52 protein-coding genes, 1 tRNA gene and 1 pseudogene (1 of these 54 only partly in view) are annotated in these 54,191 nt (G+C 67.3%); 34 read left to right on the top strand and 20 right to left on the bottom strand.

All coding sequences use genetic code 11. The features are described from left to right. From ACTHNQ_RS15735 to ACTHNQ_RS15700, 8 genes and pseudogenes are all read left to right on the top strand, one after another. A pseudogene (locus ACTHNQ_RS15735) lies at nt 1–199 on the top strand (ferredoxin-NADPH reductase); the annotation flags it as partial. Nucleotides 200–270: 71 nt separating this feature from the next. Continuing rightward, nucleotides 271–1,455: a glycoside hydrolase family 88 protein gene (locus tag ACTHNQ_RS15730; protein ID WP_440334888.1), complete on the top strand. Its 1,185-nt coding sequence runs from the start codon at nt 271–273 to the stop codon at nt 1,453–1,455. Further along, nucleotides 1,452–2,330: a fumarylacetoacetate hydrolase family protein gene (locus tag ACTHNQ_RS15725; protein ID WP_440334886.1), complete on the top strand. Its 879-nt coding sequence runs from the start codon at nt 1,452–1,454 to the stop codon at nt 2,328–2,330. Before ACTHNQ_RS15730 ends, ACTHNQ_RS15725 begins: the two co-directional genes overlap by 4 nt. Next, nucleotides 2,327–3,091 carry a 2-dehydro-3-deoxy-D-gluconate 5-dehydrogenase KduD gene (gene kduD, locus ACTHNQ_RS15720; RefSeq protein ID WP_440334884.1) on the top strand — a complete coding sequence of 255 codons (765 nt, stop codon included), beginning with the start codon at nt 2,327–2,329 and terminating at the stop codon, nt 3,089–3,091. The genes ACTHNQ_RS15725 and kduD overlap by 4 nt, the downstream gene beginning before the upstream one ends. 56 nt (nt 3,092–3,147) lie before the next feature. Continuing rightward, nucleotides 3,148–4,005, top strand: coding sequence for a 5-dehydro-4-deoxy-D-glucuronate isomerase (kduI, locus tag ACTHNQ_RS15715; RefSeq protein ID WP_440334882.1), 858 nt, complete (start codon nt 3,148–3,150; stop codon nt 4,003–4,005). A 26-nt stretch (nt 4,006–4,031) separates the two neighbouring features. After that, the gene (locus ACTHNQ_RS15710; protein WP_440334880.1) at nt 4,032–4,949 is read left to right on the top strand and encodes a sugar kinase; all 918 of its coding nucleotides are present in this window, start codon (nt 4,032–4,034) and stop codon (nt 4,947–4,949) included. Then, a complete protein-coding gene (locus tag ACTHNQ_RS15705; RefSeq protein WP_440334879.1) occupies nt 4,942–5,571 on the top strand; it encodes a bifunctional 4-hydroxy-2-oxoglutarate aldolase/2-dehydro-3-deoxy-phosphogluconate aldolase in 630 nt (209 codons plus the stop codon). Before ACTHNQ_RS15710 ends, ACTHNQ_RS15705 begins: the two co-directional genes overlap by 8 nt. Beyond that, nucleotides 5,568–7,322: a glycoside hydrolase family 35 protein gene (locus ACTHNQ_RS15700; protein ID WP_440334877.1), complete on the top strand. Its 1,755-nt coding sequence runs from the start codon at nt 5,568–5,570 to the stop codon at nt 7,320–7,322. Before ACTHNQ_RS15705 ends, ACTHNQ_RS15700 begins: the two co-directional genes overlap by 4 nt. Before the next feature lie 12 nt (nt 7,323–7,334). Here the strand turns inward: ACTHNQ_RS15700 and ACTHNQ_RS15695 are convergent, their stop codons facing one another. Continuing rightward, a complete protein-coding gene (locus ACTHNQ_RS15695; protein WP_440334875.1) occupies nt 7,335–7,997 on the bottom strand; it encodes a hypothetical protein in 663 nt (220 codons plus the stop codon). Between the two features lie 106 nt (nt 7,998–8,103). Between ACTHNQ_RS15695 and ACTHNQ_RS15690 the strand changes: the two genes are divergently transcribed. Beyond that, a complete protein-coding gene (locus ACTHNQ_RS15690; protein WP_440334873.1) occupies nt 8,104–8,991 on the top strand; it encodes a carbohydrate kinase family protein in 888 nt (295 codons plus the stop codon). A 4-nt stretch (nt 8,992–8,995) separates the two neighbouring features. Here ACTHNQ_RS15690 and ACTHNQ_RS15685 read toward each other — a convergent pair whose 3' ends face one another. After that, entirely contained in the window at nt 8,996–9,535 is a 540-nt protein-coding gene (locus ACTHNQ_RS15685) for a GrpB family protein (RefSeq protein ID WP_440334872.1), read from the bottom strand. Between the two features lie 29 nt (nt 9,536–9,564). Beyond that, entirely contained in the window at nt 9,565–9,927 is a 363-nt protein-coding gene (locus ACTHNQ_RS15680) for a DUF4406 domain-containing protein (RefSeq protein ID WP_440334870.1), read from the bottom strand. Between the two features lie 57 nt (nt 9,928–9,984). Between ACTHNQ_RS15680 and ACTHNQ_RS15675 the strand changes: the two genes are divergently transcribed. Beyond that, a complete protein-coding gene (locus tag ACTHNQ_RS15675) occupies nt 9,985–10,749 on the top strand; it encodes a DeoR/GlpR family DNA-binding transcription regulator (protein WP_440334868.1) in 765 nt (254 codons plus the stop codon). Between the two features lie 79 nt (nt 10,750–10,828). Here the strand turns inward: ACTHNQ_RS15675 and ACTHNQ_RS15670 are convergent, their stop codons facing one another. Beyond that, complete coding sequence (locus ACTHNQ_RS15670) at nt 10,829–12,877, bottom strand: acyltransferase (protein ID WP_440334867.1); 2,049 nt, start codon at nt 12,875–12,877, stop codon at nt 10,829–10,831. Nucleotides 12,878–12,989: 112 nt separating this feature from the next. On the opposite strand from ACTHNQ_RS15670, the gene ACTHNQ_RS15665 reads away from it, so the two are divergent. After that, complete coding sequence (locus ACTHNQ_RS15665; RefSeq protein WP_440334865.1) at nt 12,990–13,409, top strand: hypothetical protein; 420 nt, start codon at nt 12,990–12,992, stop codon at nt 13,407–13,409. A 23-nt stretch (nt 13,410–13,432) separates the two neighbouring features. Here the strand turns inward: ACTHNQ_RS15665 and ACTHNQ_RS15660 are convergent. The 3 genes from ACTHNQ_RS15660 to ACTHNQ_RS15650 all read right to left on the bottom strand — a co-directional run bounded on the left by ACTHNQ_RS15660 (nt 13,433) and on the right by ACTHNQ_RS15650 (nt 14,682). Then, nucleotides 13,433–13,506: transfer RNA gene (locus ACTHNQ_RS15660), tRNA-Gly, on the bottom strand. 325 nt (nt 13,507–13,831) lie between these two features. Continuing rightward, a complete protein-coding gene (locus ACTHNQ_RS15655) occupies nt 13,832–14,059 on the bottom strand; it encodes a hypothetical protein (RefSeq protein ID WP_440334863.1) in 228 nt (75 codons plus the stop codon). Beyond that, a complete protein-coding gene (locus ACTHNQ_RS15650) occupies nt 14,056–14,682 on the bottom strand; it encodes a hypothetical protein (protein ID WP_440334861.1) in 627 nt (208 codons plus the stop codon). The genes ACTHNQ_RS15655 and ACTHNQ_RS15650 overlap by 4 nt, the downstream gene beginning before the upstream one ends. Nucleotides 14,683–14,803: 121 nt before the next feature. Here ACTHNQ_RS15650 and ACTHNQ_RS15645 point away from each other — a divergent pair, with 121 nt between their 5' ends. The 7 genes from ACTHNQ_RS15645 (at nt 14,804) to ACTHNQ_RS15615 (ending at nt 20,072) form a co-directional block, all read left to right on the top strand. Further along, the gene (locus tag ACTHNQ_RS15645) at nt 14,804–15,463 is read left to right on the top strand and encodes an AAA family ATPase (RefSeq protein ID WP_440334859.1); all 660 of its coding nucleotides are present in this window, start codon (nt 14,804–14,806) and stop codon (nt 15,461–15,463) included. A 2-nt stretch (nt 15,464–15,465) separates the two neighbouring features. Continuing rightward, nucleotides 15,466–16,023, top strand: coding sequence for a hypothetical protein (locus ACTHNQ_RS15640; protein ID WP_440334858.1), 558 nt, complete (start codon nt 15,466–15,468; stop codon nt 16,021–16,023). Then, a complete protein-coding gene (locus tag ACTHNQ_RS15635; protein WP_440334856.1) occupies nt 16,020–16,316 on the top strand; it encodes a hypothetical protein in 297 nt (98 codons plus the stop codon). The genes ACTHNQ_RS15640 and ACTHNQ_RS15635 overlap by 4 nt, the downstream gene beginning before the upstream one ends. Nucleotides 16,317–16,376: 60 nt before the next feature. Continuing rightward, nucleotides 16,377–16,793 (top strand): hypothetical protein, encoded by a 417-nt coding sequence (locus tag ACTHNQ_RS15630; protein WP_440334855.1) that lies wholly within the window; start codon nt 16,377–16,379, stop codon nt 16,791–16,793. 261 nt (nt 16,794–17,054) lie between these two features. Further along, complete coding sequence (locus ACTHNQ_RS15625) at nt 17,055–17,477, top strand: C-glycoside deglycosidase beta subunit domain-containing protein (protein WP_440334853.1); 423 nt, start codon at nt 17,055–17,057, stop codon at nt 17,475–17,477. Beyond that, a complete protein-coding gene (locus tag ACTHNQ_RS15620) occupies nt 17,474–18,544 on the top strand; it encodes a sugar phosphate isomerase/epimerase family protein (protein WP_440334851.1) in 1,071 nt (356 codons plus the stop codon). The genes ACTHNQ_RS15625 and ACTHNQ_RS15620 overlap by 4 nt, the downstream gene beginning before the upstream one ends. Before the next feature lie 43 nt (nt 18,545–18,587). Beyond that, nucleotides 18,588–20,072, top strand: a complete 1,485-nt coding sequence (locus tag ACTHNQ_RS15615) for a GMC oxidoreductase (RefSeq protein ID WP_440334849.1) — start codon at nt 18,588–18,590, stop codon at nt 20,070–20,072. Between the two features lie 2 nt (nt 20,073–20,074). Here the strand turns inward: ACTHNQ_RS15615 and ACTHNQ_RS15610 are convergent, their stop codons facing one another. The 10 genes from ACTHNQ_RS15610 to ACTHNQ_RS15565 form a co-directional block, all read right to left on the bottom strand. Continuing rightward, nucleotides 20,075–20,782, bottom strand: a complete 708-nt coding sequence (locus tag ACTHNQ_RS15610; RefSeq protein ID WP_440334847.1) for a GntR family transcriptional regulator — start codon at nt 20,780–20,782, stop codon at nt 20,075–20,077. A gap of 21 nt (nt 20,783–20,803) precedes the next feature. Continuing rightward, nucleotides 20,804–21,538, bottom strand: a complete 735-nt coding sequence (locus ACTHNQ_RS15605) for an IclR family transcriptional regulator (protein ID WP_440334845.1) — start codon at nt 21,536–21,538, stop codon at nt 20,804–20,806. Between the two features lie 178 nt (nt 21,539–21,716). Next, nucleotides 21,717–22,763 carry a Gfo/Idh/MocA family protein gene (locus ACTHNQ_RS15600; protein ID WP_440334843.1) on the bottom strand — a complete coding sequence of 349 codons (1,047 nt, stop codon included), beginning with the start codon at nt 22,761–22,763 and terminating at the stop codon, nt 21,717–21,719. A gap of 106 nt (nt 22,764–22,869) precedes the next feature. Continuing rightward, the gene (locus ACTHNQ_RS15595; RefSeq protein ID WP_440334841.1) at nt 22,870–23,679 is read right to left on the bottom strand and encodes a GntR family transcriptional regulator; all 810 of its coding nucleotides are present in this window, start codon (nt 23,677–23,679) and stop codon (nt 22,870–22,872) included. Next, nucleotides 23,676–24,710, bottom strand: a complete 1,035-nt coding sequence (locus tag ACTHNQ_RS15590; RefSeq protein WP_440334840.1) for a Gfo/Idh/MocA family protein — start codon at nt 24,708–24,710, stop codon at nt 23,676–23,678. Before ACTHNQ_RS15590 ends, ACTHNQ_RS15595 begins: the two co-directional genes overlap by 4 nt. After that, complete coding sequence (locus ACTHNQ_RS15585) at nt 24,703–26,004, bottom strand: sugar phosphate isomerase/epimerase family protein (protein ID WP_440334838.1); 1,302 nt, start codon at nt 26,002–26,004, stop codon at nt 24,703–24,705. Before ACTHNQ_RS15585 ends, ACTHNQ_RS15590 begins: the two co-directional genes overlap by 8 nt. A 71-nt stretch (nt 26,005–26,075) precedes the next feature. Further along, the gene (locus tag ACTHNQ_RS15580; RefSeq protein ID WP_440334836.1) at nt 26,076–26,918 is read right to left on the bottom strand and encodes a carbohydrate ABC transporter permease; all 843 of its coding nucleotides are present in this window, start codon (nt 26,916–26,918) and stop codon (nt 26,076–26,078) included. Beyond that, nucleotides 26,918–27,865, bottom strand: a complete 948-nt coding sequence (locus tag ACTHNQ_RS15575; protein WP_440334834.1) for a carbohydrate ABC transporter permease — start codon at nt 27,863–27,865, stop codon at nt 26,918–26,920. Before ACTHNQ_RS15575 ends, ACTHNQ_RS15580 begins: the two co-directional genes overlap by 1 nt. Nucleotides 27,866–28,099: 234 nt before the next feature. Next, nucleotides 28,100–30,103: a GMC family oxidoreductase gene (locus tag ACTHNQ_RS15570; RefSeq protein WP_440334832.1), complete on the bottom strand. Its 2,004-nt coding sequence runs from the start codon at nt 30,101–30,103 to the stop codon at nt 28,100–28,102. Nucleotides 30,104–30,201: 98 nt separating this feature from the next. Next, entirely contained in the window at nt 30,202–31,506 is a 1,305-nt protein-coding gene (locus tag ACTHNQ_RS15565) for an ABC transporter substrate-binding protein (protein WP_440334830.1), read from the bottom strand. Between the two features lie 313 nt (nt 31,507–31,819). Between ACTHNQ_RS15565 and ACTHNQ_RS15560 the strand changes: the two genes are divergently transcribed. From ACTHNQ_RS15560 to ACTHNQ_RS15525, 8 genes are all read left to right on the top strand, one after another. Beyond that, entirely contained in the window at nt 31,820–33,028 is a 1,209-nt protein-coding gene (locus tag ACTHNQ_RS15560) for an FAD-dependent monooxygenase (RefSeq protein ID WP_440334828.1), read from the top strand. A gap of 11 nt (nt 33,029–33,039) precedes the next feature. Beyond that, nucleotides 33,040–34,677, top strand: coding sequence for a thiamine pyrophosphate-binding protein (locus ACTHNQ_RS15555; RefSeq protein WP_440334826.1), 1,638 nt, complete (start codon nt 33,040–33,042; stop codon nt 34,675–34,677). 30 nt (nt 34,678–34,707) lie between these two features. Next, nucleotides 34,708–35,772, top strand: a complete 1,065-nt coding sequence (locus ACTHNQ_RS15550) for a maleylacetate reductase (RefSeq protein WP_440334825.1) — start codon at nt 34,708–34,710, stop codon at nt 35,770–35,772. Between the two features lie 12 nt (nt 35,773–35,784). Continuing rightward, nucleotides 35,785–36,669 carry an intradiol ring-cleavage dioxygenase gene (locus tag ACTHNQ_RS15545; protein ID WP_440334824.1) on the top strand — a complete coding sequence of 295 codons (885 nt, stop codon included), beginning with the start codon at nt 35,785–35,787 and terminating at the stop codon, nt 36,667–36,669. A 75-nt stretch (nt 36,670–36,744) separates the two neighbouring features. After that, a complete protein-coding gene (locus ACTHNQ_RS15540) occupies nt 36,745–38,175 on the top strand; it encodes an MFS transporter (protein ID WP_440334822.1) in 1,431 nt (476 codons plus the stop codon). Between the two features lie 155 nt (nt 38,176–38,330). After that, nucleotides 38,331–39,512, top strand: coding sequence for a Gfo/Idh/MocA family protein (locus tag ACTHNQ_RS15535; protein WP_440334820.1), 1,182 nt, complete (start codon nt 38,331–38,333; stop codon nt 39,510–39,512). A 15-nt stretch (nt 39,513–39,527) separates the two neighbouring features. Then, the gene (locus ACTHNQ_RS15530) at nt 39,528–40,544 is read left to right on the top strand and encodes a sugar phosphate isomerase/epimerase family protein (protein WP_440334818.1); all 1,017 of its coding nucleotides are present in this window, start codon (nt 39,528–39,530) and stop codon (nt 40,542–40,544) included. Between the two features lie 75 nt (nt 40,545–40,619). Continuing rightward, on the top strand, nt 40,620–41,015 hold the full coding sequence (locus ACTHNQ_RS15525) for a PLDc N-terminal domain-containing protein (protein WP_440334816.1): 396 nt from the start codon (nt 40,620–40,622) through the stop codon (nt 41,013–41,015). A 90-nt stretch (nt 41,016–41,105) separates the two neighbouring features. Here the strand turns inward: ACTHNQ_RS15525 and ACTHNQ_RS15520 are convergent, their stop codons facing one another. After that, nucleotides 41,106–41,813, bottom strand: coding sequence for an IclR family transcriptional regulator (locus ACTHNQ_RS15520; protein ID WP_440334814.1), 708 nt, complete (start codon nt 41,811–41,813; stop codon nt 41,106–41,108). Between the two features lie 154 nt (nt 41,814–41,967). Here ACTHNQ_RS15520 and ACTHNQ_RS15515 point away from each other — a divergent pair, with 154 nt between their 5' ends. Both ACTHNQ_RS15515 and ACTHNQ_RS15510 read left to right on the top strand, forming a co-directional pair. Further along, nucleotides 41,968–43,860, top strand: coding sequence for an FAD-dependent monooxygenase (locus ACTHNQ_RS15515; RefSeq protein WP_440334812.1), 1,893 nt, complete (start codon nt 41,968–41,970; stop codon nt 43,858–43,860). Between the two features lie 344 nt (nt 43,861–44,204). Beyond that, on the top strand, nt 44,205–45,530 hold the full coding sequence (locus ACTHNQ_RS15510; RefSeq protein WP_440334810.1) for an ROK family protein: 1,326 nt from the start codon (nt 44,205–44,207) through the stop codon (nt 45,528–45,530). A gap of 79 nt (nt 45,531–45,609) precedes the next feature. Here the strand turns inward: ACTHNQ_RS15510 and ACTHNQ_RS15505 are convergent, their stop codons facing one another. Then, entirely contained in the window at nt 45,610–46,746 is a 1,137-nt protein-coding gene (locus ACTHNQ_RS15505) for an alpha/beta hydrolase family protein (protein WP_440334808.1), read from the bottom strand. After that, nucleotides 46,743–48,284 (bottom strand): bifunctional 3-(3-hydroxy-phenyl)propionate/3-hydroxycinnamic acid hydroxylase, encoded by a 1,542-nt coding sequence (locus tag ACTHNQ_RS15500; RefSeq protein ID WP_440334806.1) that lies wholly within the window; start codon nt 48,282–48,284, stop codon nt 46,743–46,745. Before ACTHNQ_RS15500 ends, ACTHNQ_RS15505 begins: the two co-directional genes overlap by 4 nt. A 279-nt stretch (nt 48,285–48,563) precedes the next feature. Here ACTHNQ_RS15500 and ACTHNQ_RS15495 point away from each other — a divergent pair, with 279 nt between their 5' ends. The 6 genes from ACTHNQ_RS15495 to ACTHNQ_RS15470 form a co-directional block, all read left to right on the top strand. Beyond that, nucleotides 48,564–49,868: an ABC transporter substrate-binding protein gene (locus ACTHNQ_RS15495; RefSeq protein ID WP_440334804.1), complete on the top strand. Its 1,305-nt coding sequence runs from the start codon at nt 48,564–48,566 to the stop codon at nt 49,866–49,868. Between the two features lie 27 nt (nt 49,869–49,895). Continuing rightward, nucleotides 49,896–50,867, top strand: coding sequence for a carbohydrate ABC transporter permease (locus ACTHNQ_RS15490; protein WP_440334802.1), 972 nt, complete (start codon nt 49,896–49,898; stop codon nt 50,865–50,867). 1 nt (nt 50,868) lies between these two features. Next, nucleotides 50,869–51,705 (top strand): carbohydrate ABC transporter permease, encoded by an 837-nt coding sequence (locus ACTHNQ_RS15485; protein ID WP_440334800.1) that lies wholly within the window; start codon nt 50,869–50,871, stop codon nt 51,703–51,705. Nucleotides 51,706–51,836: 131 nt separating this feature from the next. Continuing rightward, on the top strand, nt 51,837–53,384 hold the full coding sequence (locus ACTHNQ_RS15480) for a GMC oxidoreductase (RefSeq protein ID WP_440334798.1): 1,548 nt from the start codon (nt 51,837–51,839) through the stop codon (nt 53,382–53,384). Further along, nucleotides 53,374–53,775: a C-glycoside deglycosidase beta subunit domain-containing protein gene (locus ACTHNQ_RS15475; protein ID WP_440334796.1), complete on the top strand. Its 402-nt coding sequence runs from the start codon at nt 53,374–53,376 to the stop codon at nt 53,773–53,775. The genes ACTHNQ_RS15480 and ACTHNQ_RS15475 overlap by 11 nt, the downstream gene beginning before the upstream one ends. Beyond that, on the top strand, nt 53,772–54,191 hold the start of the coding sequence (locus ACTHNQ_RS15470; RefSeq protein ID WP_440334794.1) for a sugar phosphate isomerase/epimerase family protein. The gene runs 693 nt beyond the window's last position; 420 of the gene's 1,113 nt are visible here — the first part of the coding sequence; its start codon is at nt 53,772–53,774; its stop codon lies beyond the right edge, outside the window. The genes ACTHNQ_RS15475 and ACTHNQ_RS15470 overlap by 4 nt, the downstream gene beginning before the upstream one ends.

Raw genomic sequence — 54,191 nt, 5'->3', positions numbered from 1 at the left:
CTGGTACCTGACCGCCGTGTCGCTCGTCGCCTTCGGCGTGCAGGCGGCGGTGTTCGCCGCGGCGCCGGCGCTCGGCCTCGGGCTGACGGCATCCGCGGCGCTCTACCTCGCGTGGACCAACTCGCGCTTCACCCTCCGACCTGTGCTCGATCTCGACTCCGACTCTCACACCCACGACGCGGTGCCCGCGCGGGCTTGAGGCCCGGCACTTGTGCTGAGCGAGGCACGAGACGAAGCATCCGCATCCGCATACCTCCGAAGGAATACCTCATGACGTCCACCTCGCCTGCCCCGGGCACCACTGCCCCCCAGGTCGACGACGCCATCGCCGACGCCCTGTCGACGATCCGCCGCAACATCGCGAAGTTCGGCGCCGCCTACCCCGACGACACCACCGTCGACGACCGGTACGAGCTGCGCCCCGCCGAGCGCGGCATCCCGCTCGGTGGCAACCGCGGCTGGACCACGAGCTTCCGCACGGGCATGCTGTGGCTCGCGTGGGAGCTCACCGGCGCCGAGGACTATCGCGAGGCAGCCCTCGTCGACGTGGCCGACTTCGAGCGCCGCGTGCGTGCCGAAGAGGACCTCGACACGCACGACCTCGGCTTCCTCTACACGCTGTCGACGGTCGCGTCGTGGCGGCTCGGCGCCGACGAGGCCGCGCGCGACGCGTCGCTGCTGGCCGCCGACCACCTGATGCGCCGCTTCCTGGAGCCGGCCGGCATCATCCAGGCGTGGGGCGACCTGTCGGATCCCGCGCAGCGCGGCCGCACCATCATCGACAGCCTCATGAACATGCCGCTGCTGACGTGGGCGGGCGAGCAGACCGGTGAGCCGCGCTTCGACGACGCCGTGCGCCGGCACACCGCACAGCTGCGCGAGCACATCCTTCGAGAGGACGACTCGACGTTCCACACGTTCTACTGGGATGCCGAGACCGGCGAGCCGCTGCGCGGCGGCACGGAGCAGGGCGCGGCCGACGAGTCCTGCTGGGCGCGCGGCCAGGCGTGGGGCATCTACGGCTTCGCGATGAACTACGCGGTCACCGGCGACGAGCAGCTGCTGGAGGCATCCCGCCGCTGCGCCGAGTACTTCCTGCGCCACCTGCCCGCTGACGACGTGCCGTTCTGGGACCTCGTCTACACCGACGGCAGCGACGCCCCGCGCGACAGCTCTGCCGCCGCGATCGCGGTGTGCGGTCTGATCGAGCTCGCCTCGGTCGATACGGATGCCGCACGCGCCGCCGAATGGACGGCCCGGGCGCACCAGATCCTGGCGTCGCTGATCGAGAACTACACGCCCGCCGCGGCCGAGGACTCGGACGCCCTCATCCTGCACTCGGTCTACGACCTGCCGAAGGGCAACGGGGTCGACGAGGGCACCCTCTGGGGCGACTACTTCTACCTCGAGGCGCTCATGCGCGTCGCGCGTCCCGACTGGAAGAAGTACTGGTGAGACTCGTCACGTACGATGCCGCGTCGGGGCCCCGGCCCGGCGCCGTCGTCGGCGACCGCGTGCTCGATCTCTGCGGATACGCCGGGTCGGTCGCCGAACTGCTGGCGGATGCCGGTGCCCTGAGCGCCGCGGCGGCGGCGGTGGCGGCATCCGATCCCTCCGCACTGCCGGCGCTCGAGCCGTCGGGGCTGCACGCACCGGTCACGCCCGGCAAGATCCTGTGCCTCGGCTACAACTACCGGGGGCACGTGCCGGACGGCGTCGACCCGACGGCGAACGACCCCGAGTACCCCGACGTGTTCGTCAAGACCTCCAACACCCTCGCCGGACCGGCCGAGCCGGTGGTCATCCCGCCGGGCGCGACCGACGTCGACTACGAGGGCGAGGTCGCGGTCGTGATCGGCCGTCGCGCACAGCGGGTGTCGCTGGCGGACGCGCTCGACCACGTCGGCGGCTACACGATCCTCAATGACGTGTCGGACCGCGCCTGGCAGCGGGGGCAGAGCCAGTGGGCGCTCGGCAAGTGCTCCGACGGGTTCGCGCCGCTCGGACCCTGGATCGTGACGCCCGACGAGCTCGGCGACCCGCAGGACCTGCTCGTCGAGGTCGTGCGCGACGGCGTCGTCACCGTGTCGCAGTCGACCTCGACGACCATCTTCAGCGTCGCGTACGTCATCCACCACCTGAGCCAGGTGCTCACCCTCGAGCCGGGCGACATCGTCTCGACCGGCACGCCGCAGAAGCTCCCCGCCGCGCAGGACGCGCATCGGCCGCTCGCCCCCGGCGACGCCGTGACCGTCCGCATCTCGCGCATCGGCGAGCTCACCACCACCTTCGTCGCCGCACCCGACGCCAGCCAGGAGGCCACCGCATGATCCTCGACTCGTTCCGCCTCGACGGCAAGGTGGCCCTCGTCACCGGCTCCAGCCGCGGGCTCGGCCAGGGCGCGGCCCTCGCCCTCGCCGAGGCCGGCGCCGACGTCGCCCTCCTCGACCGCGGTGACGCCTCGGCGACCGCCGCCCTGATCGAGCAGACCGGCCGCCGCGTGCACCGCGTGCAGCGCGACCTGGTGTCGGCGACGCCCGACGAGCTGACCTCGACCGTCGACGAGGTCATCGCCGAGCTCGGCGGACTCGACATCCTCGTCAACAACGCCGGCACCATCCGCCGCTCCCCCGCCGTCGACTACCCGACGAACGACTGGGACGACGTGCTGTCGATCAACCTCGACGCCGTGTTCCACCTGTCGCAGGCGGCGGGACGCCACATGATCGCCCAGGGCGGCGGTCGCATCATCAACGTGGCCTCGATGCTGTCGTTCCAGGGCGGCATCCTCGTTCCGGCATACACCGCCTCGAAGCACGCCGTCGCGGGCCTCACCAAGGCGCTCGCGAACGAGTGGGCAGCCGCCGGCGTCACCGTCAACGCCGTCGCCCCCGGCTACATGGCCACCGACAACACCGCGCCGCTGCGCGCGGACGAGGACCGCGCGGCATCCATCCTGTCGCGCATCCCGGCCGGCCGCTGGGGCGACGCGTCCGACCTGCAGGGGGTCTTCGTCTTCCTCGCATCGGACGCCGCCGCCTACGTCACCGGCGCCGTCATCCCCGTCGACGGCGGCTGGCTGGTCCGCTAGGCCGCCGGCATCCGCTCGCCGAACAGAACAGAACACGCAGAACCAGGAGAGAACTCGTGACCGAGCAGCACATCCCGCAGCGCTACGCGACCAACCCCGCCCAGATCCCGGGCATGACGACGCAGGACCTGCGCGACACCTACCTGATCCCCGACGTGTTCGTGCCGGGCGAGATCCGCCTCACCTACACCCACCACGACCGGATCGTGCTGGGCGGCGCGGTGCCCGCCGGCGGCGTGCTCGAGCTCGGCGGCTACCCCGAGATCCGCAGCGACTACTTCCTCGAGCACCGCGAGGTCGGCATCATCAACGTCGGCGGCACCGGCACGGTCACCGCCGACGGCGAGGTCTACACGCTCGTCAAGGGAGCCTGCCTGTACCTGGGGCGCGGCATCCAGGCCGTGTCGTTCGCCGACGCCGAAGGCTCCGACAGCGGCGAGGCCGGCGCGCAGTTCTACCTGTTCTCGGCGCCCGCGCACACCGCGTACCCGGCCGCGCTCGTCTCGCCCGGCGAGGGCACCGTGCGCGAACTCGGCGACCAGCTCACCTCGAACCGCCGCACGCTCAACCAGTACATCCACGAGAACGGCGTCAAGAGCTGCCAGATCGTGATGGGCGTCACCGAGCTGCACCCCGGCTCGATGTGGAACACCATGCCGGCGCACACGCACGACCGCCGCACCGAGTGCTACCTGTACTTCGACCTTCCCGAGGACGCCCGCGTGATCCACCTCATGGGCGAGCGCGAAGAGACCCGCCACCTCGTGATCGCCGACCGCCAGGCCGTCATCTCGCCGTCGTGGTCGCTGCACTCGGGCGTCGGCACGTCGGCCTACACGTTCATCTGGGCGATGGCCGGCGAGAACCAGGCCTTCGACGACATGGACGCGGCCCCCGTCACCGACCTCCGGTGACCGGGCCGGCTGGATACGCTGGGTCGATGCCCCGCACCCTGCTCGCCATCGGCGAGACCATGGCCATGGTTGCGCCCGTGGTCGCCACGCCCGTCGCCGACGCCGCGGACTTCCTGCTGGATGCCGGCGGCGCCGAGTCGAACGTCGCCGCCCATGTCGCCGCGCTCGGCCATCGGGCGGTGTGGTTCAGCCGCCTCGGCGCCGACGCGCTCGGTCGGCGCATCGCACGGCAGCTGACCGCGCGCGGCGTGGACGTGTCGCGCGTGGTCTACGACGACACCCGCCGCACGGGCCTCTACGTGAAGGACCCCGGGAACGGCGTGCTCTACTACCGCGACGGCTCGGCTGCCTCGGCGCTGTGCGAGCTCGACGCCGATGCGGTGTCGTTCGACGGTGTGGACCTGCTCCACGTCTCGGGCATCACAGCGGCCATCTCCCCCACGGCGGCCGCGTTCCTCGTCCGCGTGATCGAACGGGCGCACGCGCACGGCGTGCGGGTGTCGTTCGACGTCAATCACCGGGCCCCGCTGTGGGATGCCGCCACCGCCGCCGCCCCGCTGCTGGAGCTCGCCCGCAGCGCCGACGTCGTGCTCGTCGGCCGCGACGAGGCCGAGACGCTGTGGGGCACGGTGTCGGCCGACGACGTGCGGGAGCTGCTGCCGGACGTCGCGGAGCTCGTCGTCAAGGACGGCTCGGTGGGCGCCACCGTCTACACCGACGGCGAGGACGTCTTCGAGGCGGCGCTCGTCGTCGAGGTCGTCGAGGCCGTGGGCGCCGGCGACGCGTTCGCCGGCGGGTACCTCGCCGGACGCCTCTCGGGCGATTCGCTCGCCGACAGCCTGCGCGCCGGGCACGCCCGGGCCGCGCGCACCCTGCAGACCACGACGGACTCGATCGACGAGACGTCGGCACTCGCCACGACCGGAGGAAACCCCGATGACTGAGAACACCGCGGACTGGTTCGACACCGCCTTCGCGGGCGCGCCGCTCATGGCGATCCTGCGGGGCATGGGCGTCGAGCGCTCGGTGCGGCTGTCGCAGACGGCGTGGGACCTGGGCATCGACTCCGTCGAGGTTCCGCTGCAGACCGACGAGGACGAGCGGGCGCTGCGCGCCGTGGTCGCCGCCGCCGCTGAGCGCGGCAAGATCGTCGGCGCCGGCACCATCATCGCGCCGGAGCAGGTCGCAGCGGCCGCGGACGCCGGCGCGGCATACCTCGTGTCGCCGGGTCTGGACCCCGTGGTGGTCCGGGCGGCGCAGGATACCGGCATCCCGATCCTCCCCGGCGTCGCGACGCCCAGCGAGGTGCAGCTGGCCGTCTCGCTCGGGCTCACCTGGCTCAAGGCGTTCCCCGCGACCTGGCTGGGCAGCGGCTGGTTCTCGCACATCCGCGGCCCGTTCCCGCAGGTGCGGTTCGTCGCCACCGGCGGGCTGAACGCCTCCAACGTCGAGGAGTACCTGGCGGCCGGCGTGCGCGTCGCTGCGGTGGGCTCGGCGCTCGAGGATGCCGCGCAGCTGGAGCGTCTCGCCGCGGTGCTGCACGCCCGCTCCGGCTCCGCGCAGTGACCGCCGCCTCTGCGCCGCGCACGTTCTCGATCGGCGACACCGACTTCCTGCTCGACGACGAGCCGTTCCGGGTGCTGTCCGGGGCGCTGCACTACTTCCGCGTTCACCCCGGCCAGTGGGCGGATCGTATCCGCAAGGCGCGGCTCATGGGGCTCAACACCATCGAGACATATGTCGCCTGGAACGCCCACGAGCCGGTCCGCGGCGAGTGGGACGCGACCGGCTGGAACGACCTCGGAGCGTTCCTCGACCTCGTCGCCGCCGAGGGGATGCACGCGATCGTGCGGCCCGGTCCCTACATATGCGCGGAATGGCATAATGGCGGCCTGCCGGTGTGGCTGACCGGGATGCCCGGCGTCGGGCTGCGCCGCTCCGAGCCGTCGTATCTCGCCGAGGTCACCGCCTACCTGCAGCGCGTGTACGACATCGTCGCGCCCCGGCAGATCGACCGGGGCGGTCCGGTGGTGCTCGTGCAGATCGAGAACGAGTACGGCGCGTACGGCTCCGACACCGCGTACCTCAAGCACCTGGTCGGGGTGACGAGGGATGCCGGCATCACGGTGCCGCTCACCACCATCGACCAGCCGAACGACCAGATGCTCCGCGACGGCAGCGTCGACGGCGTGCACCTCACCGGCTCGTTCGGCTCGCGGGCGACCGAGCGTCTGGCGACGCTGCGCCGCCACCAGCCCACGGGGCCCCTCATGTGCGCCGAGTTCTGGGACGGCTGGTTCGACTGGTGGGGTGCCGCGCACCATACCACGTCGGCGGCCGACTCCGCCGCGGAGCTCGATGCGCTGCTGTCGGCCGGCGCCTCGGTGAACTTCTACATGTTCCACGGCGGCACAAACTTCGGCCTGACCAACGGGGCGAACCACAAGGGCCGCTACCTGCCCATCGTCACGTCGTACGACTACGACGCCCCGCTCGACGAGGCCGGCCGGCCGACCGACAAGTACTTCGCCTTCCGCGACGTCATCTCGAAGTACGCGCCGGTGCCCGACGAAGCGCCGGGCGCGGGTGCCGCGGCTCCGGCCTTCGAGGTGGCTGTTCAGCCGGTCGCGACGGCCGGGGTCGTTCCGGCGCGGGGTGAAACCCGTCATGAGGTGCCGCCGACGTTCGAGCAGCTCGGGCACCTGAGCTCGCTCGTCGCCTATGAGACCGCGCTGCCGGACGGGGGAGTGCTGCGCTTCGGCGAGGTGCGCGACCACGCGTGGGTGTCGGTCGATGGCGTGGCCGTCGGAACCCTGTCGCGCACACGCGGCGAGGATGCGCTGGTCGTGCCCGCCGGGGAACGGCTGCGCGTGCTGGTCGAGGAGCAGGGGCGCGTCAACTACGACGTGCGCCTGGGTGAGCCGAAAGGCCTGGTCGGCGGTGTATTCCTCGACGAAGCGCCGCTCGCCGGGTGGACCGCGACACCGATCGACGTGGCCGCGGTCGGTGCGGCGGCCGCCGCGGCTCCGCCCGGCGTCGCGGGTGCCGTCGGCCCGTTCGTGGTCCGCGGCCGGTTCGCGCTCGACGAGCCGGCGGACCTGTTCCTCGACACCGCCGGGTGGGGCAAGGGTTACGCGGTCGTCAACGACTTCGTGCTGGGCCGGTACTGGTCCAACGGCCCGCAGCGCACGCTCTACGTGCCGGCTGCGGCGCTGCGTGCGGGCGAGAACACCGTGGTGATCATCGAGCTCGATCGCGTCGCCGACCCCGTGGTGCGCTTCGTGGCCGAGCCGGATCTGGGGCCGCGCGAGGAGTAGGCGGGCGCGTGCTCAGAGGTCGGAGTAGTCGTTCGCAGGGGCGGCGATGGCGGTGACGACGCCGTCCACCGCCGTGACGTCGATGTAGGCCTGCCCCATCTCGCCGGGTCTGCTCAGCGACTGCGTGCCCTCCACCGGCTGCGGTTCGACACCGAAGTAGTGCGACGCTCCGTCGCTCCACGTCTCGAAGCCACCCGCGCTGACCACGTCGTCGCTCGTCGAGCCCACCCGGATCCCCTGCGACGTCGAGACAGGGATCCCACCCAGCGTCGCCGCGGTGATCCGGACACCGGCCGCACCGTCGGTCATCGCGGAGACCGTGATGCCATCCCAGGTGTACCTCTTGCCCCAGACCTCACCGTTGCCCCAGGGGTCGGGGATGTCTTCGCCTTCTGGCGACAGGCCCGTGACCTCTGCAACGAAATCGAGCAGCAATTCGGGCTCCGTGTAGAGGTAGGTGACGGACTCTCCGTCATGATTCCCCACAAGCGCGTCGACGCCCACGGTGATCGAGTCCTCCGGGGTGGTGGGCGTAGGTGTGGGTGTGGAGGTGGATTCGACGGTGGGGGCGGTCGACGGGGTCGATCCGCCGGCAACGCCCGCAGAGGAGGTCGACGCACAACCGGTCAGGACGAGCGCGGCCAGCATTATGAACGCGACGGCATGCTTCTTCACAGGGGCCAATCTAATGCGTCCAGAGCGGGGCAACGTCACGATCCTGCATCGGCTCCGTTGCCTGCAAGCGCTTACACTCCGCGCTGGGAACTGGTTTACTGAGCGGATGCCTCCCCTCTCCGTCATCGCTCCCATCACCGCCGCGCGGGTCGCCGTGTGCGGCCCGGCCTCGTGGAACCACCTGATCGTGCTCGATCGGCTGCCCGAACCCGTGCCGCACATGCAGTTCGCGCTCGGCGACCATCACACGCTGGGCGGCACGTCCGCGGGCAAGGTGCTGCACCTCGCCGATCAGGGGGTCGATGTGACACTGCACGCTCTGCTGGGTGACGACGCCGATGGCCGACTGGTCGCGTCAGCGCTAACGACGGCGAATGTGCCTGTCGCGGCATATAACTCGGAGCGCACCGAGCGGCACGCGAACCTGATGACACAGGCGGGGGAGCGAGTGAGTCTGTACCTGTCCACTCCGTCGTCGCCGGTGCCGTCGGACCTCGACCGGATCGATGAGGCGGTCGCTCAGGCTGAGATCGCCGTGATCGACCTCAGCGAGCTCGGTGCGGCTCTCGTCGAGCGTCGGCGTGCGGGCGCTGTCGGAGCACCGATCTGGACCGACCTCCACGACTACGACGGTTCTTCGGCGTTCCACGAGCCCTTCTTGCGTGCCGCGGACGTGGTGTTCATGAACGACGACGGCACCGCCGACCCGTGGGCGCTCATGCAGAGCTGCCTCGACCGCGGCCCGCGACTGGCGGTCTGCACGCTGGGGGCGCGGGGTGCCATCGCCCTGACGGCGGCGGGGGAGCGGGCCGAGACACCGGCGGTGCCGGTCGAGGTGGTCGACACGAACGGTGCGGGCGACGCGTTCTTCGCGGGGTTCCTCGCGGCATCGCTCGCCGGCGAGGACCTGGAGGGATGCCTCGCCGCCGGCGCCCGTCAGGCCACCGTCGCTCTCGCGTCCGTGCACCTGCACCCGGCCGTCGCGTCGCGCTGATCGCCTACGTGCCGGTGTTCAACCGGAAGATAGCGTCCTTCTCGGCGGCGGTCAGGTCGGACTCGGCGAGCACCTCCTGCAGCACCGGTGATTTGCCTGCCAGGTAGGCGTCGATGTCGAGGTCGGGGTCCTGCGCGAGCGCGACCTTGACCGCTCCGTACCGATCCCTGAGGTCGGCGCGGCGTCGAAGGATGTCGCGCACCGCGAGATGGTTGCGCACGTGCAGCGTTCCCGCGACGCACACGTAGACGTTCCGCCGCGGCTCGTCGGGCGCGGCCATCGACTCGCGGTCGGTCACGCCCAGATCGCCACGGTGGGTATAGCCGGCCGCCACGAGCGCGGCGATCGCGGCATCCACGTCCTCGCGTTCGACGATGACGTCGATGTCGATCACGGGCTTCGCGGCGAGCCCGGGCACCGATGTCGAGCCGACGTGCTCGATCGCGACGACCGGCACCCCGGTGAGTGCGCGGGCCAGGTCGGCCGCGACCTCGGCGAACCGGGTCGGCCATTCGTCGGAGTAGGGAACGACGGTGATGGGCATGCCGACCAGCATTCCAGCCGGCGAAGGGATCAGGCCGCCGCTGCGCCTGGGATCTCGTCGATCGAGTAGTACACGGGGATGCCGCGGCGCTGAGCGATCGCGACGTCCTGGTCGGCCCCGCGCGAGTCGCCCGGCAGTCGTAGGACGGCGTCGCAGTGCTGCAGTAGCCGCTCGGCGGTCGGGTACATGACCTCCGCCGCCAGCGGGTCGGCGGGGCCGCTCGCGCCGGCGCTGGAGAGCACGGGCAGCGCCACCCACTCGCCGATCATGGGCACGTGCCCGGCGCGGAAGATCGGCCAGGCCGCCTCTTCGAGCCGCGTGAGGTTGCGCGACATCAGCTCGGGGTCGCCTCCCGTCCCCGAGGCGTAGGGTCCGGCGATGAGAATCAGCATAGGATGGCTCATAACAGGCAAGATACAGCACGAACGTGCACAAACAGGAAGGCCCGGATGCTGTCCGCCGCACGCAAGGACCTGATCCTCGACCGCCTCCGCCGCGACGGACGCGTCGTCGCCAAGGAGCTGGCGACGGAACTCGGCCTCTCCGAAGACAGCATCCGCCGCGACCTGCGCGAACTCGACTTCCAAGGTCTCGCCGTCCGCGTGTACGGCGGCGCGCTTCCTGCCTCGCCGGCCGTCGTGGACTACGCCAGCCGCACCGCGGTCGCCCCCGACAGCAAGCGCCGCGTCGCCGCCGCGGCAGTGGAGTTGATCGATCCGGGCGCAACCGTGATCCTCGACGGCGGAACGACGACACTCGCGATGGTCGCCGCGCTGCCGAGGAGTCTGGCATGCACGATCATCACGCACAGCCCCACGGTCGCCGCGGCCCTGCTCGACCACGCCGCCGAGGTCTACCTGATCGGCGGACAGCTCTTCAAGCACTCCGCCGTCGCCTGCGGCGCCGCGGCGGTCGAGGCGGCGAACAGTGTGAGCGCGGACGCCTTCTTCCTCGGCGTCACCGGGGTGCATCCGACCGCGGGGCTCACGACCGGACACCCCGACGAGGCGGCGATGAAGCGGGCGCTGGCATCCCGGGCCGCCGACACGTACGTGCTCGCCAGCACCGACAAGATCGGCACGGCCTCGCGGTTCGGCGTGCTGCCCTTCGACGCGACCACGGGGATCATCACCGACACCCCGGCGGACGACCCGATGTCGCGCGAACTCGTGGCCGCCGGGGCCGTGCTCCTCCACGCCGGGGGAGGGGTCTGACCGGTGCGGCGCTGGCGGCGGCATCCCTTCTTCGCCGGCGGAGCCGCCGACTCCGCGCGGCGCTGGAGAGTCGCCTCGGCTAGGCCAGCGTGAGTGCGGGCTCCGGTCGGTGCACGCCCCGCGGGCGGTAGCCGAGTGCGTCCGAGACGCCGGCGAGGTCGGCGAGGTACCAGAGGATCGCGAGCCACATCTCGGTGCCCTGCAGCCCCGGCTCGGTCTCGGCGAGTCCGCGCGTGGCGGGGGAGGGCTCGCGGAACGAGAACCCGGCGCGGGTCGTCCAGGTCTGCAGCGCGTCCGACAGCAGCCGGGCGGCGAGGTCGCGCACCTCGTCGACGCGGTAGCCGCTGCCGCGTGTCAGCCACAGCGGGTGGGCGATGTCGAGCACGTTGCAGGCGTTGCGGGCTCCGGGCGCGAACCACCTCGGTGAGCGGGTATGGCGCAGGACCGTGTCGATCACGCGTTCGGGTCGGGGGAGCGGCACTCCGAACTGCGCGAAGGTGCCGCGCGACGCGCGGTAGAAGCCGTTGACCACGGGGAGCAGATCGCCGTCGGTCGCCGGGGAACCCCACATGCCCGTGTGGGGGTCGGTGCGCAGCAGCAGCCAGCCGAACAGCGCCTCCTCCACACCGGGCGGGATCGCATGCCCCGCGCGCTTCGTCCACAGGATCGCCGTGCCGAAGCCGTCGATGTGGTGCCCCGCGCCCCACGCGTCGGTGGCCCACGGCAGACTCTCGCAGAACGCGACCACCCGCTCGGGCGTCGCAGCCGTCACCCACGTGAGAGGAGACGAGAACGACGAATCCAGCAGATCCAGCGCGTAACCGACGCTCAGCACGTGGTACGCCACATCGGGGTGCGAGAACCCGAGACCCTCCTGCGGGCGGCCCGAGACATCGAGCGGTGCAACGGCGCCGGTCGCAGCATCCTGCCAATCCTGAAGCCGGCGGATCTGCGCGGCCGCCGACGCCTGCGCGGGAGGCGTGCCCAGCAGCAGATCGGCGATCTCGATCGCGTCGCACTGCGCGCGCACCGTGGGTGTCGCCCCCGGCTTGTCGGCGAAGAGGGCGAGGTCATCCCGCCAGGCGCGGTCAAGGACAGCGGATGCCTCGCCCCGCGCCCGTTCGGCGAACTCAGCCACTCGCTCGGCCAGGCCGTCATGCGCGTCCGTGAGGGCGGCGCCGGCGCGAAGCCGGGAGACGTCGGAACGTGGCCCGGACGGGGAAGACGCCGGCCCGGATTCCGTTCCGGCGCCGGTGTGTGCGCCCTCGCCGGCCCCCGTGTCGGCTTCGGCGGGCGAGAAGCCGCCATGACCCTGCGGGCCGGACGAGTCGGGTGCACGAGACGTGCCGAGGTCGTCGTCGGCACCGGGATCGATCGCCGCCTGCCCCGCCTCGTCGTCCTCGGCCACGGCAGGCGCGAACGTGCGGGCGGGATGCCCGCCGGCCAGGGCCGGCAGCAGGCCGAGGGCCGGGGCATCCGCCGCTTCCTCCGGTTCTGGGGTGGAGTCCTCCGGGGCGCGCGCGGCCGCCTCGGCGGCCGCAGTGGGCGCGATGCCGGTGTCGTCGGGCTCGACGCGCCAGCGGATGAAACGGGCCGGGTTGCCGCCGACGACAGCGCCCTCCGGCACATCCTTCGTGACGACCGCGCTCGCCGCGAGGACGGAGTGCGAGCCGACGCGCACGCCGTCGAGGATCACGACGTGCGAGCCGATCCAGACGTCGTCGCCGATCTGGATGCCCTTGGATGTCAGGGGCTGCCGGAAGACCGGGGTGCCCGACTCCATCGAGTGGTTGAACCCGAGGATGGACGTGTGCGCGCCGATGCGCACCCCGTCGCCCATCGCCACGCGACCGCGGATGACCGTGTACGGGTTGACACTGCAGTCCGCGCCGGTGACGAGATCACCGGTCAGGTACGCGCCGGCTGCGACGTACGTGCGGTCACCGAGCTGGAGCGAGTCGTTGTCGATCGACGCGAGGCCCGAGATGAAGCACTCGTCGCCGAGGGCGTGGCGAGGATGCCCGTCGACGAGGGCCTGCTGCAGTGCGAGCTGCGCCTCGCGGTCGTCGACGGAGGCTTCTCGCCAGAAGTCCCAGGGCGAGTATTCGTGGGCGGCGATGGCGGGCATATGCACCAGTATGGTTCGACCCGGCCGTGCCGGTGCGGGTGAATCCCCGGGGTCGCCGGGATCGGTGTCGCGCCTCTCACGACCGGATCGCGGGGCTCGATAGGTTCGGTCTGTGACTTCGAACCCGCGCATCGCGTCCCTGCTCGGCGAGTGGAAAGGCGAGGAGGAGCTTTTCGCGACGGCCTGGACGGCGGCCGGGACCGCGCAGGGCTCGATCGTCGTGCGGCCGGGGCCGGACGGCATCCATTTCGACTACGCCGAGGTCCATGACGGCGGTCGACTCGACGCGCATGCGGTCGTCGCGGGGGACGGGTTCTGGTGGTTCGACTCGTACGGCTTCACCTCGGCGGCGCCAGGGACCGCGGCATGGGAGGGCGACACGCTCGTGCTCGACCGTCGCTCGGACCGGGGGCGCACCGTGATGCGGCTGCGCGTCGAGACTGAGCGCCTCACCGTGGAGCTCGACACCGCTGTGCCCGCAGACGCCGCACTGGCGCCGCTCGTCCGGGGGACCTACACACGCGTGCACTGACCGCCGTGTCGCCGGCCGCGGCATGGAGGGGCTGACGGGAATCGAACCCGCGCTGTCTGCTTGGGAAGCAGAAGTTCTGCCATTGAACTACAGCCCCGATGCCTTGAAATTACTGGGATAAACGATCCCTGTCAAGGCGAGGTATACACATCGGTATACACATGACCATGGCGCGCATTTTCCCGGCGCCACCCGATCAGCTTACCTGCCAGCGCCGTCGACGCCACGCGGTTCGGCGTCTCCCGCCTGCGGGTCGCGCGAGCGCATGCCTTCGGCCACGGTCTCAGGTGTGCTCCGAACGGACTGCCGCCTCGTGCCATCGTCAGCGCCCCGGCACGCGCACGACGGGCCCTCAACTGTCCGCCAGTTGCCGCGGTCAACCGCCGCGTCAGATCGAGTGACGTGCGGGGAGGGTCCAGCGACTACGCGCTCAGAAGGTGCTCAGGGTGCGTGGGCAGACGCTCGATGAACTCTTTGAGGTCTGAGACCAGGTACAGCGGTTTCGTTCCGGAGAAGTGCGGAACCACATCCCCGAGTCGGACATGCTGTCGAAGACGAGACGGGCTCATTCCTACCGCGGCAGCCGCGGATGCGTGGTCCAGCGCCACCACGGCCTGAGTCGCATCTGCGTCGAGGCTCGCGGTGCTCATGATGGATCTTCCGGTGATGTTGACGGATCGCCTCGCTCGGCCATGGGCCGCCCGAGATTCGATGTCAGGCCTGCGAGCCAGCCGGCGTTGCGAGCTTCCTGGACCCAGTACGTAGCGGTGCGCTCGGAAACGTCGAGCTCGTGTGCAATCAGCTTCAGGGCGGGAAGGCCGGCGAGGGCAGCAGTCCCATAGAGGATCTCGATGACCTCCCAGCGCTCATCCTTAACGCCTCGCTTGACGACCGCCCGCGCCATCCAAACCGGAATGATCCTGCCCTCGGCCGCTGTCAGATCGGCGACCGTTGTCGCCGTCGCCCCGGCGCTGTCGTCAAGGAGTAGTGCAATGCACTGGGGGATGGCTGCCTGCAGGATCGCCTGGGTCGCGACGTGGTTCAGCCGGTCCTCCAGGTAGTCGGTGCCGACCGCCTGGGTGGTGATCTTTGTGAGCATGTAGCGACCGCGATCGGCGCTGTAGCGCGCCTCGATTGTCGTCTCGATGCCGGTCGTCTGATCCATCGCGATCGCGACGAAGCCCGGTGCAATCCGGAGTGTCGCGCCGACCAGTTCGGTGGCGTCCTTCGACGTCATGTCGTTGCCGTCCAGCGTCTTCACTTCGACCCTCACCCCCACAGCTTGCCGTATCCGGAAAGTGTTCAGCAGTTGCCTCTTGCAAACTATACGACTAAGCGGTGTACTACTGTCAATACGCGATTTACTTCGGCAGTTCCGGGGTTCGGAGGTCATCATGCGGATCGTCGCCATAACGAATCAGAAGGGTGGCGTAGGAAAGACCACCGTCGCGATGCAGGTCGGGGCCGAGTTGTCGCGCCGACATCGAGTGTTGCTAGTGGACGTCGACCGTCAGCAGTCCACGGTGTGGTGGGCGGAGAACGTCCGCGACCGTTTACCGTTCGATTTCGCAGGCAGCCAGCATCCGAACATGCTGAGCCGGCTCGGGGACCTGCGGGCGGAGTACGAGTTCGTGCTGGTCGACACACCTGGCAGCCTCGAAGACACGGCCGTGCTGGAGACGGTGCTCGATGCCGCCGACTATGCCCTGGTGCCGGTCACCCCCGAGCCGCTCGCGGTCGACCCCACGCTGCGCACGCTCAGCCGGCTGATCGAGCCGCGGCATCTGCGTCATGGGGTGTTGCTGAACCGGATCGATCCGCGCGTGCCGCACCAGCTGGAGACGTGGCAGCGGCTGCTGGACTCGGAGCTGGGCGTCCCCCGGCTCGACTCGCACCTGCGGCAGTACAAGGTGCACGCGGAGGCGCCGGTGCTCGGCGAGCTGGTGACGAGCCTGCGGCGCAACCGGCGCACTGAGGGAACGATCGCGGACATCGCCTGCATCGCCCGCGAACTGGAACAGCTGCTTTCGTCAACGTTCGCGGGAGCGTGGTGAGGATGGTGAGGGTCGATCTCGCCGGGAAGCTCAGCGACGCCCGCACCCGCGTCGCCGCCGAAACGCCACCGGGCCAGCCGTCGGCGCCGATGTTCGCCCGACTGGCGCGGAAGGACGCGCGCATCCGCGACGATCAGGTCACCGCGCTGGCGGCGTTGGCGGATGCGGTGATGCGACGTCGACGGTTCAAGGCGGAGCGGATCACGGAGAACACGTTGATCCGGGTGGCGATCGATCTGCTACTCGCCCACGCCGACCGGCTCCGGGGCTCGACCGAGGACGAACTGCGGAACTCGGTAACTTCCGCAGTACCGAAGTCCGTGGCTCCGGGAGTTCCGGACTTCGCGACTCCGGGACTTTCGAGCTTCCCGCCTCCGGCAGCCATGGACTCCGCGCCTCTCGCGGGAGCGGCCCGCGGACCGGCGATGATCTCGGCCGGCGCCGCCTCGGAAACGCTCGCGAGAGACGTCCGGGCGCTGGCGAAACCCGGAACTTCGCATGTGCGGGACTCCGGAAGTCCCCAATCTCGCTCCCTGACCGGATCGGGAGGTTCCGCATGAACGCGCGATCGGATGGTGGGGAGGAGCGTTCCCCTGCGGAACGGGAGAAGGAGGCGCGGCGCGCGTATCGGGAGCGCAACGCGGAGCGGGTCCGGGCGGGTGATGCGCTTGCACTCGGCCCGACCACCATCCATCCGCGTCTGGTTGAACTCGAGGCCGCCGGCCTCGTCATCGCTGATCCACCCATGACTGACGGGCAGCCGCGCGGGGGCGTGTGGGTGAGATACCGAGTAGACAATGAAGCTGTCACCGACCTGTACCTCCGACTTGGGGCGGCCATCGGCGAGTTCTGAGGTTCGATTGTGAGGTCGCGGGTTGGAGCCCCACTCCTGCTGTCGCGGAATCTGCGCGGCGTGCAGATCGCCGACGGCAAAGGCCAGGTCACGTTCGAGACCATCGTGCCGGGCTGCTATCCCGGCCGCTGGACGCACATCCACTTCGAGGTCTACGAGAACGAGGCCGCGGCGACCACCGGCAGCAACGCCGTCGCGATCTCGCAGCTCGCGTTCCCGCAAGACATGCTCGACACGGTCTACGCGCTCGGCACCTATCCGGGCTCGGCTCGCAATCTGTCGCAGATCGGCGGTATCGAGAACGACAACGTCTTCGGCGACGGCTACGAGCTGCAGATGGGCATGTTCGCCGGCGACGCGGCATCCGGGTATGTCGGTTCCTTCGCGGTCGGCGTCGACATGACGACCGAGGCGACCCTCTCGCAGGCGCCCGGCGGCGGTGGTGGCGGCGGTGGTGCTGGGGGCCCGCGCCCCTGACCCCTGCTGAACCTCGATTCACACAGGACTCGACCAGGACCTCGCGTGCAGGCGTCTCCATCCGATGCGATCACCGTCGCTCCGGCCTACCTTAAATCAGACAGACACAGCGTGCCGAACTGGGCTCAACTGCAGGAGACGGTGTTCGTTACCGCCGGCCACGTCGGCATCTCGATCAAAATGTGTCTACACTCCCGCCCCTTACGGCTGGAAATCTCTCCAAAACCGTCGGATATGAGGTAAAGTGTCGACTGATCGCATTTGATCCGGAAAGCGAGGAAGCTTTTGTTCCCTGAACGTCTCATCGAGGCCGACACCCTCCGCCCGTCCTCGGACGGTTTCATCACTGATCTCCGACTGCCGTGGTACCGAGCGCTGCCGCTGTCATGCATCGAGCGCATGGAGGTGCGTGTCGATGGTCAGCCGGTCCCTGAGGAAGACGTGACGCTTACCCTCGCCGGCAAGGGCCCGTACACGCTTCCCGAGCTGGCGGCGCACACGGAGGACTACTGGTACGTGCTCGACTCGGCGCAGCTCTCCGTCAAGTCCAACGCCGCGACGCAGCCCGGCGAGCATGCGATCGATCTCGCGTTCGGTCTGTATATCCCCTACCTGCCCGTCAACGGGGCACCGCTCAAGAACCTCGACAGCAACAGCGCGATCCTCAAGGTGGCAGATCGATGACTACGACTCCCGAACTCCCTCAGCTGGGCACGACGCTCTACAGCATTACCCGCGACTTCCACGGCCGGAAGATCGCTTTCGAAGAGGCTGTGCGTCGCGTCGCCGAACGCGGACTGGGTCCGGGCCTAGAGGTCGTCGGCTTCCAGAGCTTCCGGAACTGGCCGCACGTCAGCGATGAGCAGATCGCCGAGTTCCGCACCCTGATCGACGAGACCGGGCTGACCCCTTCCGCCATCGGCGCCAACGCGGATGCCGGCGTTCGCCGTGACCGCCTCCTCACGCCCGACGAGCTGGTGGCCTACATGGAGCCGCAGATCAAGGCCGCCCGCAAGCTCGGCTTCCCGGTGGTGCGCGTGCAGTACTCGCTGACCCCGGACGACATGGAGCGCCTGCTCCCGCTGGCCGAGCGCGAGAACGTCAAGCTTGGTCTGGAGATCCACGCTCACCACTCCCCGCGGCACCCGCTGATGGAGGCGCTGCGGGAGCGCTACGAAAAGCTCGGGTCCCCCCACCTCGGCTTCATCCCCGACTGGGGCAGCTCGATGCGCCGCATCCCGCCGAGCCGCATCGCGGCCGCCCGCGAACTCGGCCTGTCAGAGCGCTACCTCGAGCGGATCAGCGAGGCCTGGGCGGAACAGCACACGCACGGCGCGATTCTCGACGACTCGCAGCTGCCCGAGATGTACCGCAAGGTGTACGAGATCGTCGAGGAAGAAGGCGCCGGCGCCGCCGGTCAGCCGTTCGCGCGCAACTCGATCGGCCTGTTCGGACACGCCGAAGCGGTCGACTGGGAGCTCGTCGCACCATGGACCGTCCACATGCACGGCAAGTTCTACGATATCGACGAGGACGGCGACGAGCCGGCGGTTCCGGTGCGTGACATCCTGCGTGTCTTCGTCGATGCCGGATACACCGGGTTCATCTCGAGCGAGTGGGAGGGATGGCACTGGAACCTCCACGCGAGCGCGTGGGACATGATCGCCAAGCACCACGAACTCGAGAAGCGGATCCTGGCGGAGCTCGCAGAGGAGAAGCAGGGCGTCACGCAGGACGCGCATGCCCGCTGAGGGCGCGGTGACGGCGACGAGCACACTACCCGAAAGGGTGGACGTGCTCGTCGTCGGCACCGGCCCCGTCGGCACCTCCTACGCTCGGGAGATCCTCGAGCAGGCACCAGGGGCCTCCGTCCTGCTCATCGACGCCGGGCCGCAGCTGACCCGAGAGCTCGGCAAGAACATCCGGAATCTGGAACCCGACGCCCGACGGGAGGTCCAGCTCGCCGCAACGCGGTGGACCGGCCAGACCCCCTCCGACACCGGTCGCATCGACGGGCGCATCGCCGCCCGTCCGGGCACATTCCTCCTCAACGAGGCGGCGGAGTCCGAAGACGAGCAGGAGGGCATGCCTGCCGCCGCGATGGCCGCGAACATCGGCGGGATGGGCGCGCACTGGACGTGCGCGTGCCCGCCTCCCGGCGACTCCGAGCGCATCGCGTTCCTCGAGGATCGGTTCGACGAGGCATTCGGCCGCGCCTGGGAGCTGCTGAGTGTCACGCAGGAAGCCTTCCCGGCGAACGACGCACAGCGCGAGCTGCAGCAGAAGCTGTCCGCCATCTTCGACGAGGGACGCCGCGAGGAGAGACGTGTGCAGCCCATGCCGTTGGCGTGCACACCGACCGGCGAGCCCCTGCCGCGCTGGTCGGGGATCGACACGATCCTCTCCGGCCTGGACGAGAGCGCCCGTGCGCGACTGACGATCCTGCCGAACGTGGTGTGCACCAAACTGCTGCACGATTCCGGTACAGTCACCGCCGTGGAGCTCGTGGAGCGGGAGATTGGCACCACGCGCCGCGTCGAGGTGTCGGCGGTTGCTATAGCGGCTGACGCCCTTCGCACCCCGCAGCTGCTGTGGGCGTCGGGCATTCGTCCGCGTGCGCTCGGTCGCTATCTCAACGACCAACCGCAGATCGTGAGCGCACTGGCCCTTCGCGAAGACGCGTCCCACGACGCGCAGGAGGGCGACGACACAGACTTCCGGCAGCGGCTCACGGGCGTTCTCTGGATCCCGTTCCACGATCCGGACTTCCCATTCCACACTCAGGTTATGCAGATCGGCACGAGTCCAATCGAGCTGCCGGATTCGGAGGTCGAGCACCGCCGCATCATCACCTGGGGCCGCTTCACCACCAAGGACATCCGGGAAGAGGATCGCATAGAGTTCTCCGACACCGAGTCGGACGACTTCGGTCTTCCGAAGATGACGATCCACTACTCGCTGTCGGAGAAAGACTGGCAGACGATCGAGCGTGCCAAGCGCGACATGGTTGACCAGGCGGCAACGATCGGCGACTTCTTCCCGGGAAGCCACCCGCGGCTGCTGCCAGCGGGAAGCTCGATGCACTACCAAGGGTCGGTCCGCATGGGCGAGCACGACGACGGTCTCTCAGTGTGCGACCCGAACAGCCGGGTCTGGGGGACATCGAATGTGTACGTCGGCGGCAACGGAGTGATCCCCACTGCGACTGCGTGCAACCCGACGCCGACATCCGTCGCCCTTGCAGTGCTGGGTGCACGCGACCTGGTGACCCGCCTCTAATCTCAGCCGGCTTTGTCGGTCCGATCGATCCCTTGTACTGCGGCTTCGATTGACCGGCGCACCAAGAGCGCCGCCATCTCGCCGTCCCGTCGCATCAACGCCTGCAGGATCTGCTCGGCGTAGCTGAGGCTCTCTTGGAGGCGATCGGGGGCGGCCAGCGCCTGCCTGATGGACAGCGTGCGCAGGAAGAGGGAATTGAGGATCGGGCGCGCGGTCTTGTTGCCCGCGATCTCAACGATGGCGTCGAAGAACTGGAAATGCGCCCACCGATAGCGGGCATCGTCGCTTTCGCGGGCGTGTCCCGCGAGAACGTCGACCAGGCTGACAAGTTCGGTGAGGTCCTCCTGGGTGATCCGTTCGGCGGCGGCTTCTGCAAGAGCGGCCATGATGGTCGCGCGCAGGAAGAATACTTCCTTGATCCGCTCGGAGTCGTAGAGGACGACCCGTGGTCGTTTCCGTGCGCGCATCTCGAGGAGGCCGTCGGACTCCAGTATCGCCAGCGCCTCTCTGACAGGGGTGCGGCTGGTGCCGAACTGGCTGGCGATGTCAACGCTGTTGAGCGTCTGCCCGGGCTGAATGCGGCCATCGATGATTCCCCGCGCGATCCACACCGCTATGTCGGCAACGACAGGTTCCCGGCGGTCCGACAGCTGGAGCAGTCGCACTAGCTCCTGCGGCGCCGTCTCCTCGTCGATCGCGCTCTGGGACACGAGACGCATGCTAGCAAAGCGTTACGGCCCCTTGATCGAGACACTCGGCTGCCAGCCCAGGGCCCGCGAGATGGCGAGACCCGAGGTGATCACCGATGGCGTGGCAGCTTCCAGCTTCACGGATTCCGAACGCACCACCACTGACAGCGCAGCCACGACCTGACCGCCGGCGTCGACGATTCGGGTGGCGACAGAGTCGGCCTCACGGGTGAGCTCTGCGCGCACGGTGGCCGTTCCGGTCTGCCGGCACGCCGCGAGCTGGCGGCGTAGGACGGCCGGGTCAGTCACCGTGAGTGGGGTGTAGGGCGAGAGGCGGCCACTGAGCACCCGGTCTATCAGTTCCCGGTCCGCGTGGCTGAGGAGCACCTTGCCGACGCCCGAGCAGTGCAGCGGTAGACGGCCGCCGACTTCTGAGGCGAGCGACACGGCCTGCGGTGCGGACATCCGCTCGATGATGACAGCGTGATCCTCGGCCAGCACGGCCAGCTGCACGTGCTGGCGGAGCGCACCGTAGAGATCGTCCATAAAGGGGCGGGCGAGCACGCGAAGCGACTCTGTCCGGGGCGTGAGCGTCGCGAGCTGCCACAGTCGAAGGCCGGGAGCGAACTTGCCGTCTTCGAGCCTGTCGACCGCGCCCGCCTCCTCGAGCTCGAGCATGAGACGTCTCGCAGTGGCGTGCGGCATGCCGGTTTCGCGCTCGAGTTCCGCAAGGCTCAAGACCTGATGCCCCTTGCGGAACGCGAACAGAAGCTCCAACAGACGGGAGCTGACGCTTCGCCCTGGTTCGCTAGTGCGCGGCACCCTCACTCCCTTGTAGCCGCTGGCTCGTCTCAGTGTAAAGGGGCAGGAAATCGGACCAGAAAAATGATGCGGGTAAGTCGCGTGCCTGGGTCTGGAGGTTGGGGGCGGCTCCGGCGCCGGGTGAACGTGGTGCTCATCGGTGCGCCGACCCGTGGCTGAAATCGAGACGCGGCGCTTCCGCCCAGTCGTCGAGCTCGATCGTCGTGCCGGTGCGGGCGGACTCGTAGACCGCGAGGACGAGTTCCAGAGCGTTCAGGCCCTCCTGGCCGGTGACCCGCGGTGCACGGCCCTCGGCGAGAGCGTGCACGAAGTCTTCGTGCTGGCGACGGAACAGGTCAAGCCGTGCCCCGTGGGGGACCGCCGGCGGTGGACCGGAGACGCCGGACCACGAGGTCGACAGCACGCCCTTGCTGATGACGGCGGACCCGGCATCACCGGAGAGCTGCAGGGTGTCGACCGTCGTCTGCTCGGCGGGTGTGGCACCGGCCGAGTAGAACGCGGTGGTGGCCTCGATCGTGCCGACGGATCCATTTTCGAACTCCACGAGCGCGATCGCGGTGTCCTCCACCTCGATCGCGTGCGCGAGGGTGCGGGTCCAGCCGGTGACACGTCGGGCACGGCCCATGAGCCGACAGAGCTGATCCACTTTGTGGATGCCCTGGTTGATCATGGCGCCGCCACCGTCCATGGCGTGGGTGCCGTGCCATCCCCGGTAGTACTGCCGATCCCGCCAGCACTTGCGAGACGCCGAGGCGAGCGTGGGCACGCCGAGACGCCCGGACTCGACCGCTGAGAGCAGTTCCTCGAAGGGCGGCTCGAACTGTCCTTGGGAGACCACGCCGAGCACGACGCCGTTGTCTTGTGCCGCGGCGACGAGGGACCGCGCGGCCGCCAGGGAGATGTCCATCGCCTTCTCGACGAGGATGTTCATACCGAGGCCTGCAGCTCTTGTCCCAATCTCCGCGTGCGTCCCCGTCGGGGTGCAGATCACGGCGACGTCGGCGCCGGCGTGCGCTGCCGCTTCGAGCGTCGGCCATTGTTGCGTGGAGAATTCGGTCGCGCGCATCTGAGCGCCGGCGCTGCCTACGAAGCCGAGGAGTTCTGCCTCGGGGACCAGTCGAATGGCCTGGGCATGGAGCTGGCTCACTGAGCCGCCCCCGACGATTGCTACTCGTGTCATCAGAGTGCTCCCTGCCGGATGGTGCGCAATTCAGTGACCCTATTCCCCAACGTGCGGCCAGAAATCTGCGGTCCGGACCCACCCAAATAGCGATGCTCGATTGCTATCACCCGCTTCTTCTATGGAGGATTTCGTCAGGGTCATGTTCCGAAGTTTCCTTCAACCCGGACAAGGAGCCGGATCGTTCAATGAACAGGACGCTCGGGTCCGCTTCGGGTGCGATGACGTCGACGGCCGCCTGGACCGATCGCCGCACCAGCAGGGCTGCCATCTCGGCATCACGGCGGTGGGCCGCAGCCAGAATCAGCTCGGCGTAGTAGAGGCTCTCATCGAGACGGTGGGGGAGCGACAGGGCGCGGCGGACGGGCAGGGTCCTGAGGAACAGGGAGTTCAATATCGCCCGGGCCGTGACGTTGCCCGACATCGCCACCAGGTCATCGAAGAACGCGAAGTGCGCCCATCGATAGCGGTCGTCGTCTCTGGCCGCGGCGAGTTCGCGGAGGATCTCGACGTGCCGGTCCAGGACCGCGACGTCCTCATCGGTCGCGTTCTCGATCGCCGCGCGGGTGAGCCCCGAGATGAGCTGCGCGCGGACGAAGAAAACCTCGCGGCTCTGCTCGGGCCCGAATGACGCGACCCGAGGACGTTTGCGTGCGCGCATCTCGATCAGGCCATTCGATTCGAGAAGGGCCAGCGCCTCGCGCACCGGCGTTCGGCTGGAACCGAAACGGGTCGCCAGCTCGACGCTGTTCAGGTCCTGCCCAGGGAGCAGCTGGCCGTTGATGATGGCCAGCGCGACCCACACCACGATGTCGATGACGACCGGCTCGCGTCGATCGGAGAGCTCGAGGAGCTTGATCAGCTCGAAGGGCGCCTCCGCCGTCTCGGCGGTCGTCGTCGTGGCCTCCAACGTCATCGAGCAGCCCCGATCGGCTCCCGCCGGCCCGAGCGCGCAGATTCGCGTGCCGCATCGATCACCTGCATCGTCGCGACGCCATCCTCGACGCTCACCGGTCCGCCAGAACCGGACAGCCAGTCGCGAGTGGCCTGGTAGAAGCCAGGCCACCATCCCCGCTCGGGCACGACGTCTCCCCACTCGCCATCGGCCCCGCGCCGCCGCCAGTCGGAGGCATCCGTGATGCCCCAGGAGGGGTCGAGCGGGGACAGCCCGGCGTGGAGCTGATCGTGCTGTGGGTCCGCGGTGCCGAGCGAGACCAGCGCATCGAGCGCCGACACCTCGAACCGGGGAAGGTCCGTGTTGCCGAGCGCGCCCGAGATGAGATGCGACACACTCCCGTCGGCATGGGTGAGCGCCAGGAACACGTCATCCTCCGTGCGGGAGCCGGGACGTCGCACCAGCACTTCTGCGTACACGCCGGTCACCGGGCCTAACAGCTGTATGGCCTGATCGATCTGGTGGGGGCCCACCTCCCGCAGGAACCCTCCGCCCTCAGGGTCGTTGCGCCAACTGTCGCGCACCGTGGGCTGCCACCGCTGGATCCGCGAGGTGAGGCGCACGGGGCCAGTCCATGCGCGGGCCTTGTTGAGGCGCTTGAGCGTAAGGAAGTCGCTGTCCCATCGGCGGTTGTGGAACACAGTCACCTGGTCCCCGACCCGTGCCGCCAGCTGTTGGGCGCCAGCGAGGTCGCCCGCGAAGGGCTTCTCGACCACGACCCGGGTGCCAGCGTCCACGAGATGCGCCACGGTGTCGCCCCGGTGGTGCACGGGAAGCGTGACCACCGCGACTGCCGCAGCCTTCGCGGCATCGAGCGAGTCCGTGACCTCGGCGTGGGGGTAGCGCTGCGCGGCGGCCGCGCGGCGCTCCTCTCCGCGGGCCACCACGACGGCCACGTCGAGTCCCTCGGTGGCGTCGATCAGCGGAGCGTGGATGCCGGATCCGGAGCCTCCGAATCCGACGAGGGCGACGGGAATCGATCGCTCAGGCATCGACCAACGCCCCTGCCAGGTCGCGGTAGCGGCGCAGCTGCTCGAAGGTGTCGGGATTCTGCTGCCACAGGTGACCTTCGAACTCAGCCAGCAGATGGCCGTCGAACTCCGCAGCCCTGAACTCGTGGAAGATCGCCTCCAGCGGGACCGCGGCCTCGTGTCCGTCCACGATCTCGAAGAACTTGCCGTGAACGACCTTCGTATGAGGCAGCACATCCAGGAGCCAGTCGGGGCTGGAACGGCGGAACAGGCGGCGCATCCGGCCCACGAGCGGACGGGCCGCCGCCGCCAGGTCATCGCCGCCCAGCGCCATGAGAGCGTCGAGCGTCTCTCCCTCCGGCTGATCGGCCGCCCATCCGTCGAGGATCGCATCGATCGCCTCGGCAGGCAGAGCCGGCCGCAGCAACTCATCGACGAATCCGTCGGGGATGGCCTGCATCACACACGACAGGTCCAGGGTGAGCCCGAGGCTCGGGGAGTCGATTTGCGTGAAGGCTGCGAGCAACTCCTGGACGTACGGGTCGGCGGTGGTGACAGCGTGAAGCTCGGTCAGCAGGACGAGGTTCCGCTGCGCCGCGAGTTCTGCGGCGCGGGAGAGGAGATCGGCCTTCGGCGGCAGGTTGATGCGCGCGAAGGACGATCCCAGCAGTGCCGCGGTGTCCAGGCCGTTCTGCGCCCAGCTGAGCAGGTCGTCATCCGTCGACGGCGCCAGCTGCCGGCCCGGGTCCGTGTACGCGCCGTACACGAGCGGGACGAGTCCGGCGTCCCGGACCGTGGTGCCGAGCTGCCGGATTTCGACGGAACTGGGGTTCGGGTACCCGTGCGCCACCTGTGCGCCCAGCAGCTCGACACCCGCATATCCGCCGATCGCCGCGACCTCGTCGAGACAGGCCCGAAGGGCCCGTCCGCGGCGTAGCTCGCCGGCGAAACTGAAGGTGCAGACGCCCAGGCTCCACGGCGACGTCCCACCGTGACCCATCGTTGCCACCGCCGACGCGCGCCGGCGCGTCCAGTCACCTTTCGGGTCGTGGCCCTCCGGCATCCGGAGTGTGATTGCGGCTTCGATCGAGGCGCCCGGTTCAGGCACCGCGGCGCCGACTGGCAGGCCGATCTGCAGGGTGGTCTGAACACCCCAGTAGTCGCTGCGGCCCGCCAGCGAGGCGAGTGTGACGACGTCCCCGTCAAGGCGGACAAGCAGAGCATCTGCCCCGACCGCGTATCCGTCCACCTGTAGTTCCACTCGCTCGAGGCAGGAGAACGGGATCGCCCGGAACCAGGGGAGGGACACGTTCACCCACCACGCCAGCTCCTGGGGTCCGCCCTGCGGGCGGGGGACTGCAGTCATTCGGAGCGCATACGGATCGGTCACGATTTGATTCCTCCGGCAAAGCCCTTGACCAGCTGACGCTGCGTGAAGATGAAGAAGATCAGGACGGGCGCCACCGAGATCACGATTCCGGCGAACACGTAGTTCCACTGGGTCGCGAACTCGCCGACGAACCCGTAGATGGCGACAGGAAGTGTCTGGTTGCTGGTGCCTGTGAGGAACACGAGTTGGGCGAAGAAGTCGTTCCACACGAACAGTGCCGTGATCACCGAGACAGTGGCTGTCACGGGGCCCAGCAGCGGGAAGACGATCAGCCAGAAAGTGCGGAATGGACTGGCGCCGTCCACCAGCGCGGCTTCCTCGTACTCCTTCGGCAGGGCGCGGATAAAGCCTGCGTACAGGAAGACCGCGGTGGGGAGCTCGACACCCGTGTACAGGATGATCATGCCGAGGTGCGTGCCGACCAGCCCGAGCTCGCGCAACAGGATGAATGCGGGGATCAGGCCGAGCAGATACGGCAGCACGATGCCGATGATGAACAGGAAGTACAGGGTCGTGTTCAGTCGCGATGCGTGACGGGAGATCGCGTACGCAGCCAGCGACGAGAGCACCACGATCACGATGACGCTGCCGGCGGTGATGATGAAGCTCGACAGCAGACCGCTTCCGAGTCCGGTTGATGAGCCACCACCCCAGGCCTCGGCGAAGTTGCCCCACTGCGGATTAGAGAACGGGAACGCGAGCGAGCGCTCGTTGATGGCCTCACGATCCTGCAGGGAGATCGCGATGATGATGTAGAACGGGATCCACCAGATGGCTGCAACCAGCAGCAGGATCACTTCGCGGACGAACGTCCGCGGACGGTAGCGATCGCGAGACATTAGTTCTCGTCCTTTCCGCGCAGCAGCAGCACCTGTGCGACGGCGATGATTCCGATGAGCACGGTGAGCAGCAACGCGATAGCGGCGCCGTAGCCGTAGTTTCCGAAGGCGAAGGCCTGGCGATAGAACTGCGTGACGAGCGTCTCGGTCACCTGGGCCGGACCGCCGTTGGTCAGACCGATGACCTGATCGAACACGCGCAGCGACATGATGGTCGGCAGCGCGACGGCGACGACGATCGCCGGGCGCAGCATCGGCAGCGTCACGTAGCGGAAGCGCTTGAAGACACCGGCACCGTCCAGCTCGCTGGCCTCGTTGATTTCCTCGGGGATGCCCTGCAGGCCCGACAGGTAGATGATCATGCACAGGCCGGTGGTCTGCCACACCATCACCACGAGAATGGTCCACAGTGCGGTCTCCGGATCAGCGGTCCACAGCCTGCGCCATTCGCCGAGGCCGATGGCGCTCAGGAACTGGTTCAGCAGGCCGTTGTACTCGAAGATGAACGACCAGACGTATGCGACGGCGAGGGATGTGATCGCGAAGGGCGCAAAGAACAGCGCGCGGAGGAAGTGCCGCGTCTTCAGGTCCCTATTGAGCGCATTCGCAAGGATCATTCCGAGCGTGTTGGAGATCAGAACCGCGCAGGCGGCCAGGATCAGCGTGTTGAAGATCGAGCGCAGCGCTACCTCATCCGAGAAGATGCGCACGAAGTTGTCCATGCCGACGAAGTCCGCAGACACGCTCAGGCCGTTCCAGTTGGTGAACGCGTAGTACGCCCCGAAACCGACGGCGATGTACCGCAGTAGCGCCACGGGGATGAGAGCAGGCAGTGCCCACAGGCGCGAGATCCGCGTCTTGGGGATGTAATGCCGGCGACGCGTCGACTTCTTCGGAGGAATCGGCGTCTGGGTGCTCGAGGGCGGGGAACTCTGGCGAGTTGTCATCGTCATCACGCTGCGTCCCGCTCCGTCTCAGCGACTGTGAGTCGAAGTGTGTAGGTCATCTTTGGCCGCGGCCTCCTTGCCGAATCGCGTGTGCATTGTGCCCGTTCAAGCGATATCGCCGATCGCGGGTACGTCCTCAATGCTAGCCGCAAAATGAGCAGCTGTCCACACTGTCGGGCCTAACGGTAACGTTAGTCGGCTAAAACGTCGATTCGGGCCTATAAGTGTCGACTCTTAGGAGGATGGGGTAGGCGGCGCAGGGGAGGAACCCGCGGCGTGGTGTGCAACTCGGAGCGCGAGCGCGATCGTCGTGAGCATCGGGTTGACGCCGCCGTTCGTCACGTGCAGCGAGGTGTCCGCTACCAGCACGTTAGGGTGCCCCCATACCCGTCCATTAGGGTCCGTCGCAGACGTCGCAGGGTCCGCGCCCATGCGCGCTGTGCCGGCTTGGTGCTGGCCGACGCTGGGTCCCCACCCTGGCGGCCGTGTCGTCCAGCCGACCGTGGTGTGCGCGCCGCTGGCGGTGAGCCATTCGGATGCGCGCTCGGTGAGGAACGCCTGCATGCGGCGGTCCTCGAGATGGTTCGCGCCCGACAAGCGGACGACGGGCATCCCGGCGTGGTCACGCTGCGTCCAGTCAAGTTCGACGCGTGAGGCGGGGTTGGGGACCTCTTGCACGGGTCCGATCACACGGTGCACCCTTTTCGTCAGGGTGCGCATGGCCCGCTTGGCGGCGAGGCCCCAGGGTGGCAACAGGCCGGCAGCGCGGAGCATCGCGTACGTGCTCACCGGTGTCGGCACGAACTCGTTGGCGATCATTCCGCCGCCGATCAGCCCTGCGTTGTCGTGCCGGAACCTGGTCGTGGCGATCTGGGGACCGGGGCCACGGAAGTCGTTCAGGTCGTCGTCGAAGACCCCAAGGGCGCCGGCGTAGAGGTGGCCCTGCAGATGACGACCCACCTGACCAGTTCGATTGCCCAAGCCAGCCGGATCGGCATCGGTCGCGCTGGCGAGGAGAAGCCGTGCAGTCTCGACGGCCCCGGCCGACACGATCACGAGGCCGGCGCGGACCTCACGACGTGCCCCCGTTGGCTGATCGACGAGCGTGACTCCCGTCGCGATGCCGGCAGCGTTCACGTGGATGCGGACGGCTCGCGTCAGGCGGGCGAAATCGCACCGACGTGTCGCCTGCGCTCGCATGAGGAACGTGTTCTGACTTCCGGCCTTCGCGTCCACCGGGCAGGCGAAGCCGACGCATTGCGCGCAACGGACGCAGGCGTCTCGGCCGCCGTAGGGGACAGAGTTGATGGCGAGTGGCACCGGTAGTGTGTCCCAGCCCAGCTGCCGGGCGCCGACGGCGAGGCGGTGTCCGGGGCGCGTGCGGAGCGCGGGCCGCATCGGGTAGGGCTCGCGAAGTGGACCGTGGCGTTTGTCGACCTGCCCGGCGACGCCGAAGGACCGCTCCGCGAGGGAGTACCACGGCGCGAGCTCCTCGTAGCTGATCGGCCAGTCCGCGAGCGAGCTTTCGTCGGGCACGCCGTAGTGCGTAGCCATGCGGAAGTCGATCGGGTCGAATCGCCATGCCTGCGCGCCGTAGATGCGCGTGCCGCCACCGAACGTCATCGCGTTCGCACCCCAGCGGAGCTCCGACGGCACGGTGCCCCTTCCCTCGACGATGCGAGGTTCTTCGATGTCCAGAGGCAGGGTGCGGTCCTGGAACCCGAAGTTCACTCTCGCGTTGCGCAGGTGATCTTCGCTCAGATACCGAGCGCCGGGAGCGTCCCCGCGCTCGACGACGAGCACGGCCAACCCTGCTTCCGAGAGCACGGCAGCCACGGGTCCGCCTCCGGCTCCCGACCCGATAACCACCGCGTCGTACGAGTCACCCAGGTCCCCAAGGCGACGCGTTGATGGCAGCAGCGCCTCCCGTTCGGCCGGCGGCCAGCCTGGGGGGCCCGGCTTCCATCCGACCATCTGCCAGCTGGCCGCTTCGCGGTTGCCGCCCTGCGACGGGTCGGCGTAGTAGCCGATCTGCACGAGATTGCTGAGCCACTCGAGGTCCGTAGGCTCACCGGCCAGCGCGCCTTCGACATGCACTAGCCAATCGGGTCGCTCCGCCAGCGCGTTCTCGAGGAAGTCGAGCGCGCCTGCCTCGACGGCCGACGGGAAGTCGTCGGCCGGGATGAAGCCGTTGAGTAGCGAGGCGAGTCGCTCGCCATCGAGATTCTGCAACACCATGCGCACCCTTCGGCTGCTGCCGTTCGCCTACTTCGCCTCGCAGCAAAAGGGAAGGGGCTGCCCGCATGCATCCATGCGAGCAGCCCCTCCGTAATGACCTACTGGTTCGCCGCCTGGTCCCAGGCCGCATCCGTGTCCTGAAGCACCTGATCGATGCTCTTCTGACCGGTGAGCAGTCCCTGGGCGCTTGTGGCGAGCTGCTGGGCGACACCCGCACCGGGCCACAGCAGATAGCCAGGCGCCGGCGCGTGGTCAGAGGCGAGGATGTCACGCAGCGGCTCGAGAACCTCGGGGATCACGTCCTCGCCGTTCTCGCCGGCGGCCCAGGCGATGCCGCCGCTCTCTTCCGAGTACGCGATGCGCTGCTCGGGCTCGCCGAGGAACTCGACGAACTTCTTGGCGGCCGCGACATCCTTCGCGTCGGCGTTCACGACGACGCCGATGCCCGAGGCCGTGGGGATCCAGGTGTTCTTCTCGGAGTCACCGGGGAACGGGAAGGTGGAGACCTTGAGGTCGGGCGTCGAGTTCGCCGCCACGATCGACAGCGCCTGCGCCGGCATGACGTACATGGCGGCCTGGCCCGCACCGAACTGCTGCGAGTGGACCGGTGCTGCGACGGCGGCAGCGTCGGGGGCGTAGCAGCCGGCGTCGATCATCTTCTGGAAGTCCTTGAGCACCTTTTGCCACTCTTTGCTGTCCTCGAAGGTGGTCTCGTCGGCGTACCGCTCGTCGGTCCAGTCCGGGCTCGGACCGTCGACGTTGTTCGAGGCGAGCGTCTGCAGCGTGATGTTCACGTTGCTGTATGAAGCTCCGGCGAGGGCGATGGGGATGAGGTTCGCATCCTTGACAGTTCCGCAGGCGTCGAGAAGGTCGTCGAACGTCGTCGGGACATCAAGCCCGAGCTCGTCGAAGATGTCCGGGTTGTATGCGACGAAGTAGGGCGCGATCGCGGTCGGCAGGACGTAGGTCTTGTCGTCGAGAGTGATCAGCGGCTTGAGGCCTTCAGGAACCTCTTCGATCCAGGGCTGGCCATCGAGGTCCGCGAGGCGCCCGTCCTCCGCGAGGGAGAGGCCGGCGAGCCCGCCGCCGGTCCCTGGCGTCACCTGAATGACGTCCGCAGCCTGACCCGCCTGATACTGCGTCTGAATCAGCTGCGCAAACTGATCGTTGGGGGTGAAGGTGGCGTTCACCGTGTAGGAGGGGTACTGCTCCTCGAACGAGGCGATGAGCTGCTCCCAGACCGCCTGCTCCTGCGTCTGCGCGGCGAACGTGACAGTTCCGCCGGTGGAGGTGGGCTCACTGGTCGGCTCCGCGTCGCTGCCGCCGCCACCCGAGCATCCTGCCAGCAGGGCGACCGTCGTCACCACGCCGGCGAAAGCGATGAGTTGCTGTCTCTTGGTCATGTCGCTTCGGCCTCCTCGCCGATCTCTTGCCGGGCAGGGTCTCCCGGACTTGCGGCAACCATAGATCGAGATGCTCATTGTGTCTACACATTTACGGATTCGTGATGATCTGAGGGGGTAAAGAAGCCCTACCTCCGCAAAAGTGTCGACTCTCCGAGTCTTTGCTCGATGCTGTGGCCTACCGGAAAACCACAATGCCCTCGGTAGATCATCCCCCGCGCCGCGATGTTCGTTCAACGAACTTCGATGTGGTGAGTCGGTCGGATCCGACGACCATTGAGGCCGCAGAGCACGACACGCATCGGAGGACCAGATGACCCGCTCGAACCCCGAGATAGCAATCATTGGCGGTGGGATCGGAGGCATGGCTGCGGCCGCCTTCCTTGAGCGCGCAGGCCTCACCAGCACCGTGTATGAGCAGGCATCCGCCATCAGCGAGATCGGCGCGGGGCTCGTTGTGGCACCCAACGCTGCGCGGCTGCTACGTCGCCTCGGCGTCCTGGACCAGCTCCTCACCCGTGCGGTGCGCCTGGAGTCGGGTTGGGAGTTCCGCCGGTGGGCCGACGGGACGGTCCTTTCGTCGGAGAATCTCGATCCCGCGTGCAAGGAGCTGTACGGCGAGCATACGTACACCGTCCACCGCGCCGACCTTCTCGATGCCGTCGCCGCGGCAGTTCCGAAAGGCATCACCCGGCTCGGCATGCGCGCTGTGGAGGTCGCGCTCGAGGACGGCCGGCCGATAGTCCGCTTCCAGAACGGCGAGGTGATCCGTCCCGACATACTGATCGGCGCAGACGGCATCCACTCCGCCGTCCGTCCCTTCATCGCCACTCCCGGCCCCGCGACCTACTCGGGCATGGCGGCCTTCCGGACGCTCGTCCCTGCCGAAAGCGCCCCCGAGTTCGCGCTGCGCCCCGCCCAGACTCTGTGGATCGGCCCCGGCCGGCACCTGGTGCACTACCCGGTGTCGGGCGGTGATCTCGTCAACGTGGTCGCGTTCGCCCCTTCGACCGAGGCCATCGAGTCGTGGACGGCGACGGCCACGGTCGACGAGTTCCTGGCGGAGTTCGAAGGCTGGGATCCTCGCCTCACCGAACTGATCCGCGCGGCGAACAAGCCCGGCCGGTGGGCGTTGCTGGACCGCGCTCCCCTGGAGCAGTGGAGCCGCGGCACGGTTACCCTTCTGGGCGATGCCGCCCACCCGATGTTCCCGTTCTTCGCGCAGGGCGCCGCGCAGTCGATGGAAGACGCCGCCGTGGTCGCCCTCTGCCTCAAGGACGACCTCGCCAACCCCGAGCGGGCTCTCCAGCGCTACGAGTCGCTGCGCATCGAGCGCACCACCCGCCTGCAGCAGATCAGCCACGCGCGGGCGGAGATCAACCATCTTCCCGACGGCCCCGAACAGATCGCGCGCGATCTCGAGTTCGTGGAGGAGGATCCACTCCTCGCCAACGGATGGATCTACGGGTATGACCCCGAGCAGGCAGTCTTGACGAACGACACGAAGGCGGTACGCAAGTGACAACTCAGCCGGTGGCGGAACAGATCGCCCGACTTTTGGCCGCGGAAGGTCACGACACGATCTTCGGCCTGCTCGGCAGCGGCAACTTCATCTTCACCGACACATTCGCTCGCGACTTCGGTGGCCGCTTCGTGTGGGTCAGGCACGAGTCCGCCGCGGTGGCCGCGGCCGCCACGTACGCCCAGGTCACCGGCCGGCTGGGAATCGCGTCGGTCCACCAGGGGCCGGGGGTGACGAACACGCTGACCACGCTGACGCATGCCGTCCGCGAACGTCAGCCGGTGCTGCTGCTGGCAGGCGAGACCGGACGCGGACTTCAGGTCAACCAGACCATCGACCTGGCAGCGTTCGCGGCTGCCGCCGGAGCTCGCGTGCACCGGGTAGTCCGGTCAGAGGACGCCATCAGTGTCATCTCTCGGGCGATGGCCGAAGCGCAGAAATTCCGCATCCCCGTGGTCGTCGGAATCCCAACCGACGTCCAGGTGGAGGAGATCGAATGGACCGAACCGGCGCCGCCGGCCTCGCCGAATACTCCGCTGAGCCGCCCCGCGTCCGCCGACATCGCGGCGGCCGCAGACATCATCGAGCGGAGTAAGCGACCGTTCATCCTCGCGGGCCGCGGCGCCGTCCTAGCCGACGCGCGCAACGAGATCGAGGCGCTGGGAGAGCGGATCGGAGCGCTGTACGGCACCTCGCTGGTCGCCAACGGCTTCTTCGTGGGCAACGACCGCAGCGTCGGTGTCTGCGGCGGGTTCTCCTCTGAAATCGTTCCGCGCATCGTGCCGAAGGCCGACGTCGTCATCTCGTTCGGCGCGACGATCAACCAGTGGACCGCCATGCACGGAACCCTGATCGACCGGTCGAAGGTGATCCAGATCGACACTGAGGAAGGTGCCATCGGCGTAAACGGCCCGGTGCGACTGGGCCTGATCGGCGATGCTGGGCGAACGGCAGCGGCCTTGCTGCACGAGCTGGAGCGGCGGGGCTACGAAAGCGATGGCTTCCGGGGCTCCGATGAATTGCGGGAACTGCAGGGATTCGTGGCCGCGGATGAGTTCGAGCCGGTCGAAGCGGACGGGCTCATCGACCCGCGCTCGCTGGTCGTCGAACTCGATCGGCTCCTTCCACTGGAGCGGACGGTCACCTACGACAGCGGGCATCACCACTGGTGGCCCACCGCGTTCATCCGCGTTCCGGACGCGCAGGGATTCGTGGCGGCTCAGGGCTTCCAGTCGGTGGGCGTCGCACTCGGGGTCGCCCTGGGTTCGGCCGTGGCGCGGCCCGACCGTGTTTCTGTCGTATTCATCGGGGATGGTGGAACGCTCATGCAGCTCGGTGAGCTCGACGCCCTCACCGCGCAGCGGCGCGACGTGGTCGTCGTCGTGTACAACGACGGCGCGTATGGCGCAGAGGTTCACCACTTTCAGCCGATGGGCTTCGAGACCGATCATGTGACGTTCGGGACGCGTGATATCGCCGGCATAGCCTCCGCCTTCGGAGCGAGCTCAGCAGTCGTACACTCCGTCTCCGACATCGACGAAGCCCTCGCGGCGTGGGAGTCGGCCGGCCGGGGAACGCTCGTGCTCGACTGTCGGGTCAACCCCGCCGTTCGCTCCGAGCGGCTGCAGGAAGCTTTCCGTGCGCACTGAGTCGCGCCCCATCCAGAGCGGAGTGAGCCCATGGCCATTGAGTTCGACCACAGCACGCTAGGTCAGCGCGTCCTGTTCGGCACCGGTGCTGCAGCGCGGAACACCCTCGCTGCGCTGACCGGTCTCGACGCAAGCCGAGTCCTCCTCATAGCGGACCGGTTCACACTAGAGCTGGCCGATGAAATCGCGGCGACGGCACCGGTCGTGGATCGTATCCACGACATCGTGCAACACGTCCCCGTCGAGAACGCCGAGGATGCCGTCGCGCGCGCACGAGCCACCGGCGCGGACGTGGTTCTGACCATCGGCGGCGGCTCCTCGACGGGATTGGCGAAGATCGTAGCCCGGGAGACCGGTCTGCCGATCGTGGCTGTCCCGACCACCTTCGCCGGTTCAGAGGCCACCAACGTGTGGGGTCAGACCGAGGGAGAGCGCAAGACGACCGGCGTCGACGACAACGTGCTGCCTCGAGTCGTGGTCTATGATGCCAGCCTGATGGCGACGATGCCCGCTACGCTCGCGATGTCCAGCGCGCTCAACGCGGTCGCACACGCCATCGACGGATTCTGGGCTCCCCGAGCGGATCCGATCAACCGCGCCCTTGGCACGGAAGGTCTGCGCGCACTCCTCCCGGGACTTCGGCAGCTCCACCGCGAGCCCGACAGCCTCGAGGCGAGAGAGCAGACGCTGTACGGCGCATACCTGGCGGCGGTCGCCTTTGCCTCCGCTGGGTCGGGCATGCATCACAAGATCTGCCACGCGCTCGGCGGCACCTACAACCTTCCGCACGCCGAGACGCACTCCGTGGTGATCGGCTACGTCACAGCGTTCAACGCCCCCTTCGCGCCCGACGCGGCAGACCGCGTGGCCAGTGCTCTCGGCGGCGACACCTCGCCCGGCGGTGGTCTGTATCGCCTGCGGCACGACATCGACGCGCCCCGCTCCTTGCAGGAGCTCGGCTTGGACGAAAGCGCAATCCCCGCGGCTGTCGAGATTATCCTGCCCGCGATTCCCGCCTCCAACCCGCGGCCTGTCACGGTAGCGGATCTAGAGACGCTGCTGCACGCCGCCTGGGCCGGCGACCCCATCGAGTAGAGAGGTGCTGTCATGACCCGCACCGTCAGCGACGAACAGACCGCCCGCGAACAAGCACTCATCGAAACTGTCGTGGCGTCGTTCGCGGAGACCCCCGACCCGCGGCTGCGAGAGCTGATGCAGGCCCTCGTGCGCCACCTCCACGCGTTCGTCCGCGAAGTGCGATTGACTGAAGAGGAGTGGGATGCTGCCATCGCCTTCCTCACCGCGGTCGGCCACATCACCGATGACAAGCGCCAGGAGTTCATCCTGCTATCCGACGTCCTCGGAATCTCGATGCAGGTCATCGGCGTCAACAACGAAGCGCAGGGCGATGCCACCGAGGCCACGGTGTTCGGGCCGTTCTTTATCGAAGACGCACCGGAGATCCCGATCGGTGGAGACATGGCCTTCGGCGCGTCCGGGGAACCGTGCTGGGTCAGTGGCAGCGTGCGGGATACCGCGGGCAACCCGATCCCCGGCGCACGCATCGAGGTATGGGAAGCGGATGAAGACGGCTTCTACGACGTTCAGTACTCCGACGGTCGGACAGCTGCCCGGGCACACCTTTTCACAAACGACGACGGGCACTACGACTTCTGGGGGCTCACTCCCACTCCGTACCCGATTCCTCACGACGGTCCCGTCGGAGCCATGCTCGAAGCGGTGAGGCGGTCCCCGATGCGGGCGTCCCACCTGCACTTCATGGTGACCGCCCCAGGCTACCGCCGGCTCGTCACACACATCTTCGTGCGGGGTGATGAAATCGGCTGGAAAGACACCGTCTTCGGCGTGAAGGAGTCCCTCATCAAGGACTTCCACCGTCACGCGGCGGAGGAGCGCACCCCCGATGGTCGTCAGCCAGGAGGGCCCTGGAGTGACGTGCGCTTCGACATCGTTCTCGCGCCGGCCGAGTAACGCGGTGCCTCAGCCACTCACCGCACCTCAAGACCAACCCGAACGAGGCCCGGTCGAGGGCAGTGATCTCCTGTGATGCGGGGAACTCAGCCGCGCACGTTCCCCAACGGAGTCGTCACGGCGGTCCTTGCGAGCGCAGGCGTTACGGGCTCCTTTATGATGACGATGGTCATCCCGCTGCAGCCGCAACTGCCGCTGCTGTTGAACGCGTCCGCAGGCGACACTGCATGGATCGTGACCGTGACGCTCCTGGTGTCGGCCGTCGTGACCCCCATTGCCGGGAAGCTCGGCGATATGTACGGCAAGCGACTGATGATCCTCGTCCTCCTGGGACTGGTGCTGATGGGCTCAGTGATCGCCGCCCTCGCGGCGACGCTGGGAGCAGTTCTGTTCGCACGTGCGCTCCAGGGCGCGGGCCTTGCGGTCATCCCTCTCGGGGTATCCATCCTCCGCGACATCCTTCCGGCGCGAGAGCTCGGCGCCGCCACGGCGCTCGTCACCGCCTCCGTGGGCCTCGGCAGCTCGCTCGCACAGCCGATCAGTGCGTACCTAGCCGAGCACGTCGGCTGGCACGCCATCTTCTGGGTCGGAGCTGGCCTTGCCGCGGTGTGCTTCCTCCTCGTGCGATTGACGGTGCCGATACGCACCCGCCGGTCCGGTGGCAAATTCGACCTCGCCGGCGCCGTGGGTCTCGCGCTCGGCCTCACGGGGGTGCTCGTCGCCATGTCGCGGGGCAATGAGTGGGGATGGCTGACGCCCACCATCGTTATTCCGCTCTTGGGCGGGGTGCTCGCACTGCTGCTCTGGGGCTGGTTCGAGCTGCGGCGGTCGAACCCGCTCGTGGACCTTCGTGTCACCGCCCGGCGGCCAGTGCTGCTAACGAATGTGGCGTCCATAGGGATGGGCTTCTCCATGTTCGCGGGCAACATCATCTTCCCGCGCCTACTGCAGCAGCCGGAGGGGGCGGGCGGTCTTGGACTGAGCCTGTTCGAAGCGAGTCTGATCATGATGCCCTCGGGTTTCTTCGCTGTCGGAACCTCCTTTGTCGCCGGCCGGTTCGAGCGCACGATCGGGCCTAAGCGGCTTCTGCTCGCGGGGGCGGCCGTCGTCGGCGGCAGTTACCTGACGGCCGCGTTTCTCCAGCTGTCGGTGTGGCACGTGTGCATCCTCAACATCGGCGCCGCCATAGGCGCGGGCCTTGCCTTCGCGGCGATGCCTGCTCTCATCAACCGCTCTGTGCCCGCTTCGCAGACCGGCGCAGCGAACGGACTCAACGCGGTGATGCGATCGCTCGGCACCAGCAGCGCCGCGGCGGTCCTTGCCGCGGTCCTCAGCGCGAACACTCTCGTTTACGGTCAGCTGATCGTTCCCAGTGCCGAGGCGTACCGCGCTGCGATCCTCATCGTCATCGGCGTCGCGGCGCTGAGCGCCGTGCTCACGACCTTCATTCCGCGCACGAGGCCAATCCCGGATGAACCGTTGGCTGCACCGGAGTCGATCGTCTAACCCAGTTGGTGTTCATTCAGTGAACCTCACCCCTCGGGGGCCGCAACCCGGCCCTACGCTGGCCACGGCCTGCGGATAGCGCGTCCGCACCGGCGCTATCTTCCCGCCCGTTCCGTCCCACCGATCGCAGTGCCGGTCGAGAGAGGTTAACAGAGATGACTCTTCGCGTTGCGATGATCGGCTACGGCTTCATGGGCGCCGCGCACTCCGTCGGGTGGCGCCAAGCCCCCCACGTGTTCTCGCTGCCCGAGGACGTCGAGATGGCCGTCGTGGTGGGGCGCAACGCCCAGGCGGTGGCGGATGCCGCGGCTCAATGGGGCTGGGTGGAGTCGGCGACCGACTGGCGCGAGGTCATCGCGCGCGACGACATCGACATCGTCGACATCGTGACGCCGGGCGACTCCCATGCCGAGATCGCGATCGCCGCCCTGGAGGCCGGCAAGCACGTGCTGTGCGAGAAGCCGCTGGCGAACTCCGTCGAAGAAGCCGAGGCGATGCTGGCCGCCGCCGAACGCGCGGCTGAGCGCGGCGCCAAAGCGATGGTGGGCTTCACGTACCGCCGGGTCCCCGCGGTGACCTTCCTGCGCCAGCTCATCGCGTCGGGGAAGGTCGGGCGAGTGCAGCAGGTGCGAGCGGCCTACCAGCAGGACTGGCTCGTCGACCCGGAACTGCCGCTCGGCTGGCGTCTGCAGAAGGAGCACGCCGGTTCGGGTGCTCTGGGCGACATCGGCGCGCACATCGTCGACATGACGCAGTTCGTCACCGGACTGCAGGTCGAGGCCGTGTCAGGGATCATCGAGACGATCGTGAAGCAGCGTCCGGTGCTGGGCGAACGGGTCGGCTTCACCGGCGTCGCGGGCGGGAAGCTTGGGGACGTCACGGTCGATGACCTGGCGATGTTCACCGGACGCCTCTCCAACGGCGCGCTGGTGTCGTTCGAAGCGACGCGGTTCGCCACCGGCCGCAAAAACGCGCTGTCGATCGAGGTGTCCGGTGACAAGGGCGCTCTGCGCTTCGACCTGGAAGACCTCAACACGCTGTGGTTCTACGACCGCACGGCGTCCGAGGCCACGCAGGGCTTCACGCGCATCCTCGTGACCGAGGCGCAGCATCCGTACGTCGCCGCGTGGTGGCCCGCCGGTCACATGCTCGGCTACGAGCACGGGTTCAGCCACCAGGTCGTCGACCTGGTGACGGCGATCGCCGAAGGCACCGACCCACACTCGACGTTCGCCGAGGGGCTCAGCGTGCAGCGCGTCCTCGCCGCCGTCGAAGAGAGCTCGCGAAAGGACTCGACCTGGGTCCCCGTCGGTGCAGACGCCTGGGTCGCCGCGTAATCAGGAGCTATGACAATGCCTCGTCCGATCACCCTCTTCACGGGCCAGTGGGCCGATCTGCCGTTCGAGGAGGTCGCCAGGCTTGCCGGCGAGTGGGGCTTCGACGGCCTCGAGATCGCCTGCTGGGGCGACCATATCGACGTGTCCCGGTGGGACGACGACGAGTATGTGCAGTCCCGCAAGGACATCCTCGAGCGCAACGGCCTGAAGGTGTGGGCGATCTCGAACCACCTCACCGGCCAGGCGGTCTGCGACGACCCCATCGACGCCCGGCACCGCGACATCCTGCCCGCGCGCGTGTGGGGCGACGGCGAGCCGGAAGGCGTGCGTCAGCGTGCCGCGGAGGACATGAAGAACACCGCCCGGTTCGCCGCGAAGCTGGGCGTGAAGACCGTGAACGGCTTCACGGGATCGTCGATCTGGAAGGCCGTCGCGATGTTCCCGCCAGCCTCCGACGAGTGGATCGCCGCCGGATACCAGGACTTCGCCGACCGATGGAACCCGATCCTGGACGTGTTCGAAGAGGTGGGTGTGCGGTTCGGCCTCGAGGTGCACCCCAGCGAGATCGCGTACGACTACTGGACCGCGAAGGCGACGCTCGACGCCATCGGCCACCGCAAGAGCTTCGGTCTGAACTTCGACCCGTCGCACTTCATGTGGCAGCAGCTCGACCCGGTGGCGTTCGTCCTCGACTTCGCGGACGACATCTTCCACGTCCACGTGAAGGAGTCCATCACCAACCTCGACGGCCGCAACGGCGTGCTCGGGTCGCACCTGCCGTGGGCGAATCCGCGTCGCGGCTGGACCTTCGTGTCGACCGGGCACGGCGCGGTGCCGTGGGAGCCGCTGTTCCGCGCGCTCAACGCCATCGGCTACGACGGACCCACCTCCATCGAGTGGGAGGACGCCGGCATGGACCGCCTGCACGGCGCTCCCGAGGCGATCGAGTTCGTACGCAAGCTCAACGCCATCACGCCCCCGGCCGCGGCGTTCGACGCCGCATTCTCCACTAAAACGGACGACAACCATTGAGAGCCCCGGCGGGCCGTGAGCAACCGGCCTCGCGGTCCGCCGGCACCACCTCGCAGATCGAAAGGTGAGACACCAATGTTCCTGTTCGGAGACTTCTTCTGGTTCCTGCTCTGGTGCTTCTACTTCATCGCTTATCTCTACGTCGTGATCGCGATCATCACGGACCTGATCAGAGACCACGAGTTGAATGGCTGGCTCAAGGCGTTGTGGCTTGTCGCCCTCGTGTTCGTCCCGTTCCTCACCGCTCTCGTCTATGTGGTTGCCCGTGGCCGGGGAATGGCACGTCGTACGCAGCAGAGCCAGGCGCGGATTGCCGTGTCCGAGTCGGATGACTACCGCCCTGCGGCGTCCACAAGCCCGGCCGAAGACATCGCGCAGGCTAAGCAGCTGCTCGAGGCGGGAGCCATCACGCAGGGGGAATTCGACGCGCTCAAGAGCAAGGCCATGGGCAACCGGTACTACGGCGCCTAGCCGGGACTCGTTTGCCCCGGCACCCCGGGTCGGGTTGGTTGCCATCGTGGGCGGCCCGCGCGCCGCGCATACGCCTCTGCCCGGTTACCGTTACCCGCCGATCGCTGACGTGATAGCGGACGCAACACGCGTTAGTCGGGCGGCGATCTCAGCTTCGGGGAGCGGGTCCGAAAGATACACCACGGCCACGGCCGCTCGCTCGCCTTTCGGCAGCCGCAGCGGTACAGCTATCGACCTCAGCCCCGCGATCACCTCATCGTGGCTCGTCGCGTATCCGCGCTCGTTCACGACACGGACCTCCGTTCGGTGTGCTTCGGCGATGTCGGAGGGCCACGAGGACTCGGGAAGCAACGAGAGGATTGCTTTGCCGGGCGCTCCGACCGTGACGGGATGCCGTGTCCCAGGACGTTGTGCGACCGACGCTACGCCGTGCCGCGGTTCCACGCTCGTCAACGTGATGCACTCGTCGCGGTCCATCAGGGAAAGAAAGCACGTCATGCCGAGTTCGTTCGCCGCGGAGGTGAGCTGAGGAAGTGCCTCCGCCTGCAGATCGTGCGCGACGCCGGCTGCGAGGGCGGCCATGCGAGCGCCGAGGTCGACGCGGCCGTCAGCTTCGCGCGCGATCAGTCCGTGATCCTCCAGCGTCCGCACCAATCGATAGGCGACAGATCGATGTACGCCGAGGCGACGCGCGACTTCATCGATCGTGCGGGGCGCACGTGAATCCGCGAGTATCTCGAGAATCCGAATTCCGCGGCTTAAGGTCTGGGATGCGGGAGCTGTGGCATTGCTGGGCAATGGACAATCCTTCACGTCTTGTGAGCACAGAGTCGGTTCGGTAACATATCGAATCGATAGTAGAACGCCATGTTCGATTATAGAACCCGCTCGACAGCGACTGCAAGCTGTTTGCGTTGAAGCTTGAGTGGCCCTAGAGAGTGAATGCTGGCCGATGCAGTTCCACCACCACGGCTACGTCTCCGGCGACCCGCGCGTCCAGGACGCGGCCGGCACCGGCATCGATCGGCCGACGGAGCTTCCCGACGAGACCGACGTGCTCATCGTCGGCTCCGGCCCTGCGGGCATGCTGCTCGCCGCGCAGATGTCTCAGTTCCCGGGTGTCACCACGCGCGTCATCGAGCGGCGCGAGGGCCGCCTCGTGCTGGGGCAGGCCGACGGCATCCAGCCGCGCAGCGTCGAGACGTTCCAGGCCTTCGGGTTCGCCGAGCGCATCATCGCCGAGGCCTACAACATCGCGTGGATGAACTTCTGGGGGCCCGACCCCGAGAATCCGCGCAACATCATCCGCACCGCGCGGACGGAGGACTACGCCTTCAAGATCAGCGAGTTCCCCCACCTGATCGTGAACCAGGCGCGCGTGCTCGACTACTTCGCCGAGGCCGCCGCCAAGGGGCCGGGACGGATCGTGCCGGACTACGGTATCGAGTTCGTCGGCCTCACCGTGCACGGAGAGGGCGAGTATCCGGTCGAGGTGCGGGTGCGCCGTTCGACAGGCTCAGGGACCGAGCGCACGGTGCGCGCCAAGTACGTCGTCGGCTGCGACGGCGCCCGCAGCGGGGTCCGCGAGGCCATCGGCCGCAAGCACGTCGGCCAGTTCGCCGCCCACGCGTGGGGCGTCATGGACGTGCTGGTTAACACGGACTTCCCGGACTGGCGCACCAAGTGCGCCATCAACTCGGAGGCCGGCAACATCCTCCACATCCCGCGCGAGGGCGGCTACCTCAGCCGCATGTACATCGACCTCGGCGAAGTGCCGGCCGATGACCACCATCACGTGCGGCAGACCCCGATCGAAGAGATCATCCGCAGGGCCAACGAGATCCTCCACCCGTACACGCTCGACGTGAAGCAGGTGGCCTGGCACAGCGTCTACGAGGTCGGCCACCGCGTCACCGACAAGTTCGACGATGTCGACGTCGACCAGGGACACGACCCGCGTGTCTTCCTCACCGGCGACGCGTGCCACACGCACAGCGCGAAGGCCGGCCAGGGCATGAACGTGTCGATGCAGGACGGGTTCAACCTCGGATGGAAGCTCGGGCACGTCCTTACCGGCCTCAGTCCCGCGTCTCTCCTGTCGACGTACTCCGCCGAGCGTCAGCCGGTCGCGCAGCAGCTGATCGACTTCGACCGCGAGTGGTCGGCGCTTATGGCGCGCAAGCCGGAAGAGATCTCCGACCCGCAGGAGCTCGCCGCCTTCTACCTCGGCACCGCCGAGTTTCCGTCCGGCTTCATGACGCAGTACGACGAGTCGATGATCGTGACAGATGCTGCGCACCAGGCCCTGGCCGAAGGCTTCCCGCTCGGTATGCGGTTCAAGTCAGCGCAGGTCACGCGGATCGGCGACGGAAACGTCATTCATCTTGGCCATCACGCCAAGGCGGACGGCCGGTGGAGGATCTACGCCTTCGCCGACGCGCCCGCCGCGGGCGAGGCATCCGTCCTCTCCGAGTGGGCCGCGTTCATGGCCTCGCCGGATTCGCCCGTGCGGCGTTTCACTCCCGCCGGGGCGGACATTGACGCGTTGTTCGACGTAAAGGTGATCTACCAGCAGCGATACGACGACGTCGAGTTCGCCCGCGTGCCAGAAATCTTCGCGCCGAGAACAGGCTTCCTAGGGCTCACCGACTGGGAGAAGGTCTACGCGGCGGGAGTCGACCCGTGGCGCAGCAGCGACATCTTCGAGGAGCGCGGCCTCTCGCGCGACGGCGTGGTGATCGTTGTGCGGCCGGATCAGTACGTCGCCGCGGTTCTTCCCCTAGACGCGCCGACGAGGCTCGCTGAATTCTTTGATGGTGTCATGACGGTAAGCGATGGTTCGTGATCGCCATTGCGCTCCGCCCCCTGCAGTGGTTCGAGCGCGCAAAACTCTCCGCGGCTGCCGACCCCGGGCAGCTGAACGGGTTGATGCCTGACGACGTCGCTCGTCTTTCCACCTCGGGTTCAGTGAGAGCCACACCCTAGGAGCTTGCCCGCGAAGGCGGGGCGGTTCGGATACGAGCCGGAGCCGCGGCCAGTCTGTTCCTGACGGGCGCTGGCGACTGAAGTGATCCGTCCGCGATCGTAGACTCTGGGACCCCGGTGGTGAGCGTAGGGAATGCAATAGCCTTTGGCGCACGAGGATCTCGGCGCATGACTTTTGGCCATGAGCGACATATCCTGTGGAGGATGCAAATCTCGTCCACCAGGGAAACGCTGGAGAGGCCGATCGCGCCAGAGCAGATCGAGCCCCTGGTGACGCTGATCAACCTGGTGCGAACCGGAGAGGCGACAACCCGCCCGACTCTCGGACAAGTCTCCGCCCTGGGACGCACGATCGTGACGCAGCGCGTCGACCAGGCAATCGAGATGGGCTATCTCGCGGAAGGAGAACTCGCACCATCGACAGGCGGGCGCCAACCGCGCCAGTTGCGCTTTAGCGGGGACCTCGGACGGTTTGTTGCTGTGGAGTTCGGAACCCTCCACGTCGGCGTCACGATCATGGACCTCGCCCAGACCGTTGTGGGAGAGAGCCACGCGGACTGGGACCTCACCCGAGGACCGGATGAGTCCATGAACTTCGTCAGCGACCTAATCGACGGATTGATGTCGGAAGGAAGCCCGATACCGATTTGGGGGATCGCCGTCGGCATCCCGGGGCCTGTGGACTTTCTGTCTGGCCGTCCGATCGCACCGCCGATCATGCCCGGCTGGCACCTTTTTAACATTCGCACGTGGATGGAGGAGCGATACGGCGCGCCTGTCTTCGTAGACAACGAGGCAAATCTGAAGGCTCTGGGTGAGCTCCATGCGCTTGGAACATGGGACCAGCACAGCTTTGCCGCGACTGACAACATCCTGTACGTCAAGGTAGGTACCGGGATCGGCGCGGGCCTCATCTCCGAAGGGCACGTGCATCGTGGCGCTAATGGGGCGGCAGGGGATGTGGGTCACGTCGCGGTCACAGATAGCCAGGATGTCGTCTGCCGGTGTGGTCAGAGAGGCTGTCTCGAGGCGATCGCCGGCGGATGGGCGCTCGCACGCGACGGCGAACTGGCAGCGAGCACGGGAGAGAGCCAGTTCCTCGCGCGGATCGTCGAAAGTCGCGGGTACATTCAACCCGCCGACATCGCGGAGGGTGCGCTCAACGGCGACCCCACGTGCATCGAGCTGGTGAGTCGGTCAGGCCGGGTGGTGGGCGAGATGCTGGCTTCGCTGGTGAACTTCTTCAACCCCTCCGCAGTGGCGATCGGGGGCTCGATAGCCGGTACAGGCGACCTCTTTCTGGCCGCCGTCCGGCGGGTTGTCTACCGCCGGAGCCTTCCGCTTGCGTTGCGGGACTTGCGGATCATGCCGGCGGTTGCCGAACGAGAGATTGGTCGCATTGGCGCCGGTCGGCTGGTCGCCGAACGGATATTCCATCACGATGCGATGGTCTCGTGGCTGCCGAGCGGGTCGCCCCGCAACGACCTTGAGGCCGTATACGGCGCGCGGCTACACAAGAATCCGGCCTAGCAGTCTCGAGCATCGAAGATGTCTCGCCCCGGCCGCCGCGCCGGGGCGGCCGTAGCAGCAGCAGGTGGAACGTCTCGCCTCAGCGCTTGGAGAGCCGGTCGGCAAACCAGTCTGCGACGATCGTGTCGCGCTCGCGACTGTGGTTGTAGAGCGTGTGTTCTCCGTCCGGCCAACTGAGGAAGTCGGCGGACTCTTCGGTCGGCCTCGGCGGCATGAACCGGCCGGCTGTCCCTCGATCCACGAGCGCGTCTGCGCCGCCGTGCAGCACCAGGAGCGACGATCCGAGTTGGTGGCGGTGTGGGTCGAAGCTCAGGCGACGAATGGCTTCGCGCGCTTCGTCCGGCTGGTCTCTGAGTCCCATGAATGCCAGCAGCTGGTCGCGTGGTCCGGCTGCATCCGGCAAGTCCACGGCAGCCGGCGCGCAGTTGATCGCGCATGCGCGAATGCGAGGATCGCTGGATGCGACACGGGCTGCGATCATGCCGCCGATGCTGCTTCCATATATGCCAATGGGCGCGCTACACGTGCGTGGGTCTGTCTCGAGCACATCAACGAAACGCGCGTACCCGCCCAAGGTCTCTTCTGAGGCGTAGATGGACGACTCGAGTCGGGTGGTTCCCTGACCCGGTCCCTCGGCAAGCAGGCAGGCGATACCGCGCGCGGTGAGCTCTTCAGCGATCCCTAGGTAGGCCGCACCCCAGCCGCTGAGACCGCCCCATGCCACCACCGCACCATAGGGCGGGCCACTTCGTGGAAGCACGAGCCATCCGTCTACCGCAGCGGCGGCGTAGCGGACAGAGACGCGCTCCATACCTCCTCTCACTGCGGCATATCGGGCGACTGCGTCTTGGAACTCCCAATAAAGATTGCGCTTCAGGTCAGTGTCAACGCTGAGCGGAATTTGAGCAATGTTCAGCGCGGCTGCACCGGCTTGAACCGCGACCAGCTCGGTTCGGCCGTGGGAGAGTGCATGTGCACCATCCGCTCGAGCGAGCTGGCGGGTGCCAATCGCGCGAGCCGTGCGGGACCAATTTTCGCCACGTGCGGTGCGCCAGAGAAGTTCGCGAGCATCCGCGGGCTCCATCCCATAGTCCGTGAGGCGGGTATACGGCATCGCAGCGTGCCACTCACGCGATTTGCCGTCAAGCTGTTCCAGTGCAGGCAAGGCTCCGCCAGGCCCCACATGCACGCCACGCTCCAGTGGATGAAGCGTCATGCGACGGCGGGCTCGCGAAGCTGAAACGCCTCGCGTGCGCTTCGGATCAGGAGACTAAGGTCGTCGGCGGTGGCGGCGCCGTAGACGATGTGGTCGGGTCGTACAAGGGCAGCCGCGGCACCCGCCTCCCGAAGAAGTGCTTCGTATCGGCCGGTCAGGTCCTGCAGCGCATCGAGATCGATCACATGAGCGCCGAGTTCTGCAAGGATCGCACGCTCATCGGCTTCTAGCGCGCCGATTGCCGTTCGCCGGGCGATCAATCGGAAACCGGCACCGAGAACATCGTCACCCCGTCCGCGACGCCCAGCGATCACGACGTCGCCCTGTGGCGCCATGACTCCTGACGCCGGGTCATCATGGAGAGCTCGGCCCACGAGGCGAGGAAACGGCTCGGGCCCCTCTGCGCTTCCTTCGAAGAAGGCCCGATCTCGTGCGGCCGCAGCAGCGGGATCGATGGTGTTCGCCACTCGCCCCAGAGCGATTGCTGACCGCACTACGAAGTCGGCGTGCGGGCGACGCTCTTCCTCGTATGTATCGAGGAGTGCTGCTTCCGCTACACCTCTCAGCACAAGGTCGAGCTTCCACGCCAAGTTCGCCGCATCGCGAATGCCGGAACAGGCGCCCTGGCCGAGGTACGGAGGCATGGTATGCGCCGCATCGCCCGCAATGAAGATGCGCTCAAAGCGCCACCGGTCCGCTACTCGCCCGGTGAAGCTGTAGCGAAGATACCGAAGCGGGCGCAGATCCGCCTGCGTGAGACCGTGCGTTGTCGCGAGCCACTTCCAGCCGGCCGAGATGTCCGCGTACTGCTCAGGATCCTCGTCAGGAAGAATCGCAAACTCGAATCGCTGTCGGTTGTGCCCGATTCCCATGAACATGTGACCCCGGCGGGGATCGCAGTACTGCTTCGCGATCGCAAACTCGTCGGGCATCGGACGGAGCCACTCGGCGTCGAAGGTAACCCAGGTCTCGTTGAAGTCGTATGTCGTCATGCTGGTCTGGGTCGCGTCTCGCACGAGGCTCCTGTTGCCGTCGGCACCGATTGCGTAGCGCGCTCGAATCTTCTCTGCCCGCGAGACGTCGGCGTGACGGTCGACGAACGGTGCGGCAGTGATGACAACTTCGTCGGCGCTCTGTTCAATGTGGGTGACAACCCATCCCTGCCGGATCTCGACGTTCGGCAGCGTCCTCAGTCGTCTATCCAGCGCATCCTCGATGTCGGGCTGGTAGATCGAGTTGTGCTCCGGGTACCCTTGATCGCCGTCTCGCGTCGGGATGAACAGCAGCAGCTGATCCTGCCCGTTGACCCATTCGTACACGGTGGGGGACGCGTCAGCCATCGCCTCATCGATGTCGCAGATCTCCTGCAGCGTCCTCGCCGTCTGGTCGTCGATGTGGGTGAGCCTCGGCAAGCCATACAGCGTCGGCCACCGTTCGATGACTACAACTCGATGGCCTGCCTTCCCGAGTAGTCCAGCGGCGGCCATCCCCGTGGGCCCATAGCCGATAACGGCGACATCGTAGGTGGCAACATCCATGTTGGACTCCTTGGTGAGCGGAATTGCTGGCACCGCACACTCGCTCCGATGCGAGGGCCCGGCCCCGTCTTTTGTCTCACAGAATCACAAGTTGCGCAACGTCGGTCGAACCACGGCGACATACTGGCTTGATCGGACTCCGCCGCAGCAGCTATTGCTGGCACGAAGAAATCTTTTGTTGCGTAGAAGCACAAGTATGCGTCATCATGTACGACGAGAGGCCTGATCCGAGGGCCGGGCTCACGGAGCCAGACAACGAAGTCAGAAAGGCATCACAGCATGAGGCAAGAGAACCAGCGGCTGACGTGGTCCGCTGCACTCGTCATCCCGTCCATCGCAGCAGTGACGGTGCTCGCGGGCTGCGCGGCGGGAGGGGGAAGCGACAACGGGGATGGCGACGCCGTGACCATCACGCTCGCCACTGAGACCCGGTTCGGTAAGGACAGTGCCTACGAAGATGTGATCAAGGCGTTCAACGAGTCCAACGACCAGAACATCACCGTCGAGCTGCAAGAGATTCCCACCGAGGACTACTACAAGACAATTCGCACGCAGTTCCAGGCAGGCAACGCTCCCGATGTGGTGTGGGGGTCTCCGGGCAACGGGTCCTTCAATGCGCTCGGCCCCTTCGCCGAGGCCGGGCAGCTCGTCGATCTTTCCGATGATGACTGGGCGACGTCATCGATTCCGAAGTCCTCACACGACCTCTACTACGCGGACGACGTGCTGACCGCAGTGCCGGTCGATGTCGCACCGATTTCCCAGGTGATCAACGTCACCGCGTACGACTCCGTGGGCATCGACTATGCGACGACCTTCGACGAGGTAGTCGATCAGTGTGCGGAAGTCCGCGATGCCGGCCTGACCTCGCTGCTCGGGCTGGCCGGTTCGCAGACGAGCAACACCGGCCTGCTCGCGATGGAACTGGCAGCCTCGAACGTGTACGCACAGGATCCGGACTGGAACCAGAAGCGCGCGGACGGAAAGGTCACATTCGAGGATTCCGACGGATGGCATGCCGCCCTCGAGGCTGTGCTCAAGCTGAAGGATGAGGGATGCTTCCAGCCGGGCGCCGAGGGGGGATCGCCGGAGACAGTAACGCCTGAATTCGCTGCTGGAAAGATCCTTGGCATCTTCGCGCCGGCTGGCATCGCGGTGAACCTCGCCACTGTAGCTCCCGACGCCGAGATTTCCGTGGGGGCGTTCCCGGGCGAAACCGAAGACGAGACGTTCCTGTTCGCGTCCCCGTCCAACGCGCTGGCCATCAACGCGGCAAGCCCGCACATCGACGCGGCCAAGGCGCTTCTCGAGTTCTGGATGCAGCCGGATCAGCTCGACGCATTCGCCGAAGTCAGCGGCAATGTCTCACTCACGAGCATTCTGAATGGCACACCGGTGGCTGACCGGTTCGCCAGCCTCCAGGCCTACCTGACGGACCCTGCTCGCAACGCCCCTCTCCCCAACCTGGTCTGGCCCAACACCGAGGTGTACGACGCCCTGGGAACGGGCGTTCAAGGACTGCTCACAGGCCAGACAACCGTGGAACAGACCCTCCAGGCCATGGATGCGGCCTGGCAGGGCTGAGCGACAAGTGAATCGAAAGGGGTCCGCATGAGCTCCTTGGCTACGAAGCCGAACGGAGCCGAAGCGGCAGGCTCGGCCGGATCGAACAACCGATCCGGCCGAGCCGGACTTCGGCGGGGTGCGCGTCCGACTCGTGGTCGCGCTGGTACGCGCGTCGCCTCCTGGTGGTGGGCGGTACCTGCGGTCGCGCTGACCATCGGGATCCAGTATTTCGGGGTGCTCGCCGGCTCTGTCTTCGCATTCACCGACTGGCGCGGGATCGGACCGTTCAACTTCGTCGGGTTTGAGAACTTCGTTCTGGCGTTCCAGTCGCCGGAGACGCTGCGAGCCCTGTGGAACACACTGTTTCTGGCGGTCCTCTTCGTGTTGCTCACCAATGCCATCGGGCTTGGGCTGGCGGTCGCCCTCAATCGGCAACTACGGCTTCGGCACGTGCTTCGTGTCCTCATCTTCCTGCCGGTCGTGCTCAGCCCCCTCGCTGTTGCTTTCGTGTGGAAGTTCATCTTCCAGCCCAATGGTCCGCTGAACGGGTTCCTCCGCGCAGTTGGTCTCGACGGCACAACAGCGTGGCTCGGCGATCCGGCAACCGCAATCTGGACGATCGTCGTTGTGGTCGTTTGGCAGAACATCGGGCTGACCATGGTGATCTATCTCGCAGGGCTCGCGAACGTGCCGCCCGAGCTTGAAGAGGCTTCAGCTGTGGATGGTGCGGGCGCGGCGACGCGCTTCTGGCGGATCGTCTTCCCGCTGCTGCGCCCCACGGTTGTCATCGCATCCGCCCTGACGTTGATTCAGGGGCTGAGGATCTTTGACCAGGTGCTTGCTCTCACGGGCGGGGGACCATTCAATTCGACGCAGACCCTGGCCACACTCGTGTACAAGGAGACGTTCGTCAACGGCAAGTTCGGCTATGGCTCCGCACTTTCTCTCGTGCTGACGATCCTGATCACGATCGCCGCCGTGTTGCAGGTCGTTCTGCTGCGCCAGAGGGAGGACTGACATGCACCGCTACTCGCGACGCACCTTCGCGATCGAGATTTCGGTCATCGCTTTCGCGATGATCCTGATGATCCCGTTCTTCTTCCTCATCAACGTTGCGTTCAAGGGGGATACCGACGCCTTCCTGTCTCCCGCGGTGTCACTCCCGAACCCCCCCACCGTCTCGCCCTTCGTTGATGCGTGGGCAGGTTCGGCAACGGGAAACATCCCTTCGGGCTTGATCAACAGTCTCATCGTCACGGCCGGCAGCCTTGTCGTTCTCATCGCTCTAGGGTCCACAGCCGCGTACACGATCACCCGGATTCCGGGGCGGCTCAGCACCGGCCTGTACATCCTGTTCTTGATCGGGATCATCCTGCCGTTCCAGCTTGGAATGGTTCCTATCTATGTCGCACTGCGATCCGTCGGGTTGGTAGGAACCCAGCTGGGGATGATCATCCTGTACAGCGGCCTCCTCATGCCACTGGCCGTGTTCCTCTACTCCGGCTTCACGCGGTCTCTGCCCAGAGAATATGAGGAGGCGGCACAAATGGACGGCTCTTCACGGCTACAGACCTTTGTGAAGATCATCTTCCCGCTGCTTGGGCCCGCGACGGGAACAGTCGCCATCCTCGCGGGCTTGATCATCTGGAACGATTTCTTCACTGCGCTGATCTTCCTCGCGGGATCGAAGAACGCAACGCTTCCCGTGGTCATCTATGGATTCGTGGGCGCGAACGTCTCGGCCTGGAACATCATCTTCGCGGGAATCATCATCTCGATGATCCCGATCCTGCTGTTCTACATCTTCGCGCAGCGGAAGTTCATCCAAGGGTTCGCCGGAGGGATCAAGAGCTAGTCGCCTCAAAGTCCCGGGGCGCGTCGCTCCCGTCGGGGTACTGCAGCGCAAGCAGTGTCCGCCCGCGCCGACGGCCGAATCGACGATCAACAGCGCACACGCGGCCGTCGCACGTAAGAGATGAGAAGGACATGGCCAAGACAATGAATCAGCAAGCGTTCGATGTGGTCATCGTCGGTAGTGGCCCGGTCGGTTCGACCATGGCTCGGGTGCTTTCAGACGAGGCGCCCGACTTGAGCGTTCTCCTGGTGGAGGCGGGACCGATCGTCAGCGAACCTCCTGGGCGTCATGTCAAGACTCTCGCCGATCCAGCCGACGTCGCCCGCGCCCAGCAACTGTCGCAGGCGGGTCATTCCCCGACTGCGGCTCATCCGGGCCGGATCCAGGCACGGCCAGGAACCTACCTGCTCGGTGACGGAGATGTGCCCGACGACGGCAACGGACTGCCAGCAGCTGCCATGTCCAAGAATGTCGGTGGCATGGGGGCTCATTGGACCTGTGCCTGCCCCGCTCCCGGCGACGGTGAGCGCATTCCCTGGATTCCCAAAAACGACTTCGACCGGGCGTTCTCAGAAGCGTGGCAGCTCCTGCACGTCACTCAGGACGCGTTTGCCGGCTGGCCGCTGGGCGCAGAGGTCCGCGCAGCGTTGGCCGAGGTGCTGCCAGACGACCTTCCTGCTGCCCGCCATGTCCAGCCGATGCCTCTTGCCATCCGGGTCGCTGGGGGTGAGCGGTACTGGGTCGGGCCCGACGTCATCCTCGGGGACGCACTTACCCGCGGAGCGGTAGAGCTCCGTTCGGAGACAACCGCCATTCGGATCGAGCGCGACGGCACGCGCGTCGCCGGCGTCGTGCTCCGTAGTCGGCATGGCGCGGAGGAGAGGGTAGCCGCGCGTGCAGTATTCGTGGCTGCCGACTCCTTCCGGACGCCGCAGCTCCTTCATGCCTCGGGGGTGCGACCTCCCGCGCTCGGACGCTACCTGAACGACCACCTGCAGGTGATGGCACTTGCCCGACTGGATGATCGGCTCATACCGGAGTCCGCCCGCGCCGAACCCTCACGCACACAGGGCACGCTCGAGGCCTTCTCAGGCGTCAACTGGATCCCCTACGACCGCGATCGGTTCCCGTTCCACGGTCAGATCATGCAGATGGATGCCTCACCGGTTCCGATCCGGGAACTGGAGGGGAGTTGGCCCGGGTCGATCGTCGGCATCGGTCTCTTCGGATGCAAGGACATCCGAGCCGACGACAGGGTAACGTTCGACGACCAACACCCGGACGAGGACGGCATGCCTCGGATCGGCCTCGACTACGCCCTCACCGAGGTTGACCGGGCCACCATCGAGTCGATGAAGCGGGCAGCTTCTCGACTCGCTGAAGCGCTCGGCGGTCTTGTCGAGGGGCAGAGTCCCATCGCGTTGCCGAACGGGAATTCGCTTCACTACATGGGCACTGTCCGCATGGGCGTCGCAGACGACGGGACGTCAGTCTGTGACGGCTTCGGCCGCGTGTGGGGCAACTCGGGCCTCTTCGTTGGAGGTAACGGGGTCATCCCCACCCCGACCGCCTGCAATCCGACCGCGACCAGCGTTGCGCTGGCCATCCGTTCCGCGCGCGCGCTGATATCCGACGTCCGCGCTGCCGCCTCAACAAAGGAGAACTACGTTGCTTCCTGAAAAGATCATCGAGCAGGACACGCTGCGTGCCTCAGACGGCCGGGTGAGCATCTCCGTCCGAATGCCCTGGTATCGCGCACTTCCGCTGTCATCGATCAGCAACGTCCAGCTGCATATCGATGGCATCGAAGTTCCGACGGAAACGCTCGTCTGGCAGACGGCAGAGGGTGATCGCTACCGACTTGATGAACTCCCGCCGCGACATGACCGTTCGTGGTTCGTGCTCGACTCGGCAGTTCTCGAGGGAGACCTGCCCGAGCTTCCCCAGATCGATGAGCACGAGGTCCGCGTCGCGATCGGTCTCTATATCCCGTACGTCCCTTCCGCTCAGGGGCCGCCGCTGCTCATCGAGAAGGACCGCAAGACCATGACATTGGAGCAGGCAGAATGACCATCGACACCACGGCAACCGCGCTCGGGACGCCCATCCAGGGCGTGACTCTGTACTCGTTCACCCGCTTCTGGCACTCGCGCGAGATGACCTTCTCCGAGTTGGTTCGTGAGGCCGCTCGACGCGGCCTCGGTCCGGGACTCGAGGTCGTCGGATTTCAATCCCTCCGAGGCTTCCCATACTTCGACGACAGCTTCGTGCACGAATTCCGCAGCGTCATCGATGAAACCGGCCTCGTTCCCACGGCGCTCGGCGCGAACGCCGATGCAGGTATGCGGCGGGACCGGATGCTGACGCCCGATGAACTCGTGGACTACATGACACCGCAGATCGATGCGGCCCGCCGGCTGGGTTTCCCGATCGTGCGCGTGCAGTACTCCGTGACGGCCGACGACATGGAGCGGCTGCTGCCGGTC

The organism is Microbacterium sp. (assembly GCF_051953575.1).
In the GTDB taxonomy this organism is placed as follows: Bacteria; Actinomycetota; Actinomycetes; order Actinomycetales; family Microbacteriaceae; genus Microbacterium.
This window is presented reverse-complemented; position numbering and strand designations above follow the sequence as displayed.

Bases quoted from the DNA above. Each gene is read 5' to 3' on its own strand.
- ACTHNQ_RS15730 (WP_440334888.1), top strand. From the start codon at position 271: ATGACGTCCACCTCGCCTGCCCCGGGCACCACTGCCCCCCAGGTCGAC.
- kduD (WP_440334884.1), top strand. From the start codon at position 2,327: ATGATCCTCGACTCGTTCCGCCTCGACGGCAAGGTGGCCCTCGTCACC.
- ACTHNQ_RS15710 (WP_440334880.1), top strand. From the start codon at position 4,032: ATGCCCCGCACCCTGCTCGCCATCGGCGAGACCATGGCCATGGTTGCG.
- ACTHNQ_RS15705 (WP_440334879.1), top strand. From the start codon at position 4,942: ATGACTGAGAACACCGCGGACTGGTTCGACACCGCCTTCGCGGGCGCG.
- ACTHNQ_RS15690 (WP_440334873.1), top strand. From the start codon at position 8,104: ATGCCTCCCCTCTCCGTCATCGCTCCCATCACCGCCGCGCGGGTCGCC.
- ACTHNQ_RS15685 (WP_440334872.1), bottom strand. From the start codon at position 9,535: ATGCCCATCACCGTCGTTCCCTACTCCGACGAATGGCCGACCCGGTTC.
- ACTHNQ_RS15680 (WP_440334870.1), bottom strand. From the start codon at position 9,927: ATGCTGATTCTCATCGCCGGACCCTACGCCTCGGGGACGGGAGGCGAC.
- ACTHNQ_RS15675 (WP_440334868.1), top strand. From the start codon at position 9,985: ATGCTGTCCGCCGCACGCAAGGACCTGATCCTCGACCGCCTCCGCCGC.
- ACTHNQ_RS15670 (WP_440334867.1), bottom strand. From the start codon at position 12,877: ATGCCCGCCATCGCCGCCCACGAATACTCGCCCTGGGACTTCTGGCGA.
- ACTHNQ_RS15655 (WP_440334863.1), bottom strand. From the start codon at position 14,059: ATGAGCACCGCGAGCCTCGACGCAGATGCGACTCAGGCCGTGGTGGCG.
- ACTHNQ_RS15645 (WP_440334859.1), top strand. From the start codon at position 14,804: ATGCGGATCGTCGCCATAACGAATCAGAAGGGTGGCGTAGGAAAGACC.
- ACTHNQ_RS15640 (WP_440334858.1), top strand. From the start codon at position 15,466: ATGGTGAGGGTCGATCTCGCCGGGAAGCTCAGCGACGCCCGCACCCGC.
- ACTHNQ_RS15635 (WP_440334856.1), top strand. From the start codon at position 16,020: ATGAACGCGCGATCGGATGGTGGGGAGGAGCGTTCCCCTGCGGAACGG.
- ACTHNQ_RS15620 (WP_440334851.1), top strand. From the start codon at position 17,474: ATGACTACGACTCCCGAACTCCCTCAGCTGGGCACGACGCTCTACAGC.
- ACTHNQ_RS15600 (WP_440334843.1), bottom strand. From the start codon at position 22,763: ATGACACGAGTAGCAATCGTCGGGGGCGGCTCAGTGAGCCAGCTCCAT.
- ACTHNQ_RS15595 (WP_440334841.1), bottom strand. From the start codon at position 23,679: ATGACGTTGGAGGCCACGACGACGACCGCCGAGACGGCGGAGGCGCCC.
- ACTHNQ_RS15590 (WP_440334840.1), bottom strand. From the start codon at position 24,710: ATGCCTGAGCGATCGATTCCCGTCGCCCTCGTCGGATTCGGAGGCTCC.
- ACTHNQ_RS15580 (WP_440334836.1), bottom strand. From the start codon at position 26,918: ATGTCTCGCGATCGCTACCGTCCGCGGACGTTCGTCCGCGAAGTGATC.
- ACTHNQ_RS15575 (WP_440334834.1), bottom strand. From the start codon at position 27,865: ATGACAACTCGCCAGAGTTCCCCGCCCTCGAGCACCCAGACGCCGATT.
- ACTHNQ_RS15570 (WP_440334832.1), bottom strand. From the start codon at position 30,103: ATGGTGTTGCAGAATCTCGATGGCGAGCGACTCGCCTCGCTACTCAAC.
- ACTHNQ_RS15565 (WP_440334830.1), bottom strand. From the start codon at position 31,506: ATGACCAAGAGACAGCAACTCATCGCTTTCGCCGGCGTGGTGACGACG.
- ACTHNQ_RS15560 (WP_440334828.1), top strand. From the start codon at position 31,820: ATGACCCGCTCGAACCCCGAGATAGCAATCATTGGCGGTGGGATCGGA.
- ACTHNQ_RS15550 (WP_440334825.1), top strand. From the start codon at position 34,708: ATGGCCATTGAGTTCGACCACAGCACGCTAGGTCAGCGCGTCCTGTTC.
- ACTHNQ_RS15545 (WP_440334824.1), top strand. From the start codon at position 35,785: ATGACCCGCACCGTCAGCGACGAACAGACCGCCCGCGAACAAGCACTC.
- ACTHNQ_RS15540 (WP_440334822.1), top strand. From the start codon at position 36,745: ATGCGGGGAACTCAGCCGCGCACGTTCCCCAACGGAGTCGTCACGGCG.
- ACTHNQ_RS15535 (WP_440334820.1), top strand. From the start codon at position 38,331: ATGACTCTTCGCGTTGCGATGATCGGCTACGGCTTCATGGGCGCCGCG.
- ACTHNQ_RS15530 (WP_440334818.1), top strand. From the start codon at position 39,528: ATGCCTCGTCCGATCACCCTCTTCACGGGCCAGTGGGCCGATCTGCCG.
- ACTHNQ_RS15525 (WP_440334816.1), top strand. From the start codon at position 40,620: ATGTTCCTGTTCGGAGACTTCTTCTGGTTCCTGCTCTGGTGCTTCTAC.
- ACTHNQ_RS15515 (WP_440334812.1), top strand. From the start codon at position 41,968: ATGCAGTTCCACCACCACGGCTACGTCTCCGGCGACCCGCGCGTCCAG.
- ACTHNQ_RS15510 (WP_440334810.1), top strand. From the start codon at position 44,205: ATGCAAATCTCGTCCACCAGGGAAACGCTGGAGAGGCCGATCGCGCCA.
- ACTHNQ_RS15505 (WP_440334808.1), bottom strand. From the start codon at position 46,746: ATGACGCTTCATCCACTGGAGCGTGGCGTGCATGTGGGGCCTGGCGGA.
- ACTHNQ_RS15500 (WP_440334806.1), bottom strand. From the start codon at position 48,284: ATGGATGTTGCCACCTACGATGTCGCCGTTATCGGCTATGGGCCCACG.
- ACTHNQ_RS15495 (WP_440334804.1), top strand. From the start codon at position 48,564: ATGAGGCAAGAGAACCAGCGGCTGACGTGGTCCGCTGCACTCGTCATC.
- ACTHNQ_RS15490 (WP_440334802.1), top strand. From the start codon at position 49,896: ATGAGCTCCTTGGCTACGAAGCCGAACGGAGCCGAAGCGGCAGGCTCG.
- ACTHNQ_RS15485 (WP_440334800.1), top strand. From the start codon at position 50,869: ATGCACCGCTACTCGCGACGCACCTTCGCGATCGAGATTTCGGTCATC.
- ACTHNQ_RS15480 (WP_440334798.1), top strand. From the start codon at position 51,837: ATGGCCAAGACAATGAATCAGCAAGCGTTCGATGTGGTCATCGTCGGT.